Here is a 47,811-nt window from a genome sequence, read left to right on the forward strand (position 1 = left end):
GGTTGCCGAAGCCGGGCTGTGCGCCGGTCAGCATGCAGTGCGCGGACATGGGTGGTGACGTACCTCTCTGCTCACTCAGTGGAAATGGGATTCATTTTCAGTATCATAGCGGCATGGCACGCAACGAACTCCGTCCGGTCATCAAGCTCCGGTCCACCGCCGGGACCGGCTTCACCTACGTGACCCGCAAGAACCGCCGCAACGACCCGGACCGCATGACCCTGCGCAAGTTCGATCCGGTCGCCGGCCGCCACGTCGACTTCCGAGAGGAGCGCTGATCATGCGCCAGGGAATCCACCCGGAGTACGGCCCCGTCGTCTTCCGCGACCGGGCCGCCGACTACGCCTTCCTCACCCGCTCGACCCTGTCCGCCTCGGCGAGCGGGAAGACGATCGAGTGGGAGGACGGCAACACCTACCCGGTTGTCGACGTCGAGATCTCCGACGCGAGCCACCCCTTCTACACCGGCACCGCCCGCGTCCTGGACACCGCCGGGCGCGTGGAGCGCTTCGAGCGCCGGTACGGAAAGAAGGGCTGACCCCGTGGCTGGACCTCCCGCCCCCGCGGTCCCTCCCGACCTCCCCGTCGTGATCGTCGGCGGGCTGCACACCGACGCCCGCAGAGCGGCCGTCGCACGGCTGCTCGCCGACGTCCCCGGCAGTGTCGTCCTCCACCACGACCTGGCGACGGCCGCCGCGGGCACGGTCGTACGGACCGTCAGGGACGCCTCCGGCCTCCTCGACGCGGGGGAGGCGCCGCTGGTCAACGACTGCGCGTGCTGCGCCCTGCGTGAGGACCTGGTGCCGGAGCTGGAACGGCTGCGGGACGCCGGGGGGACGCGGCTCGCCGTCGTCGAGCTGTGGGACTCGGTCGAGCCCAAGGCCATGGCCGAGGTCGTCACGGCCGGCGGTCTCACCGTCACCGGTGTGATCACCGCCGTCGACCCGGCCCTGGTCCTGCCGTACCTCGGCAACGGCGACGACCTCGCCGACGGCGGTCTCGCCGCGGCCGCCACCGACCAGCGCACGGTCGCCGACACCTTCGCGCGCCAGCTCGAGTACGCCCCCGTCCTCGCGGTCGCCCACTCCCCGGAGGCCGACGACGAGGACCGCGAGCTGCTCGCGCAGCTGCACCCGACGGCCCACCAGGTCCCCATCGGCCAGGCCACGGAGACCGGACCGACCACCGAGGCCGGACCGACCACCGAGGCCGGACCGGCCGACGGCCTGGCCGTGCCGACCCCGCGCCTGCGCCTGCCCGTGCCGCTCTCACCCCTGGCCCGCGCCGCCCTGGCCGGTTTCGACGTCGAGGCGGCCGCCGCGGCCCAGCACCCGGCGTGCGCCCTCCTGCCCGCCGAGGCTGACGCGCACGGCGTCTCCACGCTGGTCTGGAACCGGCGCCGCCCCTTCCATCCGGAGCGGCTGTACGCGGCACTGGAGGATCTGACCTGCGCGGCCGCCCGCAGCCGGGGCCGCTTCTGGCTCGCCGACAAGCCCGACACGCTGTTCCACTGGGACGCGGCGGGCGGGGCCCTGTGCGTGGAGAGCGCGGGCCCCTGGCTGGCCTCGCTGCCGGACGCGGCCTGGGAGATGGTCCCGCCGGTGCGCCGGGCCGCCGCCGCGCTGGACTGGGACGCCGAGCACGGCGACCGCTGTCAGCACCTGGTCTTCACCTCGCCCGGCCTCGACCGGGACGGCCTGGCGCGGCTGCTGGAGTCCTGCCTGCTCACCGACGCCGAGTACGCCGCCGGGCGTGACGCCTGGCAGCGGCTGCCGCACGCCTTCGACGCCCTCCTGGAGGTCTGACCCCCATGCCGCGCAAGCCTGAGCGCAAGCCCGCCAAGGACCGGCCCAACCCCCTGGACCGGGCCGGGATCACGTACATCGACTACAAGGACACGGAGCTGCTGCGGAAGTTCATCTCCGACCGCGGCAAGATCCGCAGCCGCCGGGTCACCCGGGTGTCGGCCCAGCAGCAGCGGCAGCTGGCCAGGGCGATCAAGAACGCGCGCGAGATGGCGCTGCTGCCGTACGCCACCCGCTGAGCGGGTCCGGAAAGGGTGAGGTTCCCCACGCTTGACGGGTGGGGGACCTCTCTTCCATGGACCGACGGGGTCGGTGGCCACGGGCGGCAGACGGTCGCGGCACCCGTCGCGACGGGGTGACGGGACCGGCCCGTAGGCCGGGTCGGGCCAGCCGGGCGGCCATCGCCGCACGAGGTGGTCCCCGCCCGCGATCCCGTCCGCAGGCGGCGGCCCCGGCGGCCCCCGTCCCAACCCGGGCATGATGCCGCAGCGTCCGGCTGCCGGCCCCCACCCCAAGCGGCGGCGGCCCCGGCGACCCCCGTCCCGGCGGCGGTGGCCCCGGCGGCCGCGGTCGCCGCACGAGGTGCTCCCCCGCGATCCGCCGGGATCCGGGGCGAGCCGCCGCGTTCCGGGGTGCGAGCCGTCGCGTTCCGGGGTGCGGGCCGCGCGGGTCGGCCGGGCCCGGACGCCGGGCGGGTGTCGGGTGTCGAGCCGAGCGCCGCACCGGCAGGAAGGACGACCCGCCCCTCCTGCGACCGGCGCATTTCTCCCCGTCCTCGCAGGCCGCGGGCTTGTTCCGGATACTGGTCGGCCGGTCGAACGGCTTTCGCGCGGCGCCGCGCCTCAGCTCCCGCTTCTTGGCCGCCGCCCCGTCCCGGCCGCCCCGCCCCACCGCCGAGCGGATGCTCCGCCTCCATCGGATCTCCCCGAATCCGGCGGCTTCGTCGCAGGCCACCGGGAACGCGACGCGGGGCGCGGCCGTCAAACAGTCGAGAGCTTCGGTAAAGCGGTCGTCAAAGCTGTAACCGCGAGACCACCCCGCGTGCACGTGCATCTGCCCATGCATCTGCACATGAACAGGGCTATGATCCGGGTCAGTTGACCACTGCACCAATGGCCACACCAGCCAGTGCACCACCGGGGAGCGACCTGTGGATCACGACGTGTACAACGGTATGGCTGCCGCCGGGCTGCACGGTGTGGCCTGGCAGAAGAGCCGGCACAGCAACTCGCAGGGTTCGTGCGTGGAGTTCGCCCGGCTGCCGGGCGGCGACGTGGCGGTGCGCAACTCGCGCTTCCCCGACGGTCCCGCGCTGGTCTACACCCGTGCGGAGATCGAAGCGATGCTGCTGGGCGTGAAGGACGGCGAGTTCGACCACCTGGTGGGCGGCTGAACATCCGCCGGGCCCTGGAGAAATCCGGGCAATCGACACTCAACGCGCGGTGACGCGCGTAGAACCGCGGCGCGGTGAAGCGCCGCGGTTTCTCATTGCCCGGCGGGTCGTGAAGCGGCGGGGGGCAGCCGGAACAGCGCCCAGACCACCTTGCCGTCGAGCGCGCCCGCGAGCGGATGCCAGCCCCAGCTGTCGCTGAAGGAGTCGACGAGGAACAGCCCGCGGCCCGACTCGGCCGAGAAGTCGTCGGTCTCCCGGGCGACCGGACTGTCGTGACTGGGGTCGCGCACCGCGCACACCAGTCGCTCGGTCCACCGCATCAGATGCAGTCGCACGGCGGCTTCCCGGCCCCGGGTGCACGCGCTGTTCGCCGGAAGGCCGTGCCGCAGGGCGTTGGTGACGAGTTCCGAGACCACCAGGCAGACGTCGTCGAACCGCTCGCCCATGTCCCACTGGTCGAGGGTCCTTTGGGTGAACCGCCGTGCCTCGCGCACCGCTTCGTAACGGGCGGGCAGAGCACAGGAGGCGGCGTCGGACACGGCCGCGGGATCCAGCGGCGGAAGGCCCTGCCGTAACGGCTCGAGCATGGTCGATCCATTCGTCCCCATGCGAGGCACTCCCGGGAATTCGCGGTCGGTGCGATGCGGCGGTGGTGCGGGACCATGGTTTCGGATGCGTACAGCAGATGCAAGGGCAGATGCACGTGCACGTGACCGGAATGCGATGTCCCGTACCGCTTGTTGGTCAATTTTTCCGTCATCTTCGGGTCCCTCTTTGGTCGTTCACACACCTTCTTCTTGCTCCCGCGCGCGAGCGTCGACCGACTCGATTCCGTTTCTGTAACCGGACGAGTACTGCTCGGAGTGTTTTAGTGGCAGACTGCGGCCCCTGAAGACGTTGGGGAGGCTGGCGAACGTGAGCGCGGGAGAGCCGGGATCGGTGGTGCGGCGCATGCTGCTCGGATCACAACTCAGGCGACTGCGTGAGGCGCGGGGCATCACGCGCGAGGCAGCGGGCTATTCGATCCGCGCCTCCGAGTCGAAGATCAGCCGGATGGAGTTGGGCCGGGTGAGCTTCAAGACCAGAGACGTCGAGGACCTGCTCACCCTGTACGGCATCACCGACGAACAGGAGCGCGCCTCCCTGCTGTCGCTGGCGAAGGAGGCCAACGTCGCCGGTTGGTGGCACAGTTACTCCGACGTGCTGCCCAGCTGGTTCCCGACCTACGTCGGTCTGGAGGGCGCCGCCTCGCTGATCCGGGCGTACGAGGTGCAGTTCGTGCACGGCCTGCTGCAGACCGAGGCGTACGCCCGCGCGGTCGTCCGGCGGGGCATGCAGGGGGCGAGCGAGGCCGATGTCGAACGCCGGGTCGCGCTGCGTCTGGAGCGGCAGAAGTACCTCGTCGACGAGCGCGCCCCCGACTTCCACATCATCCTGGACGAGGCCGCCCTGCGCCGCCCGTACGGTAACCGCGAGGTGATGCGGGGCCAGCTCCAGCACCTCATCGAGATCTCCGAGCGGCCCAACGTGCGCCTCCAGGTGGTGCCGTTCAGCCTCGGCGGCCACTCCGGCGAAAGTGGCGCGTTCACGATCCTCAGCTTCCCGGAGTCCGACCTGTCGGACGTCGTCTACCTGGAGCAGCTCACCAGCGCGCTGTATCTGGACAAGGCCGAGGACGTCGCCCAGTACGAGAAGGCGCTCAAGGAACTCCAGAGCGACAGCCCGGGCCCCTCGGAGAGCCGCGACCTTCTCCGGGGCCTCCTCCAGCTCTCGTAAGAGGCCGTGCCGCTCTCCTGAAAAGGCTTTCGCTCTCCCGAAGGACCCCTTCAACTCACCTGAAACACAAGTACGATGACGTGTGATCAGATCGTGAAGGCGCGATCAGGGGTCTGCTTAGGGATCGAGGGATCACATTGTCGTCGTCCTGCTTCACCGACCTTGCACAGCAGTACATCGACGGTGAGTGGCGCCCGGGGACCGGTTCCTGGGACATCATCGACTTCAACCCGTACGACGACGAGAAGCTCGCGTCGATCACCATAGCCACGGCCGACGAGGTCGATCAGGCGTACCGGGCGGCGGCCCGCGCCCAGAAGCAGTGGGCCGCGACCAACCCCTACGCCCGCCGGGCGGTCTTCGAGAAGGCGCTGCGCCTGATCGAGGAGCGCGAGGCCGAGATCTCCGAGGCCATCATCGCCGAGCTCGGCGGCACCCGGCTGAAGGCCGCCTTCGAGCTGCACCTCGCCAAGGAGTTCCTGCGCGAGGCGGTCCACCTGGCGCTGGCCCCCGAGGGCCGGATCATCCCCTCGCCGGTGGACGGCAAGGAGAACCGCGTCTACCGCGTGCCGGTCGGCGTCGTGGGCGTGATCAGCCCCTTCAACTTCCCGTTCCTGCTGTCGATCAAGTCCGTCGCCCCGGCGCTCGCGCTCGGCAACGCCGTGGTGCTCAAGCCGCACCAGAACACCCCGATCGTGGGCGGTTCCCTGGTCGCGAAGCTCTTCGAGGACGCAGGGCTGCCCGGCGGGCTGCTGAACGTCGTGATCACGGACATCGCGGAGATCGGCGACGCCTTCATCGAGCACCCCGTCCCCAAGGTCATCTCCTTCACCGGCTCCGACGCCGTCGGCCGGCACGTGGCGACCGTCTGCGCCCGGCTGTTCAAGCGCTCCGTCCTCGAACTGGGCGGCAACAGCGCGCTGGTGGTCCTCGACGACGCCGACATCGACTACGCCGTCGACGCGGCGGTCTTCAGCCGGTACGTCCACCAGGGTCAGGTCTGCATGGCCGCCAACCGGGTCCTGGTGGACCGGTCGGTGGCCGGCGAGTTCACCGAGAAGTTCGTCGCCAAGGTCAAGTCCCTCAAGGCGGGCGACCCGCGCGACCCGGAGACCGTCATCGGCCCGGTCATCAACTCCTCCCAGGCGGACGCCGTCTCCGGTGTGGTCGAGCAGGCCCTCGCCGAGGGCGCCACGGCCCTGGTGCGCGGCGGGCGGACCGACAACCTCGTCGAGCCGTCCGTGCTGACGGACGTCCCCGCCGACTCGGCCCTGCTGCGGCAGGAGGTCTTCGGGCCGGTCGCGTTCCTGGTCCCGTTCGACGGTGAGGAGGAGGCCGTACGCCTCGTCAACGACACCCCGTACGGCCTGAGCGGCGCCGTGCACACCGGGAACGTCGAGCGGGGTGTGGCGTTCGCCAAGCAGATCGACACGGGCATGTTCCATGTGAACGACGGCACCGTCCACGACGAGCCGATCGTCCCCTTCGGCGGTGAGAAGCACTCCGGCATCGGCCGGCTCAACGGCGACACGATGCTGGACTCCTTCACCACGACCAAGTGGATCTCGGTGCAGCACGGCCGGAGCGGCTTCCCGTTCTAGCCCCTCGGAGGGTTTCCCGGATCTTCCGGTGCCCGGGCCCTTGCGGACAGAACCTGACCGCAAGGGCCCGTAGCGTGGTCGGTGTCAGGGGGAGAGGCCCTCTGACCAGGCGAAAGGCATCGCTCATGGTCACTCACGTTCCGGCTGAGGCACACGGCGACGAGCGCGGGGCGCTCCTGTCCTTCATCGCCGAGCAGCGCGGCGGCGTCCGCCGGGCGGTGCTCGGGCTGACGGACGACCAGGCCTCGTCGCGGCCGAGCGCCAGTGAGCTGTCCCTGGCGGGACTGGTCAAGCATGTCGCCGAGGTCGAGCAGATGTGGATCTCCCTGGCCAAGGGCGAACCGCCGGCCGTGGTGCGGGACCAGAGCAACTGGCACGAGTGCTTCCGGCTGGTCGAGGGGGAGACGGTCGAGTCGCAGCTGGCGTACTGGGAGAAGGTCGCCGCCGAGACGGAGGCGTACATCCGCTCGGTGCCGAGCCTCGACGACACCTTCGCGCTGCCGGCGCAGCCCTGGTTCCCGCCGGACGGCCGGGTCTCGCACCGCTGGCTCTGCCTCCACCTCATCCGCGAGACGGCCCGGCACGCCGGTCACGCCGACATCGTCCGCGAGTCCCTGGACGGCAGGACGGCCTTCGAGCTGGTGGCCGAGGAGCAGCGGGCGGTGGTCGAGGCATAGCCTTGGCCGCATGTCGACGATCCGCCTCCTCGTGCTCGGCGCGGTCCGTATGCACGGGCGGGCCCACGGCTACCAGGTGCGCAACGACCTGGAGTTCTGGGGCGCGCACGAGTGGTCCACCGCCAAGCCCGGCTCGATCTACCACGCGCTGAAGCAGATGGCGAAGCAAGGGCTGCTGCACGCGCACGAGATCGCCCCGTCCACGGCGGGCGGCCCGCCGCGCACGGAGTACGAGATCACCGGGCCGGGCACCGAGGAGTACTTCCGGCTGCTGCGGGAGGCGCTGGTCACCTACGACCAGCGCGGGGACATGAAGACCGCCGCCGTCGGCTTCGTCGTCGACCTGCCGCGTGTCGAGGCGATCGCGCTGCTGAAGGAACGGACCCTGCGGATCGAGCAGTGGCGGGCCGCCGTCCTGGAGCACTACGTGCCGGAGGAGGGGCCCGCGCAGCTCGGGCACATCGGCGAGATCATGAACATGTGGGTCCACACGGCCGACTCCGAGGCCGAGTGGACCCGCGGTCTCATCGAGCGCATCGAGGGCGGCGCCTACACCTTCGCCGACGAGGGCGACCCGTTCGTCGGCATCCTGGCCGAGGACGAGGAGAACCCGTACGCGACGGGGGAGCGGCACCCGGGGGACGCCCACTAATCAAGTTTGACGAATGGCGTGGAGGGGTTTACCTTTGCGCTTGTAGTCAAGTTTGACTAGTCAAGGGGGCTCAGTGGCCGACACGGCGATCGACGTCGAAGGCGCGGAGAAGGCGTACGGCGACAAGAAGGCGCTCGACGGGCTCGACCTCACGGTCGCGCGCGGCACGGTGCACGGAGTGCTGGGCCCGAACGGCGCCGGCAAGACCACCCTGGTCAGGGTCCTGTCCACCCTGCTGCGGCCCGACGCGGGCCGGGTCGAGGTGGCCGGGTGCGACGTGGTGCGCGAGGCGTACGCCGTGCGGCTGCGCATCGGCCTGCTCGGCCAGCACGCCGCGCTCGACGAGGAGCTCGGCGGTCGGCAGAACCTGGAGCTGTTCGGCCGGCTGCACCACCTGGGGGCGAGGCGGGCACGCGCGCGGGCCGGTGAACTCCTGGAGCGCTTCGACCTGACCGACACCGGCCGCAAGGCGGTCCGGCAGTACAGCGGGGGCATGCGGCGCCGACTGGACCTGGCCGCCTCCCTGATCACCGAGCCGGAGGTGCTGTTCCTGGACGAGCCGACCACCGGCCTCGACCCGCGCGGCCGCGCCGAGGTGTGGGCCTCCGTCCGCTCCCTGGTCGGCGGCGGTACGACGGTCCTGCTGACCACGCAGTATCTGGAGGAGGCCGATCAGCTCGCCGACCGCATCTCGGTCGTGGACGCCGGCCGGGTCATCGCCGAGGGCACGGCCGACGAGCTGAAGGCCGGGACCGGCGGCGACCGCATCGACGTGACCCTGCGGGACGCCGGCCAACTGGGGGCCGCCGTGGCCCTGTTGCCGCTCACCGGGGTCAGCGTCGACGCCGACCGGCGGTTGCTGAGCGCCCCGGTGACCGACCGCATGGAGGCGCTCTCCGGGGTCGTACGGGCCCTGCGGGAGGCCGGGATCGAGGCGGAGGACGTCGCGCTGCGCCGCCCGACGCTGGACGAGGTGTTCCTGCACCTCACCGGGGACGACCGCCGAGTGAAGGAGGCCGCGTGACCGCTCACGCCCTGACCGACTCCTGGACCATGACCCGCCGGGAACTCGCCCGCTGGGGGCGGCAGCCCGTCCAGCTCGTCGTCAACCTGGTCTTCCCGGTGATGCTGCTGCTGATGTTCGGCTACCTGGTCGGCGGCGGCCGGGGCGTGACGGGGGACTACCGCGATTACCTGATCCCGGGCATGCTCGCGCTCACCATGGCCTTCGGCCTGGAGGGCACGATGCTCGCCGTCACGCAGGACCTCGACAAGGGCGTGATCGACCGGTTCCGCTCGATGCCCATGGCCAACGGGGCGGTGCTGGTGGGCCGTTCGGCCGCCGACATGCTCCAGTCCGCGCTGGCCCTGGTCGTGCTCATCGGCGTGGGCGTCGCGCTCGGCTGGCGTCCCGGCGGCGGCCCGGCGGGCCTCCTCGGGGCGATGGGCCTGCTGCTCCTGTTCCGGTTCGCCATGCTCTGGATCGGCATCCACCTGGCCCTGGTGGCGGGCAAGCCCGAGATGGTCCAGGCCGTGCAGATCCTGGTCTGGCCGGTCGGCTTCCTGTCCAACGCGCTGGCCACCCCCGGCTCGATGCCGGGCTGGCTGGGCACGGCCGTCGAGTGGAACCCCATGTCCCACACGGCCACGGCCGTACGGCACCTGTTCGGCGTGCCCGGCACCGAGTCCGGGCACGCCTGGGCCGCGGTCGCCTGGCCCCTGGCCCTGCTGGCGGTGTTCTTCCCGCTGGCGGTTCGGAGGTTCACACGGCTGAGCCGCTAGGCCTGTCGTTTGGATCAGCCCGCAGACGCGGGGCCTGGCAAGCGCGTTTCCCGGCAGGAGCCCGCTAGTGGTGGAAGCTGGTCGCCGCGCCCCTGTCCTCGGTCAGCGGGCGCGGCTGTCGGCGCAGGTCCGGGAGGAGTCGTTCCAGGTCCTGGGCGAGCAGCTCCGCGAGGTCGGTGGAGAAGCCGTTGCGGCACACCACTCGCAGGACCGACAGGTCCTCGCGGTTGGCCGGGAAGGTGTACGCGGGGACCAGCCAGCCGCTCTCGCGCAGCCGCCGGGAGACGTCGAAGACGTCGTACGCCTTCACCTCCGGCGCGGTCGTGAAGGCGAACACCGGCAGCTCGTCGCCCCTTGTCAGCAACCGGAAGTCGCCGAGCGCCTCGATCCGCCCGGCCAGCTCCGTCGCCACGTCGCGGGCGGCCTGCTGCACCGCCCGGTAGCCCTGCCGGCCCAGCCGCAGGAACGTGTAGTACTGCGCCACGACCTGCGCGCCCGGGCGGGAGAAGTTCAGGGCGAACGTCGGCATGTCGCCGCCCAGGTAGTTCACCCGGAACACCAGCTCCTCCGGCAGCGCCTCCGCGTCCCGCCACAACGCCCAGCCGACGCCCGGGTAGACCAGCCCGTACTTGTGCCCCGAGGTGTTGATCGACGCCACCCTCGGCAGCCGGAAGTCCCACACCAGGTCCTCGTCGAGGAAGGGCGCGACCATCGCCCCGGACGCCCCGTCGACGTGCACGGGGATGTCGTACCCGGTCCGTTCCTGCAGCGTGTCCAGCGCCGCGCACAGGTCCGCGATCGGCTCGTAGGACCCGTCGAAGGTGGAGCCGAGGATCCCGACGACCCCGATGGTGTTCTCGTCGCACAGCTCGGCCGCGGCCTGCGGGTCCAGGTGGAACCGTTCGCCCTCCATGGGCACCAGCCGGGCCTCCACCTCCCAGAAGGTGCAGAACTTCTCCCAGCAGACCTGCACGTTGACGCCCATCACCAGGTTGGGCCGCGCCCCGGGGTAGCGGTCGGCGTTGCGCCGGGCCCAGCGCCGCTTCAGCGCCATCCCGGCGAGCATGCACGCCTCGCTCGACCCGGTCGTCGAACACCCCACGGCGGTCGAGGGGTCGGGCGCGTTCCACAGGTCGGCGAGCATCGCCACGCAGCGCCGCTCCAGCTCGGCGGTGCGCGGGTACTCGTCCTTGTCGATCATGTTCTTGTCGCGGCACTCCGCCATCAGGGTCCCGGCCTCGGGCTCCATCCAGGTGGTGACGAAGGTGGCGAGGTTCAGCCGGGCGTTGCCGTCGAGCATCAGCTCGTCGCGTACCAGCTGGTGGGCGGTGGACGGTGGCATGGGCTGGTCCGGGAGCCGGTGCGTGGGCGGGGCCTCGACCATGTCGCCGAGCGGGTTGGCGGGGCCGTAGAAGGGGTTGACGGACAGTCGGTGTTCGGCGGGCCGGCGGGGGCCTTCGTGGAACGGCATGGGTGCCTCCAGGGGTGAGTTCGGCAGGGGTGTTTTCGGCAGAGGCTTCAGCGGACCGACGTGCCGTCCGCGCGCAGCTGCATCTGCGGGCGGCCCGTCACCAGCAGCCAGGCCGGCAGCGAGGCGATGCAGAGCAGGGCGATGACCGTCGGCTCGGTGACCAGCACCGCGGCGACGAACAGGCTGATCCAGCCCTGCCGCGTGATCGCCAGCAGCACCCCGAGCACACCGGCGGACACGCCCACCGAGGGATGCACCCCGGACACCAGGGCGTGCGCGCACAGGCCGAGGGCAGTGCCGACGAACACGGCGGGGAAGATGCGCCCGCCACGGAAACCGCAGGCGGCGGCCACGACCAGCGCGGCCAGTTTCACCACCGTCATGACGGCGAACTCCCCGGCCGACCAGCCGTCCGGGTCGCGGGCCAGCGTGGTGATCTCGTCGAGCCCCTTGAACAGCGTCAGATGACCGCCCACGGCCGCGAGACAGCCGAGCACGGCCCCACCCACCGGCAGCATCAACATCGGGTGCCGCAGCATCCGGAAGGCCCGGTGGGCGTACGGCAGCGCCCGTACGGCGCACATGGCGAGCAGCGCGCCCACGGCGGTGACCACGACGGCCGCCAGCAGGTCGGTCCACCCCGCCCGGCCGAAGGACGGCAGCCCCAGGTCGAAGCTCGGGTGGTCGAGGAGGGTGACGGTCAGGGAACCGGCGGCCGCGGCGGTCAGCGGCGCGAAGAGGTTGTCCCACAGCATCCCGCGGGTCTCCTTCGTGGCCAGCAGCTCGGAGATCGCCAGGGCGGCCGCGACCGGGGTGCCGAACAGCGCGCCGATGGTGGCCGCCTCCGCCAGCGCCGGCCAGATCCGGCCCGGGGCCCGGGGGATCAGCCGACCGCCCAGCCAGACCGCGAGCCCCACGTTCACGGTGATGATCGGGTTCTCGGGGCCGAGGCTGGGCCCTCCGGCCAGCATCAGCGCGGTCACCACCACCAGCCCCGGCAGCACCACGGGCGGCAGGACGGGCGCGTCCAGACCGACGGTGGCGGGATCGGGACCCGCGTGCCCCGGCGCCTTCCACACCACCAGCCCGACGGCGACGCCGGTGGCGATGAGCACGGCGAACATCCACGCCACCGAGTACCGGCCGACCCCGAGCGCGTCCGGCAGGGTCTGCCAGAGCACGTCCTCCAGGTGCTCGGCGGCGACCTCCACCCCCACCAGGATCAGGCTGCACAGCACGCCCACGACGACGGCGGGCACGATCGAGGGCAGCAGGGCGCGAGCGGGCGTCGAGGGGCGGACGGGGGTTTCCTGGTCTTCGGAGTCCTGGACCACGGGCACACGATAAACGGATCAAACAGTGCAAACCGGAAACACGCTTGCACCTCACGTGACGTGAGGCCCGACCGTGGAGCACGGAAGAAGGGAGCGGAAGTGGACTACTCGGTGGGACAGGTCGCGGGCTTCGCCGGTGTCACGGTGCGCACGCTGCACCACTACGACGACATCGGCCTGCTCGTCCCGAGCGAACGCAGCCACGCGGGCCACCGGCGCTACAGCGACGCCGACCTCGACCGGTTGCAGCAGATCCTGTTCTACCGGGAGCTCGGCTTCCCCCTCGACGAGGTCGCCGCCCTGCTCGACGATCAGGCCACCGGAAAGGCGGACCCGCGCGCGCACCTGCGCCGCCAGCACGAGCTGCTGACCGCCCGGATCGAGAAGCTGCGGAAGATGGCGGCGGCCGTGGAGCACGCCATGGAGGCACGCACGATGGGACTCAACCTCACGCCCGAGGAGAGGTTCGAGGTCTTCGGGGACAACGACCCGGAGCAGTACGCCGAGGAGGTCGAGCAGCGCTGGGGCGGCACCGACGAGTACGCCGACTCGCAGCGCCGCACCGCGAGCTACACCAAGGAGGACTGGAAGCGCATCCAGGCCGAGGCCGCCGACTGGGGCGAGCGCTACGGCGCCCTGATGGCGGCGGACGAGCCGCCCACCGGCGAGGCGGCCATGACCCTTGCGGAGGAGCACCGGCAGCACATCTGCACGTGGTTCTACGAGTGCTCCTACGACATCCACCGCTGCCTCGGCGAGATGTACGTCTCCGACGAGCGGTTCAAGGCGTTCTACGAGGTGCTGCGTCCGGGCCTCGCCGAGCACCTGAGGGACGCGATCGTCGCGAACGCGGCACGTCACACCTCCTGACCCCCGGCCCGGGAGTGCCTCACTCCCGGGTCAGGACCACCGCCGTGCCGTACGCGCACACCTCGGTGCCCACGTCGGCCGCCTCCGTCACATCGAAGCGGAAGGCGAGGATCCCGTTGGCGCCACGCGCGCGTGCCTGCTCGACGAGCCGCTCCATGGCCTGGTTGCGGGTCTGCACGAGCGTCTTGGTGAGCCCGCGCAGCTCGCCTCCGACCATCGACTTCAGCCCGGCGCCGATCTGGCTCCCCACATGGCGGGAGCGCACCGTCAGGCCGAAGACCTCGCCGATCACCTCCCGCACGTGGTAGCCGGGTACGTCGTTCGTGGTGACGACGAGGACCTCGGGCTCCGGGCCCTGTCCGCCGCCGTATTCATCGATGCCCATGGCTCACAGCTTTGACCGGGGCGGGGCACAGTGCATCCTGAGTACGCCCATGGAACCTGGGCCATGACGGCTGCGTTGATACTTTGAGGCAGCCAGACCCCGCCCGTCCCCCACAGCAGCAGGAGCCACATCCCCGTGACCACGCTTGCGCTCGGCCCCGAGTGGCTCAGCCCGGACTACCTGATCGAGACGTTCGCCCTGCCGGGCATCCTGCTCATCGTCTTCGCGGAGTCCGGTCTCTTCGCGTTCCTGCCGGGTGACTCCCTGCTGTTCACGGCCGGCCTCTTCGTGGCCGAGGGCAACTACATCACCCAGCCGCTGTGGCTGGTCTGCCTGCTGATCGTGCTCGCCGCCGTCATCGGCGACCAAGTGGGCTACATGATCGGCAAGTTCCTGGGCCCGAAGCTCTTCAACCGTCCCAACTCCAAGCTCTTCAAGCAGGAGAACCTGGACAACGCCCACGAGTTCATGGAGAAGTACGGCCCCAAGGCGATCGTCCTGGCCCGCTTCGTCCCCATCGTGCGCACCTTCGCCCCCATCGTGGCCGGTGCCGGCCGCATGAAGTACCGCACCTTCCTCACGTACAACGTCATCGGTGGTGTCGCCTGGGGCACCGGCGTCACCCTCGCGGGGTACTGGCTCGGCCAGATCGGCTTCATCAAGAAGAACGTCGAGTCGATCCTCATCCTGATCGTCCTGCTGTCCGTCGTCCCGATCATCATCGAGTACCTGCGCGACCGCTCGAAGAAGAAGCGCGCCGCGGCCGAGGCCCCCGAGGAGCACCGGCAGCACCAGGCCATGGACGACGCCACGACCCAGCTCCGCCGCATCACCCCGGACGACCAGCCGCCCCACCAGCGGCCGCAGCAGCAGCCGTACGACGACCGGAACGGCTACAACGACCAGCAGTACTACAACCAGTACCCGCAGAGCCCGGGCTACGGGCAGCAGCAGCCGCACGGTCAGCAGCAGCCGTACGGGACCCAGCAGCAGCCGTACGGCACGCAGCAGGGGCCTTACCACAACGGCTACTGAGCGGGCCTGCCCGTGGGGGCGCGGGGAACTGCGCGAACAGCCCCCACGGGCCCGAGGCCGCCACCGGAGCCACCGCCCCGACGCCGTAGCCACCCGGCGCTAGAAACCCCTGGTGCGCTTGGCGGCCCGCCGCTTCTCCGCGGACCCGATGCGCAGGAACATCCGGGAGATCTCCGACCCGAGGTTCACCCCGATGGCGATGGCCATGGCGAGCGCCACCGCCTTCGACAGCGACACCAGCCCCTCGTCCACCTCGTTCTGGGCGATCGCCAGCAGCCCGAAGTACGTCGCGGAACCCGGCAGCAGGGGCCCGATCGCCGCCGTCGTGTAGGGCAGGGCGGAGGCGAACTGATACCGGGACAGCAACTGCCCGAAGAGGCCCACCAGCCCCGCGGCCGCCGCCGTGGACGCCACCGGCGACAGGTCACCCACGAGGTGCATCGCGCCGTAGACGACCCACGCGACACCGCCGTTCAGCGTCACCCACATCACGGTGGATCGTTCCTGCTGGAGCAGTACCGCGAACGCCAGGGACAGCAGCATCGACGCCGCGATCATCATCACCGGGTCGTCGGAGGCGCCGAGCGCCTGGTCGGGGTTGAGCCGCGCGCCCAGCTGCACACCGAAGTACAGCACCAGCAGCACACCCGCGACGATGCCGACGAAGAAGTACAGGACCTCCAGCAGCCGCGCGGACGCGGTGATGTAGAAGCCGGTCAGCCCGTCCTGCACGCCCGCCACCAGCGCCCGCCCCGGCAGCAGCGCGAACAGCCCACCGGTGATCACCGCGGACGCCTTCACGTCCACATGGACCAGCGTCAGCGCGACCCCGATCGCGGCCGGCGGCATCGCGGCCACCGTGAACTGGTAGAACTCCGGCAGCCCGCGCCCCGCGCACAACCACGCCAGCCGGTCACCGAGCATCGCGCCCAGCGCCGCGGCCACGAACACGATCAGATCGCCGCCCACCAGCACGGAAGCCGCACCGGCCAGCAGCCCGCTCGCACCCGTCAGCGCCCAGCCGGGGTAGGGGTGACGGTTACGGCGGATCTCCGCCAGCCGCCGGTAGGCCTCCTCCAGCGAGACCGCCGTCTCGTGGTCGCTGAGGTCGTCCACCAGCTGGTACACGGCCGCCAGCCGCGTGTAGTCGGTACCCCGCCGGCGCACCGTCCGCGACGCCGTGACCGGGTCGTCGACCAGGGACGGCTGATAGGAGATCGCCAGCAGCGTGAAGGTCACATTGGGCTCGCAGCGGTCCAGACCGTACGACCGGCACACGGCGAACATCGCCGCCTCCACGTCCTCGGCGCCCTCACCGCCCGCCAGCAGCAACTCCCCGATACGCAGCGTCAGGTCGAGCACACGCGGCACCGCGGGCCCCGACTCGTCGCCGTGACGCTGGATCGCCTCCGGCGCCGGCCGCTCCGCCACCGGCATGCGCAGCATCGTGCGCATCCGGTCCTGCCAGGGCACGTCCTTGGTCAGACTGACCACGGGGACCCCGCTCGGCGGTGTGAACGCCGTCGGGGCCTGCCGTGCGCTGTACGTGCTCGGCGGTGTGAACGCCGACCCCTCCGGCTCCACCGCGGGCGCCGCATGGACGTCCAGGCCCTGCGGCACGGCGAACTCGGACGTCGTCTCGGACTCCGGGCCCGCCCCTCTGAGCAGAGCCAGCCCGTCGGGGACCGCGAACTCCGACGTCGTCGACATGTCCCCGTCGACACCGGTCCCGGCCGGAGGCTGGAACGCACTCCTCGCCTCGTCCGACCTCGGCTTGCGGTCCTCCGCGTCCGTCACTGCCTGGCGCTCCCTGTACGACACGTCAGCCTCGTACCCCCCACTGCCTCAGTATGCGCACAGACGGACGAACGGGCCGCACGCGCAGGCGTGCGGCCCGTCGACAACACAAGAGGAGGTCAGTGACCGCCCTGGTCCTTGAAACGCTTGTAGGACCGCTCGATCTCGGCCTCGGCCTCGGTACGGCCCACCCAGTCCGCACCCTCGACCGACTTGCCGGGCTCCAGGTCCTTGTACACCTCGAAGAAGTGCTGGATCTCCAGGCGGTCGAACTCCGACACGTGGTGGATGTCCCGCAGGTGCTCCACCCGCGGGTCCGTCGACGGCACGCACAGCAGCTTGTCGTCGCCGCCCGCCTCGTCCGTCATACGGAACATGCCGATCGCGCGGCAGCGGATCAGACAGCCCGGGAACGTCGGCTCGTCGAGGATGACCAGCGCGTCCAGCGGGTCGCCGTCCTCGCCGAGGGTGTTCTCGACGAAACCGTAGTCGGTCGGGTAGGCGGTCGAGGTGAAGAGTCGCCGGTCCAGGCGGATACGACCGGTCTCGTGGTCCACCTCGTACTTGTTGCGCGAACCCTTCGGAATCTCGATCGTGACGTCGAACTCCACCGGTGGCTCCTCCATGATCAACACATAGTTCTGGTGATTAAGTGTCCCTCACGCAGGTGTGTGATCGCGAAAGGGGCTGGTGGTCGTGCCAGAGCTGAGGCCTTGGCGGGCCGCGAAAGCGCACGTGGTGCGCCTCGCGGATGCCGTACGACCACGCCTGGCCCGGGTCGCAGCGGCCACGAAACCACAGGTCGCACGGCTCGCACGAGCCGGGAAACCGCAGGTCGCGAGGGTCGCGCTGCCGAAGACCTGGCAGTACACCGCGGGTGCCGCCACCGCCGGACTCGCACTCGCCGCCGGGGTGGTGACCGCCGCCGGTCCCTGGGACTCCACCGGTCAGCGTACGGCCGAGACGGACCGGGCAGTGGCCCTGGCCCGCCCGGGTGGCACAGATCACGGCAGCGCCCCCGGAGCGCCCGGCCGGCCCAAGCCCGCCCCCAGCGCCGGTCCCGTCCTGACCGGCCTCGGCGGCGTCAGCACCGTGAAGTCCGCCCCGGACGGCAAGGCCCTCGCAGGCGCCCTCGACCCGTTGCTGAAGGACCCGGCCCTCGGCACCCGGCCCGCCGCCTCCGTCATCGACGTGACCACCGGCAGACGCCTGTACGGCTCCGGCTCCGGCACCGCGCTCACCCCCGCCTCCACCACCAAGCTCGCCACCGCCGTCGCCGTACTGTCCGCCCTGGGCACCGACCACCGCTTCACCACCCGCGCCGCCCTCGAACCCGACACCAGGGAAGTCGTCCTGGTCGGCGGCGGCGACCCCACCCTCACGGCCCGCGAGAAGGCCCAGGGCTCCGCGAGCCTGCGCACCCTGGCCGCCGGCACCGCCGCCGCCCTCGCCGACCGGGGCGTCCGCGACGTCACCCTCTCGTACGACACGACCCTCTACGCGGGCGACGAGATGCACCCGATCGGGGTCGACGGCAACCTCGCCCGTGTCACCCCCCTGATGGCCGACGAAGGCCGCACCGACGACTCCACGCGTGGACCCGTCGAACGCGTGCCCGACCCGGCGGCGGACGCCGCCCGCCGCTTCGGGGACCTCCTGAAGTCCCACGGCATCAAGACCACCGCCCCCGGCCCGTCCAAGGCCACCACCCGCGCCAAGACCCTCGCCAAGGTCTCCTCGCCCCCGCTCTCCGACCTCGTCGAGCGCATGCTCACCAACAGCGACAACGACATCGCCGAAGCCCTCGCCCGCCAGACGGCGATCGCCACCGGCGAACGCGCCGACTTCGCCGGCGCCGGCAAGGCCATCGGCTCCCGGCTGCGCACCCTCGGCCTCCCCGTCAAGGGCGCCGCCTTCAAGGACGGCAGCGGCCTCGACCGCGCCGACCGCCTCACCCCCGACCTGCTCACCGCCCTGCTCGCCAAGGCCGCCGACCCCGCCCACCCCGAACTCCGCCCGGCCCTCACCGGCCTCCCCGTCGCCGGCTTCACCGGCACCCTGACCACCCGTTACACGGACGGAGCATCCGGCGTCGTGCGCGCCAAGACCGGCACCCTCTCCGGCGTCCACACCCTCGCGGGCACCCTCGTCGACGAGGACGGCCGCCTGCTCGCCTTCGCGTTCATGGCCAACGGCACTGACGGCATCCTCCCCACCGCCACCCAGAAGGCCCTGGACCGGATCGCCACCGCCCTGTCCGCCTGCGGCTGCCGCTGACGGCCCCCCGCCCACCGGCCCCCGGCCCTCGCCGCCCTGCCCCACCGGCCGGCGCTCACGTACGGTTGACGCATGACGAGCATCGGTGGTGCTTCAACCGGCATGGTCGACTGGAACCTCGCGGTCGCGACCGCGACCCGGCTCGTACGGCCGGGCCCCGAGGTCAGTCGCGACGAGGCCCGCGCCGTCGTCGCGGAACTGCGCCGGCATGCCAAGGCCTCGGAGGAACACGTCCGCGGATTCACCCGCCTGGGTACCGAGGAGGGCCACGACACCCCCGTCCTGGTCGTCGACCGCCCCGGCTGGATCCGCGCGAACGTCGCCGGATTCCGCGAGATCCTCCGGCCCCTGCTCGACAAGATGCAGGAACGACGCGGCAACACCCCCGGCGGCTCCGTCATGAGCGCCGTCGGAGGCAAGGTAACCGGCGTCGAACTCGGCATGCTGCTCTCCTTCCTCTCCTCCCGCGTCCTCGGCCAGTACGAGACCTTCGCCCCCGCCACCCGCGACCTCCCCAGCGGCGGCAACGGCGGCGGCCGGCTCCTGCTCGTCGCCCCCAACATCGTCCACGTGGAGCGTGAACTCGACGTCGACCCGCACGACTTCAGGCTCTGGGTGTGCCTCCACGAAGAGACCCACCGCACCCAGTTCACCGCCGTGCCCTGGCTGCGGGACCACCTTGAGGGTGAAATCCAGGCGTTCCTGCAGGAGACCGACGTCGACCCCATGACCGTCCTCGAACGCGTCCGGGAAGCCGCCCAGACCCTCGCCGGAGGCCGCCCCGAGGCCGAGGAGGACGACGGAGGCCGCTCCCTCGTCGAAATCGTCCAGACCCCCGCCCAGCGCGAGATCCTCGGCCGCCTCACGGCCGTCATGTCCCTGCTGGAAGGGCACGCCGACTTCGTCATGGACGGCGTCGGCCCCTCCGTCGTGCCCTCCGTCGGCGAGATCCGCGAGAAGTTCCAGCAACGCCGCGCCAAGGGCGCCTCCCGCCTCGACCTGGCCCTGCGCAAACTGCTCGGCCTGGACGCCAAACTCCGCCAGTACCGCGACGGCGAACGCTTCGTACGAGCCGTCGTCAACGACGTCGGCATGGACGGCTTCAACCGCGTATGGACCTCGCCCAACACCCTCCCCACCAAATCGGAGATCGCCAAACCGGCGGACTGGGTCGCGCGGGTGCACCGCAAGGCCGAGTAGTGAACATCGCGGGAAGGTCGTGAAAGGAAACCGGCCGACGGCAGGCGAACGCCCCTCCAATCACCCGTCCGAGGGACCGTGAGGCAGGGGTAGGCGTGCAATGCTCGGGGAACGGCCCGGTTCTGTCACCATCTACACACTCTGCGTGACCGACACGCGGGCACACCCCCCCCGAAAACTTCATGAAGGGAACCGGACATGGGTCCCCATCCTGCGGTCGCGGCGATACGCCTGGCGGTCCGCCGCGTCCTCCACGACCTCCTCACCGAACACCACCGCGCCCCCGCCGCGGTGACGCACGCCCCCTCGCACGAGCCCCCACCCCCGCCGCTCGTGCTCGTGGCGTGCTCCGGCGGCGCCGACTCCATGGCCCTCGCCTCCGCCCTCGCCTTCGAATCCCCCAAACTAGGCATCAGGGCCGGCGGCATCACCGTCGACCACGGCCTCCAGCCCGGCTCCGACACCCGCGCCACCGAAGTCGTCCAGCGCCTGCGTGAACTCGGCCTCGATCCCGTCGACTCCGTCGCCGTCACCGTCGGCCGCACCGGCGGACCCGAAGCCGCCGCCCGCGACGCCCGCTACGCCGCACTCGACACCGCGGCCGAACGCCACGGCGCCACCGCCGTCCTGCTCGGCCACACCCGCGACGACCAGGCCGAAACCGTCCTGCTCGGCCTCGCCCGCGGCTCCGGCATCCGCTCCCTGTCCGGCATGGCCGCGGTCTCGGGGGCCGACGGCCGCTACCGGCGCCCCTTCCTGGAGCTCGACCGGCAGACCGCCCGCAAAGCCTGCATGGTCCAGTCCCTGCCCGTCTGGGACGACCCCCACAACGCCGACCCGGCCTACACCCGCTCCCGGCTGCGCCACGAAGGCCTGCCCGCCCTGGAGAAGGCCCTCGGCAAAGGCGTCGTCGAAGCCCTCGCCCGCACGGCCCAGCTCTCCCGCGACGACGCCGACGCCCTCGACTCCTGGGCCGGCCAGGCCGAGGCCACCGTCCGCGACGCCGCCGGACTCCTCGAATGCGCCAAGCTCTACGCCCTGCCGCCCGCCGTACGCCGCCGCGTCCTGCGCCGCGCCGCCATCGCCGCCGGCGCACCCGCCGGCTCACTCTTCGCCCGCCACATCGAAGAAGTCGACCGGCTGATCACCGGCTGGCGCGGTCAGGGAGCCATCAACCTCCCCGGCAAAGTCGTCGCCCAGCGGCAGGGTGGCAGACTGGTGATTCGGCAAGGCTGAACCACGACCCCTCCCCGCATCCTGGCGGAGGGGCCGAGCGGCCGGTGGGACGACCGAAAGTGATGCGGGTGGACGCGAAAGACATGGGTGCCGACCTCGAGAAGGTGCTCATCACCAAGGAAGAGATCGACGCCAAGCTGGCCGAGCTGGCAGCGAAGATCGACGCGGAGTACGCGGGCAAGAACCTGCTCATCGTCGGAGTCCTCAAGGGCGCGGTGATGGTCATGGCCGACCTCGCCAGGGCGCTGTCCACCCCCGTCACCATGGACTGGATGGCCGTATCCTCGTACGGGGCGGGCACCCAGTCCTCCGGTGTGGTGCGGATCCTCAAGGACCTCGACACCGACATCAAGGGCCGGCACGTCCTGATCGTCGAAGACATCATCGACTCCGGCCTGACCCTGTCCTGGCTGCTCTCCAACCTCGGCTCGCGCGAGCCCGCCTCCCTCAAGGTGTGCACGCTGCTGCGCAAGCCCGAGGCCGCGAAGGTCGCCATCGACGTGGAATGGGTCGGCTTCGACATCCCCAACGAATTCGTCGTGGGCTACGGCCTCGACTACGCCGAGAAGTACCGCAACCTCCCGTTCGTCGGTACGCTCGCGCCCCACGTGTACGGCGGCTGAAACCCGGCCGCGGTGCCGACACGGTGATCGGGAACCCCAGCGGGCCTCCCGCCGTTGGAGCAGGCGTAGGCGGATCGCCAGCCGTCCCACGCGGCTTCAGGTGACAATGCTGGGGTACCGTCCGAAGAACAGTCTTTATCAAACTCACTATGGCAGGAGGGACGGGGCGGCACCGCTCCGTATGGATGGACGTGAAGCGATACTTCCGTGGGCCGGTCATGTGGATCGTGCTGGCCGTCCTTGCCGTGGTCGTGTTGATGCAGGTCGTCGGCTCGTCCGGCGGCTACAAGACGGTGGACACCGGCCAGGTCGTCCAGGCGATCAACCAGAACAAGGTCGAGTCGGCCAAGCTGACCACCGGTGACGAGCAGACCATCAAGGCCACGCTCAAAGACGGTGTGAAGGTCGAGGGCAGCTCGAAGATCCAGGCGAGCTACATCGGCGACCAGGGCGTCGACATCGCCAACACGCTGCAGAACAAGTACCAGGACAAGCAGATCCCGGACGGCTACACCGTTTCGCCGTCCAAGCAGAACCCGTTCGTCGGCATCCTGCTCTCCCTGCTGCCCTTCGTGCTGATCGTGGTCGTGTTCCTGTTCCTGATGAACCAGATGCAGGGCGGCGGCTCCCGAGTCATGAACTTCGGGAAGTCCAAGGCCAAGCTCATCACCAAGGACACCCCCAAGACCACCTTCTCCGACGTCGCCGGATCCGACGAGGCCGTCGAGGAACTCCACGAGATCAAGGAATTCCTCCAGGAGCCCGCCAAGTTCCAGGCCGTCGGCGCCAAGATCCCCAAGGGCGTCCTGCTCTACGGGCCCCCCGGCACCGGCAAGACCCTGCTCGCACGCGCCGTCGCAGGCGAGGCGGGCGTCCCCTTCTACTCGATCTCCGGATCCGACTTCGTCGAGATGTTCGTCGGCGTCGGCGCCTCCCGAGTCCGCGACCTCTTCGAGCAGGCCAAGGCGAACGCCCCGGCGATCGTCTTCGTCGACGAGATCGACGCGGTCGGCCGCCACCGTGGCGCCGGCCTCGGCGGCGGACACGACGAGCGCGAGCAGACCCTCAACCAGCTCCTCGTCGAGATGGACGGCTTCGACGTCAAGGGCGGCGTGATCCTCATCGCCGCCACGAACCGCCCCGACATCCTCGACCCGGCGCTGCTGCGCCCCGGCCGCTTCGACCGGCAGATCGCCGTCGACCGCCCGGACATGCAGGGCCGCCTGGAGATCCTCAAGGTCCACCAGAAGGGCAAGCCGGTCGCGCCCGACGTCGACCTGTCGGCCATGGCCCGCCGCACGCCCGGCATGACCGGTGCCGATCTCGCCAACGTCCTGAACGAGGCCGCCCTGCTGACGGCCCGCAGCGACCAGAAGCTGATCGACAACCACATGCTCGACGAGGCGATCGACCGTGTCGTCGCGGGCCCGCAGAAGCGGACCCGGATCATGTCGGACAAGGAGAAGAAGATCACCGCGTACCACGAGGGCGGACACGCCCTGGTCGCGGCGGCCTCCCCGAACTCCGACCCCGTCCACAAGATCACGATCCTGTCGAGAGGCCGCGCCCTCGGCTACACGATGGTGCTGCCGGACGAGGACAAGTACTCGACCACGCGCAACGAGATGCTGGACCAGCTCGCCTACATGCTGGGCGGCCGCGCGGCCGAGGAACTCGTCTTCCACGACCCCACCACGGGTGCCGCCAACGACATCGAGAAGGCCACCGGCCTGGCCCGCGCCATGGTCACGCAGTACGGCATGACCGAGCGTCTCGGCGCGATCAAGTTCGGCGGCGACAACACCGAGCCCTTCCTCGGCCGTGAGATGTCTCACCAGCGCGACTACTCGGAAGAGGTCGCCGCGCTCGTGGACGAAGAGGTCAAGAAGCTCATCGAGACGGCGCACAACGAGGCCTGGGAGATCCTGGTCGAGAACCGCGACGTCCTCGACAACCTCGTACTGCAGCTGCTGGAGAAGGAGACGCTGGGCAAGGAGCAGATCGCCGAGATCTTCGCCCCCATCGTCAAGCGCCCGCCCAGGCCCGCCTGGACCGGCTCCTCCCGCCGCACGCCCTCCACCCGTCCGCCGGTCCTCTCCCCCAAGGAGCTGGCCCTGACGAACGGCGCGAACGGCGCGACGCCGGCCATCTCCACCGCCAAGAGCACCGCGGCGGAGCCCGCCCCGGCGCCCGAGCGGACCCCGGAGGACCGCCCCGAGAGCTGACCGGCTCTCCCGGCGGCCCACCGCCCCGGAATGGATGCCGCGCCCCCCAGGTTTTAGCCTGGGGGGCGCGGCTTTTCGCCATTTCCGCAGGCCGCCCGCGAAGGACACAGGAACGAGGCATCAGATGACCGACCCCGTGACGCTGGACGGCGCCGGCCATATCGGCGAGTTCGACGAGAAGCGCGCCGAGAACGCCGTACGCGAACTCCTGATCGCGGTCGGCGAGGACCCGGACCGCGAGGGCCTCCGCGAGACGCCGGCGCGGGTGGCGCGGGCGTACAAGGAGATATTCGCGGGGCTGTGGCAGAAGCCCGAGGACGTGCTGACGACGACGTTCGACATCGGGCACGACGAGATGGTCCTCGTGAGGGACATCGAGGTGTACTCGACCTGTGAGCACCACCTCGTACCGTTCCGGGGCGTGGCCCATGTCGGGTACATCCCGGCCACCAGCGGGAAGATCACCGGGCTGTCCAAGCTGGCCCGGCTCGTGGACGTCTACGCCCGCCGCCCGCAGGTGCAGGAACGACTCACCACGCAGATCGCGGACTCCCTGATGGAGATCCTGGAGCCGCGCGGAGTCATCGTGGTCGTCGAGTGCGAGCACATGTGCATGTCCATGCGCGGGATCCGCAAGCCGGGCGCCAAGACGGTGACGTCGGCGGTGCGGGGGCAGCTTCGGGACATGGCGACGCGGAGCGAGGCGATGAGCCTCATCATGGCGCGCTGAGGCCCGCCGAAGGCCTGCCTAGACCGTCGGGGCGACGCCCGTGCCGTCGTTCTCGTCGTCCTCCGGGAGCTTGCAGACGCGCTCCAGGAAGAGGGCCGCCGCTATGACGCCGATGCCCGCGACGACGGAGAGGCCGGCGTAGATGGCCTGGTCGCGGCGGGCGGGGATGTCGAGGGATTCCAGGAGGAAGACGCCGGTGCCGCCGTACATACCGGCGACGAGGGCGGCGACCAGGGCGCTGGCGTGGCCGAAGACGACCGCGCGGGCCGCCATGAGGGGGTCGACGCCCTTGGCCTCGGGGCGGCGCTCGCGCTGGGCCTTGAGGCGGGCGCGGATCGAGAGTGCCGTGGCGAGCAGGACCACGGCGATCACGGCGAGGACGATGGGGGCGGCCAGGGGAACGCTGGGGAGCGTTCCGACCGAGTTCCACAGGCGGGCGCCCGCCCAGGACAGCACGCCGGCCACGACGAAGACGGCGGCCAGCACCCTGATACGCAGCTCTCTCACGGTGTCCCTTCGGTTCCCCCGGCTTGCGGCCCGGTTCGCGGCCGTCTTGACCTTAACGGCTACTCGGGCAGCCGGAGTTCCAGGTCCTGGCGGGGCGCGACGCCCTCGCGGGTGACGGTGTCCAGGAGACCGGCGACCGGTCCGCGGCCGGGCAGCTGGGCCTCGGGGTCCAGGTCGTGCCAGGGGGCCAGGACGAAGGCGCGCTCGTGGGCGCGGGGGTGGGGGAGGGTGAGCTGCGGGTCGTCGGAGACGACGTCGGCGTAGGAGACGATGTCGACGTCGAGGGTGCGCGGGCCCCAGTGTTCGTCGCGGACGCGGTGGAAGGCCTCCTCGACGGCGTGGGCGCGCTCCAGGAGCGAGGAGGGCGGCAGGGTGGTCTTGAGGACCACGACGGCGTTGAAGTAGGCGGGCTGGCTGCCGGGGTCGACGCCCCAGGGCTCGGTCTCGTAGACGGGGGAGACGCCCTTGATGCGCAGGCCGGGCGTGTCGCCGAGGGCGTCGACGGCTCCCTGGAGGGTTTCCAGGCGGTTGCCGAGGTTGGAGCCGAGGGCGACCACGGCCCATTTGGGATTGGACAGGGTGGTGTCGGCGGCGTCGACCTTCTCGACGACGGAGGCGGGTACCGGCTGTACGGTCGGGTCGCTGGGACCCTTGATGAAGGGCGCGGTCATGCTCGGCTCCGGGTGATGGTGACGGTCACGTCGTCGAAGGGGACGGTGATCGGGGCGTCCGGCTTGTGGACGCAGACCTCGACCTCCTGTACTCCCTCGTGCTTCAGACAGGCCTGGGCGATGCGCTCGGCGAGCGTTTCGATGAGGTCGACGGGCTCGCCCTGGAGGACGGCCACGACCTTCTCCGCCACGATGCCGTAGTGCACGGTCTTCGCCAGGTCGTCGTCGGCCGCGGCCGGTCGGGTGTCGAGGCCGAGGACGAGGTCCACGATGAAGGTCTGGCCCTCTTCGCGTTCCGTGGGGAACACGCCGTGGTGCCCGCGGGCCTTCAAGCCGCGCAGCGCGACACGATCCACGCGAATCACTCCTGCAATCGTCGGTCGGGGCCGGTGGGTGCCGTGTGCGGTCGGCACACCGGCCTGGGTCGAATCTACCTGCGCGCACGGTCCGGGCCGGGCCACGGGGTGGGGGGTCCGGCCGGGCCCGGCAGGGTTCGTCCGGCGTTTCCCCTGGGGAAGGGGCCGGTGCACAGGTTGGTAGCCGCCCCTACCCGGGCGTCCGTGATTCCAACCACTTCCTGCCGCCTACCCACTCAGGCGGGGGTGTCGTCCTGTTCGTCCTCGTCGGTTTCGGCCAGGACGGGGGAAGCGTGGTGCGACCAGATCTTCCACCCCTGGGGCGTGCGCCGGAACACGTTGGTGGCGACCACGAGCTGTCCGACGAGCGGGCCGAGCTCCTCGCCGGCTCCTTCGGGGGCGGGGCCGCCGCTGAGGATGTTCTCGGTGCAGTTGACCAGGGCGGTGTCGCCGGTGACGGAGACGTGCACGTCGGTGAGGAAGAACTGGATGTAGTCGGTGTTCGCCATGATCAGCGCGTAGGAGCGCAGGACTTCGCCACGGCCGGTGAGGACGGGCCAGCCGGGGTGGACGCAGGAGACCACGCCGGTGTCGGCCGGGTCGTGGTAGGACTCGTCGACGCCCAGGTCGGCGGGGGTCAGCCAGAGCGACGCCAGTTCCTCGAAGTCGCCCTGCTCCAGTGCCTCGTAGAAGGCGGTGTTGGCGGCTTCGACCTGCTCGACGTCGGTGTGCGGGGCGCTCACCGGGCTCCTTCTGCGCCGGTGCCGGTGCCGCGCGCCCCCGCGATGGCGCGGGCGACCCGGACGGCGTCGGCGGTGGCGCGTACCTCGTGGACGCGGACGGCCCAGGCGCCGGCGTGGGCGGCGAGGGCGGAGACGGCGGCGGTGGCGGCGTCGCGTTCGCGTGCGGGGGGTGGTGGGCCGTCGGGGCCGGCGAGGACCCGGCCGAGGAAGCGTTTGCGGCTGGCGGCGACGAGCAGGGGGTGGCCGAGGGCGAGGACGCGGTCGAGGCGGGCGAGGAGGGCGAGGTCGTGCCCGGCGTCCTTGGAGAAGCCGAGGCCGGGGTCGACGACGACGCGTTCGGGGGCGATGCCTCCGGCGAGTACGGCCTCCACGCGCGCGTGGAGCTCGTCGACGACTTCGGTGACGACGTCGGTGTACTCGCCCCGGACGTTGCCGCCCTGGAGGAAGCCGCGCCAGTGCATGACGACGAAGGGGGCTCCGGCGTCGGCGACGGCGGGGATCATGCGGGGGTCGGCGAGGCCGCCGCTGACGTCGTTGACGAGGGCGGCTCCGGCCGCGAGGGCGCGTGCGGCGACGGAGGCGCGCATGGTGTCGACGGAGACGGTGACGCCTTCGGCGGCCAGGCCGCGGACGACGGGGACGACACGGCGCAGTTCCTCGTCCTCGTCGACGCGGGTGGCGCCGGGGCGGGTGGATTCGCCGCCCACGTCGACGAGGTCGGCGCCTTCGGTGACCAGGTCGAGGCCGCGTTTGACGGCGGCCGTGGTGTCGAAGAAGCGGCCGCCGTCGGAGAAGGAGTCGGGGGTGACGTTCACGACTCCCATGACCGCGCAGCGGTCCCATTCCGGTAGGCCCGCCACGCGCCCGCGTCCGCTCTGGTTGCTCATATGTTCAGCGTAGGCCCCGGTGGGGGCCGTCAGGGGCTGTGGCCCGGGCGACGGCCCCGTGGGCGGTGTGATCATGCCGCCCGGACGTCCCGTTCGGCGGTGGTGGCGTGGGCGCAGGGGCGGGGGGTGGTGAGGCGCCTGCGGCGCAGGGAGCGCGGCAGGGGGAGGGCGAGGGTGACGAAGCCTTCGGCCTGCATGGCGGCGAAGCCGATGCGGGGCAGGTCGGCGGAGGCGCGGTAGACGACGAAGCGGGGTTCCCAGCGTGGCCGGAACTTGGCGTTGAACTTGTAGAGGGACTCGATCTGGAACCAGCGGGAGAGGAAGACGAGCAGTCCGCGCCAGGCGCGCAGCACGGGCCCGGCTCCGATCTTCTCGCCGCGGGCGAGGGCCGCGCGGAACATGGCGAAGTTGAGGGAGACGCGTGCGATGCCGAGTCTGGGGGCGGCCTGGAGGGAGGCGACGATGAGCAGTTCGTTCATGCCGGGGTCGGCGGAGCGGTCGCGGCGCATCAGGTCCAGGGAGACGCCGTCGCTGCCCCACGGGACGAAGTGCAGGATCGCTTTGAGGTCGCCGTAGGGGCCGGGGTGTTCGTCCTGTTTGTGGGCGGTGGCGATGAGGCAGTCGCCGTCGGCGGGGTCACCGACGCGGCCCAGGGCCATGGAGAAGCCGCGTTCGGTGTCGGTGCCGCGCCAGTCGTCGGCGGCTCGGCGGATGCGTTCGAGTTCGGCTTCGCCGAGGTCACGGACACGTCGTACCCGGGTTTCGTAACCGGCGCGCTCGATGCGCTTGACCATCTGGCGCACGTTGCGCATCGCACGGCCGGCGAGGGAGAAATCCGCGACGTCCACCACCGCCTCGTCGCCCAGTTCGAGGGCGTCGAGCCCGGTCTCGCGGGTCCAGACCTCGCCGCCGGTCTCGGAGCAGCCCATGACGGCGGGGGTCCAGGAGTGGGCCTTGGCCTCGTCCATGAAGCGTTCGATGGCGCCGGGCCAGGCTTCGACGTCGCCGATGGGGTCGCCGCTGGCGAGCATCACGCCGGAGACGACGCGGTAGGTGACGGCGGCCTTGCCGCTGGGGGAGAAGACGACGGCCTTGTCGCGGCGCAGCGCGAAGTGGCCGAGGGAGTCGCGGCGTCCGTGCCTGTCGAGCAGGGCGCGCAGCCGGGTCTCGTCCTCCTCGGTGAGCTGTGCGGCCGGGTGTTCGGGGCGGAAGGCGAGGTAGATGGTGGTGACGGCGGTGAGCAGGCCGAGGGCGCCGAGGGAGAAGGCGACGGTCCAGGAGGTGTTGCCCTGGTAGTCGACGGGTCCTTCGAAGCCGAAGAGGCCGTAGATGACGTGGGTGATGCGGTCGGCGAGGCTGGGGTCGCCGATGATGCGCTCGCCGTGGACGCTGACGACGATCAGGCCGAGGGTGAGGGAACCGGCGCTCATGAGGACGAAGTTGGCGAGGGCCCGCCAGCGACTGCGTGGGTCGGGCAGGGCGTTGAACTGGTCGCGGTGGCGCAGCAGGGGGGCGAGCAGGGCCAGGGAGATCAGGACGCCGACGAGTGAGTGCCGGTAGCTGAACTGGGCTATGGCGCCTGCCGGCAGGAGGGCCACGGCCGCTCGCCAGGCCCGGCGTTTGCCGCGTTTGAGACCGTGGGCGAGGAGGAGCAGCAGGACGCCGGTGCTGAGGGACAGGGCGGCCGCGAAGGGGCCGAGCGCGCCGGGCAGCACCTCGGCGATGGCGTGCATTCTGCTGTGCCGGAAGCGGGGGAAGACGCCCGCGGCGACGTCCAGGGCGCCGACCAGGGCGCAGGCTCTGCCGACGAGGACGGGGACGGCTTCGGGGCGTGGCCCGCGCAGTACCCGGCTGATCCGGCCCGGGCGGGCGGGGTCGCTGCCGCGCCTCGGAACCTCGCCCGACATTTCCTCATCTGTCCTGACAGACATCGCATCCCGTAGTTCTGCGAGAGACCTTGGCTCCGGTGCCGATTCGGGCATCCGGCGACATTGCGCCCTCTAGGACGGTGTCTTGGGGGGAGAGGTTCACTCCCCACGTCAAAGCCGTTTTCAAGGCCTAGGAAAGTCCGGGGCAAGCCCTTGCACATGTGTGGACGCGAGGGCCCGGGCGGAGAGTGCGAGCAGGTGACCGACGTATGGGTCTGACGAGCGACGTGGTGCTGGTCGGGGTGGTGCTGGCCGCCGTGCTGCTGTTCGCCGGCACGGTCTGGATCTGGCCACGGCTGGCCCGGCGCGGCTGGCGCGCGGTGGGTGGGCGGATCGGCCTGCTGCTGGGCACCCAGTTGCTGCTGTTCGCCGCGGTGGGTCTCGCCGCCAACCAGGCCTTCGGGTTCTACGCGAGCTGGGCCGACCTGTTCGGGCAGGAGAAGGACCAGGGGGTGGTCGTCGACCACACGCGGGGCGGCGGCCCGCTGGAGGTGGTGGCCTCGCGCCGGGTTCCGGGGGCGAGCGGTGCGCTGCCGCAGGCCGGGGGGCGGATCCAGCAGGTCGGCATCGTGGGCCGTACGACCCGTATCGCCACGCCCGCGTACGTCTATCTGCCGCCGGAGTACTTCCAGCCGCGGTACCGCACCCACCGGTTCCCGACGGCCGTCGTGCTGACCGGCTATCCGGGTACGGCGTCGGCGCTGGTGGAGAAGCTGCGCTATCCGCGTACGGCGCTGGAGCTGGCGCGGGCCGGCCGGGCGAAGCCGATGATCCTGGTGATGCTGCGGCCGACGGTCGCGCCGCCCCGGGACACGGAGTGCGTCGACATACCCGGCGGGCCGCAGACCGAGTCGTTCTTCGCGAGGGATCTCCCCGAGGCGTTGCGCACGCACTACAGGGTGACCGAAAAGCCGGGCGGACTCGGCATCATCGGCAACTCCACGGGTGGCTACTGCGCGTTGAAGATCGCTCTGCATCATCCCGGTGTGTACGGGGCGGGGGCGGGTCTGTCCGCGTACTACAAGGCGCCGATCGACGCCACGACGGGCGATCTCTTCCAGGGCGACAAGGAGCTGCGCAATCGCGCCGATCTGGAGTGGTACGTCGCGCACATGCCCGCTTCCGATACGTCCCTGCTGGTCAGCAGCAGCAAGCAGGGAGAGGGCAACTACCGGGACACGCTGCGGTTCATCGAGCGGGTGGAGGGCAACGGGCGGACCCGGATCTCGTCGATCATCCTGGAAAGCGGCGGTCACAACTTCAACACCTGGCGGCGGGAGATTCCGGCGGCTCTGGAGTGGATGAGCGGACGGCTGGAGGGCCCTTGAGAATGATCTTGGGAATTGAGTGAGCGAGGGAATCCGGTTCTTCCGGAGTTCCGATGCGGTGTGAACGTTTCGGTGTGGCTTTGTTTTGCGGGGTGGGTCACCAAGATTCGCCTACGCGCGGTAAGTTTCTGGCCATGCCACGTGGACGTCACCGCCATTCCCCGCCCCTGCACAGGATGCTGCCCCCGTCGGCGATCGCAGGCGTCTCCCTCGTCTGCGCCCTGGGGCCCTGGGTGTTCACGGAGCCGATGGTGCTCCGCGCTCTGGCCGCGGCAGCCGCGGCGACGGCGGTCATCGGCGCGTATGTGCTGCGCCGTTGGGACGCCCAGGCGGGCAAGCGCGTCGCCGACCTCACGCGCGCGCGGGCGAGCGACGAGTGGCGCTTCGAGGAGCGGGTCGCCGAACTGGAGGCCGACCTCGAGGAGTCGCGCGAGCTGCGCGGCAAGCTGGAACAGCGGCTGCGCGCCAAGCGCACGGAGCTGGCCGGGCTGCGCAACGAGCACGCCGCGCTGCTGCGCCGGTACGCCACGTCGGAGACCGAACGCGCGAGCGTCCTTGAGGAACGCCGGGTGCTCGAGATAGAGGCGACGGTCCCGGTGCGGGCGCTTCCGGCCGGCACGTCGCAGGCGACGCAGGCGGTGGGGGTGGCGGACGCCTCTGCGGAGGGCCGGCTTCGTGCCGACGCCGCGCCGGAGCTCGACGAGGCGGCCGCGGCTCCCACCGTCGAGGAGGGGCCCGACGTCCCCGCCGTGTTCTCGCCCGAGGGGTCCCGGCTGTTCCTGCGGGCCGCCGCCGCGCTCGCCCGGCTCGACGGCGAGTCGGTCCCGGTGCCGGATCCGGACGGTGGCGGCGATGGCGACGGCGACGGCGCCCCGAAGGGCGAGGACGCGGAGCCCGCGCGGGAGCCGAAGCAGGAGCAGGCGGAGCCGCGGGAGAAGGAGCAGGCGCCGGAGGACGGGTCCGCCGAGGCCGGGGCGCAGGAGCGCTCCGAGGCTGCCGACGGGCACGAGCGGGCGACGGCCGAGACGGGCGGCGAGCGTTCCGCGCAGGCCGACAAGGCCGACAAGGCCGACAAGGCCGACAAGGCCGCCGTGGCCGCCGTGGCCGCTGAGCCGAGCGCCGAGCCGGTCCTCGACACGCCTGAGGCGTCGGCCGCGGAGGCTTCCGTGCGGGCCGGCGGCACCGGTCAACTCCCCGAGGCCGTAAGGGCCGAGGAGACCGGGACCGAGACCGGGACCGAGACCGAGGCCGTACGGGCCGAGACGGCCGGGACCGGGACCGAGGCTGTACGGGCCGAGACGGCCGCACGGCCCGAGCAGGCCGGGGAGCGGCTCTCCGGTCACTACACCGTGCCCACCGCCGTGGCCGTCCCGCCGCAGGCGCCGGTGCGGCGTCCGTCGGCCGGGGGCGGGTTCGACTTCTTCGGCACGAAGGCCGGGACGTCCCCGGCGGCCCTGGAGGCCGTGCAGAACGAGGACCTCGCCGATGTCGTCGGCCAGGAGGCGCTCGCCCTGCACAAGGCCGAGACCGAGGCCCGCTACAAGCCGGTCGACGCGGAGTCGCGCGGGATCGGCCAGGTCATCGACCTGACCGCGCACGACGAGACGGAGCAGATCGACGTACAGGGGCTGCGCAGCGCGGTGTCCTGAGGTGCGTGAGGCGCAATGAGGCGCGTGAGGCGCGTGCGCGAGCGTGTTCGACGCGGAGGGCCCCCGGCTACGGCCGGGGGCCCTCCGCGCGTCGCGGTGTCACGCCACCGCGTCGGGTGTCACGCCATCCAGCGGTCCGGCCGTGCGTCCCGGCGCCCCGTCCGGGACCGCTCCGCCTGCGCCGCCAGCAGCTCGCGTGCCTCGGCGGCGTCCCGCAGCCGGGCCCGCACCGTCTTGTTCGCGCCGGTGTCCACGCACACGTCGGCGACGCCCCGGGCCCGCTCCCACGGCCCCTGTGTCATCCGTACGCTCTGCACCTTGGCGTGCGGCACCAGCGCCAGGCTCCGCCGCAGCAGCCCGGACCGGGCCGCGAACACCGCGTCCGTGACGGCGAGTCCGTACCCGCGCCACCACAGCGGCACGCACCAGCGGGCCCGGCGCGGCGCCGGTGACAGGGCCTCGGGCCTCGGCACGCTCACCCCGGGCAGCACGCGCGCGACGACGTCCTCGGCGATCTCGCGCGGAGCGACCGGCACCAGCACGGAGTTGGACGAGCCCGCCACGTCCAGCTCGACGCGCACCCACCCGCGCCGGCGCCACAGCAGCGGCTCCACGAGCCGCACGGTCTGCACGCGCCCGGGCGGCACCGTCTCGTGGGCCCGGTCCAGCAGCCCGTGGTCGATGCGCAGCCCGTCGGGCGACTCGCCCACCGTCCAGTCGTACTCGGCGACGAACCGCCCCACGCTGCTCGCGCCCGCCGCGCCCAGCAGCGGCAGGGCGACCGCGAGGACCGTCCACAGGCTGTGGGTGAGCAGCCACAGCACCGGCGGGACGACGAGCGCGGCGGCCAGCGAGATCCAGGTCGCGCCCGTCAGCACCAGTGACAGGGCGAGCACCCGAGGCGGCACCCGCAGCAGCTGCCGGGACGGTGCCTCGCCGACCTCGTGCGCGGTCTCGGGCGCGAAACCGGCCGCCCGGGCGAGCAGTTCGGCCCGTAGCGTGCGTGCCTCGTCCGCGCCGAGGAAGGCCAGCTCGTCCTTCTTGTCGGTGCCTATGACGTCGAGTTTGAGCTTGGAGACGCCAGCGACCCGGGCCAGCAGCGGCTGGGTGATGTCGATGGCCTGGATCCGCTCCAGCCGGATGTGCGCGGTGCGCCGGAAGACCAGCCCGGTGCGGATGCGCAGTTCGCTCTCGGTCACCGCGAAGTGCGTGAACCACCAGGAGCAGAAGCCGTAGAGGGCGGCGGCCGGGATGAGCACGGCGAGGCCGATGAGCAGCGTGCTCGTCGTCAGCCGGGTCAGATGGCGCTGCGCCCCGTCCGGGTCGTGCACGGCCCAGCCGATGAGCACCGCGACCGGTGCCCAGGCGCGGCGCAGCGGGGTGACGGGGTGCAGCCGCCGCTCGGTGACCCCGGCGGCGGCGTCGGTGACCCCGGAAGGGATCTGGGAGGCCCCCGCGGCGGTCTCGGAGGCCCCTGCGGCGGTGTCTGAGCCCTCGGCGGCGGCGTACGAGGCCCCCGCGGCGGTCTCGGAGGCCCCTGCGGCGGTGTCTGAGCCCTCGGCGGCGGCGTACGAGGCCCCGGCGGCGGTCTCGGAGGGCCCCGCGGCCTCGGGGGCCGTCACAGCCCCGCCGACCGGGCTTCGCCCAGCTCGGTGAGCCGGTCGCGCAACCGTTCCGCCTCGGCCGGGTCCAGGCCCGGGATGGTCGCGTCGGTCGCCGCGGCAGCCGTGTGCAGCTGCACGCTGGCCAGCCCGAAGTGCCGCTCCACCGGCCCGGAGGTGACCTCGACCAGTTGCATCCGCCCGTACGGCACGACCGTCTCCTCGTGCCACAGCACACCTCGGCTGATCAGCAGGTCGTCGGCCCGCTCGGCGTACCGCCAGGAACGCCAGTTGCGCTCGATCATCACCCAGCCCCAGGCCATCAGGGCCAGCGGCGGCAGCGCGAAGGCGGCCCAGGCGGGACCGGCCAGCAGCCCCGGCAGCAGCCCGGCGGCCAGGGCGATCAGCCCCAGCCACACCACCAGCAGCAGCCGGCGCATCTTCAGCAGGCCGGGCGGCAGCGCGATCCACCCCGGCTCGGTCCCGTCGGCCTCGATCGTGCCCTGCGGCCCGTCCGGCCCCGTCTTCTGCGGACTCCCCGTCTCCATGGGGCCAGCGTACGTAGGGGAGACTGTGTCCATGACTCCTACGACGGAGACCATGGTCGGAATCGGCGGCGCCGCGGAGAGCACCGACATGGTGCTCAACATCGGGCCGCAGCACCCCTCCACCCATGGCGTGCTGCGGCTGAAGCTCGTCCTGGACGGCGAGCGCATCAGGCACGCGGAGCCGGTGATCGGCTATATGCACCGCGGCGCGGAGAAGCTGTTCGAGGCGCGCGACTACCGGCAGATCATCATGCTCGCCAACCGCCACGACTGGCTGTCGGCGTTCTCCAACGAGCTGGGCGTGGTCCTCGCGGTGGAGCGGATGCTCGGCATGGAGGTCCCCGAGCGCGCGGTGTGGCTGCGCACGCTGCTCGCCGAGCTGAACCGGGTGCTCAACCACCTGATGTTCCTCGGCTCGTACCCGCTGGAGCTCGGCGGGATCACGCCGATCTTCTACGCCTTCCGGGAGCGCGAGGAGCTCCAGCACGTCATGGAGGAGGTCTCCGGCGGGCGGATGCACTACATGTTCAACCGGGTGGGCGGCCTCAAGGAAGACCTGCCGGCCGGGTGGACCGGCCGCGCGCGCACCGCCGTCGCCGATGTGCGCTCCCGGATGGACCGCTTCGACGACCTGGTGCTCGGCAACGAGATCTTCCGGGGCCGCACCCGGGGCGTGGGCACCCTCACCGCCGAGGCCGTGCACGCCTACGGGGTCAGCGGGCCGATCGGGCGGGCCTCGGGCGTCGACTTCGACCTGCGCCGGGACGAGCCGTACCTCGCCTACGGCGAGCTGGCCGACGTCCTGAAGGTGGTCACCCGGCAGGAGGGCGACTGCCTGGCCCGCTTCGAATGCCTCCTGGAGCAGACGCACAACGCGCTCGACCTGGCCGACGCCTGCCTGGACCGGCTCGCCGAGCTGCCGCCCGGGCCGGTCAACCAGCGGCTGCCGAAGGTGCTGAAGGCGCCCGAGGGCCACACGTACGCGTGGACCGAGAACCCCCTCGGCATCAACGGCTACTACCTGGTCAGCAAGGGCGAGAAGACCCCGTACCGGCTCAAGCTGCGCTCGGCGTCGTACAACAACATCCAGGCGCTGACGGAGCTGCTGCCGGGGACGCTGGTGGCGGACATGGTGGCGATCCTGGGGTCGATGTTCTTCGTGGTGGGGGACATCGACAAGTAGCGCCTGTTCGGCGAACGGCGCCTGGCAGGAAGCGCCTGATCGGCAGGTGGCGCCTGGTCGGCAATCGGCGCCTGGTCGGCAAGCGGCGCCTATGCGGCAAGCGGCGCCCGGAAGGGGTCCTCGACGCCGACCGGCTGCACCAGCCAGCCGAAGTCGCCCAGCCCGCCCGGCGCGGTGAGTTCGGCGGCCTCTCCGGCGCCCGCGAGGGCGCGCACGTAGGCGGCGGGGTCGGTGGAGGCCAGGGCGAGCGGGGGGCGTGCGCTGGTCACGCCCAGGGTGCGCAGCGCCTCGCGCTGGGGGAGCACGCGCCCTCCGGGCAGCGCGCACGCGTCCAGGGCGACGTGCGCGGTGATGTCGCAGGAGCCGTCCGGGACGGGTGTGGTCTCGCGGCCCTCGCGGAAGCCGGTGAGCGTCCCGAAGGGCGGCCGGGTGCCCGCCGTGTGGGCGTAGTCCACGGAGACGGCGAGCCCCCGCCGCAGGGTCGCGACCGCCGCGGCCCAGGCCTCGTCCCGGGGCAGGCCGATCTCGGCCCGCAGCCCCTCCTGGCCGGGCAGCGGCCACCACCGCTCCAGCCACCGCGCCTGCTCCCCGTCCACCGGTTCGCCGAGCCGCTCCGTCCCGTCCTGCCGGACCCGTACCAGCCGCGCGACACCCGCGGCGTCCACCTCGGCGACCTCCAGGGGGACGTTGTCCAGCCATTCGTTGGCGAACAACAGCCCGGTCGTCCCGCAGGGGGGCTCCGTCAGCCACTCGATCCGGTGATCGAGCCCCGCGGGCCGCCCTGCGATCTCGACGGCGCACACGCGCGTGCGGGCCGCCACGTCCGCGGGCAGCGCGGCGAGCACCCCGCCGGCCAGCTCGCCCCGCCCGGCCGCCATGTCGACGAAGTCCAGCACCCCGGGCCGCCCCAGCGCCTCGTCCACCCGGCACAGCAGCCGCGCCACGGCCCCGGCGAACAGGGGTGAGGCGTGCACGGACGTCCGGAAGTGTCCGGCCGGTCCCTCCGCGCGCCGGTAGAAGCCCCCCGGCGCGTACAGGGCGTCCTGCGCCGCCGCACGCCACCCGCGCCACTCCGGCCGCTCCCGCCACTCGTCCCTCGTCCTTGCCGTCACCGGGCCAGGCTATGCGGACACAACGAACGCAACTCCACCTTGCGGAGTACGTGCGCCCGGTCCGGATCGGTCCTCCGGTTGACCCCTGCACCTATCCGCCTTCCCTACGCTGGGTTACGTGCAGCGCCTCTATGACTTCCTCCGCAGGCACCCGATGTGGGTCGACGGCTTCTGGGCCGTGATCCTCCTCGGGATTTCGGTCGTGGGCGGGGCGGCGGGCGAGCAGGTCGGCCCCTGGGCCGTGGTCGTTCCGATCACGCTGCTGCTGAGCCTGGTGGTCGCGCTGCGCCGCCGTATGCCGGAGAGGATGCTGCTGCTCGCGGCGGCGGTCGGCGTGGCACAGCTGGTCACCGACGTCGCGGTGGTGCCGGCCGACTTCGCCATGCTGGCGATCGTCTACACCGTCGCCGCGGAAGGCGCCCGCTGGGCCTCCCGTTTCGCACTGGTCGCGGGGCTGTGCGCGGCCCCTCTGGCGCAGCTGCGCTGGTCCAACGAGCAGACGGGGGTGGCCGGTGACATCGCCCTGGCGATCCTGCAGACCGTCCCGTTCGCCCTCGCCTGGGTGCTCGGCGACTCCATCCGCACCCGCCGCGCCTACTTCGCGCAGCTGGAGGAGCGCGCCGCCCGCCTGGAGAAGGAGCGCGAGGCGCAGTCCAAGGTCGCCGTCGCCGCCGAACGCGCCCGGATCGCACGCGAGTTGCACGACGTCGTCGCGCACAACGTGTCGGTGATGGTGGTCCAGGCCGACGGCGCCGCCTACGTCCTCGACGCCGCGCCCGACCAGGCGAAGAAGGCCCTGGAGACCATCTCCTCCACCGGCCGCCAGGCCCTCGCCGAGATGCGCCGCCTGCTGGGCGTGCTGCGCACCGGTGAGCACCAGGAGGCCGGCGAGTACGTGCCGCAGCCCGATGTGCGGCAGATCGAGGACCTCGTCGAGCAGTGCCGCACCGCCGGACTGCCCGTCGACTTCAAGGTCGAGGGCACGCCCCGCCCGCTGCCCAGCGGCGTCGAACTCACCGCCTACCGCATCGTGCAGGAGGCGCTCACCAACACCCGCAAGCACGGCGGGGCCAACGCGGGCGCGAGCGTGCGCCTGGTCTACTTCGACGACGGGCTCGGTCTGCTCGTCGAGGACGACGGCAAGGGCGCCCCGCACGAGCTGTACGAGGAGGGTGGGTTCGACGGCCAGGGCCACGGCCTGATCGGCATGCGCGAGCGGGTCGGTATGGTCGGCGGCACGCTGGACGCCGGCCCGCGCCCGGGCGGAGGATTCCGCATCAGTGCCCTGCTGCCGCTCAAACCCGCGCACTGACGCGGTCGTACGCCCCTCGCTGACACCTGTAACGACCATGGAAGAGGCCCGATGACGATCCGCGTGATGCTCGTCGACGACCAGGTGCTGCTGCGCACCGGGTTCCGGATGGTGCTCGCCGCCCAGCCGGACATGGAGGTCGTGGCGGAGGCGGGCGACGGAGTCGAGGCCCTCCAGGAACTGCGGACGACCGAGGTCGACGTGGTCCTGATGGACGTCCGCATGCCCAAGCTCGACGGCGTGGAGACGACCCGCCGGATCTGCGCCGACGCCGACCCGCCGAAGGTGCTCATCCTGACGACCTTCGACCTCGACGAGTACGCCTTCTCCGGGCTGAAGGCGGGTGCCTCCGGCTTCATGCTCAAGGATGTGCCGCCCGCCGACCTCCTCGCCGCGATCAGGGCCGTGCACAGCGGTGACGCGGTCGTGGCGCCCTCCACGACCCGGCGCCTCCTGGACCGCTTCGCGCCGATGCTGCCGGGCACGAAGCAGCCCCAGCACAAGGAGCTGGAGCGGCTCACCGACCGCGAGCGCGAGGTCATGGTCCTGGTCGCGCAGGGCCTGTCCAACGGCGAGATCGCGGCGCGACTGGTGCTGTCGGAGGCCACCGTCAAGACCCACGTCGGCCGCATCCTGACCAAGCTCGGCCTCAGGGACCGGGTGCAGGTCGTGGTGCTGGCCTACGAAACGGGCCTGGTGCGGGCCGGCGGACACGGCTGATCCTGCGCGCGCACCTGCTACCTGAGGATCCCCTCCAGGAACTCGCTGCCGAGGCGGGCCACCACCGTCACGTCCAGTTGGTGCAGGACGTAGCGTCCGCGGCGGCGGGTGGTGATCAGGCCTGCCTTCTTCAGCACGGCGAGGTGCCGGGATATCTCCGGGGCCGTCATGCCGAGCACCTGTGCCAGCTCACTGGTGGTGTGCGCGCTGCGGGCCAGATGGCGGCACATGCGCATCCGGACCTGGTGGGACAGCGCGGTCATCCGCAGGGCCAGCTGTTCGAGCGTCTGCGGCGCGGCGAGCTCCGGGGAGCCGACCGGGTAGTGCAGCACCGGCTGCCAGCCGTACCGGTGCAGGACCATCAGATGCGGCCAGCCCAGGCTGGTGGGGACGAGCAGCAGGCCGCCGTCGCCCGTGGCCGTACGGCCGTCGCCCAGTTTGTCCACCGTGATCCGGCCGGCGGCCTCGTCGAGGGTGACCGCCGGGGACACCGCGGCCAGCCCCTCCGCCAGGCCCTTGCGCCGCAGCAGGTCCGTCTTGTGCCGGGCGTCCGCCGCGAGCTGGTGGCGCAGCCGGGCCCAGGCCTCCGCGAAGAACGCCTCGTCGCAGTCCCGGAGGAACTGCCGCAGCCACGCCCGGATCCGGGGCGGGTCGGCCAGCAGCCGCTCACCGAAGTGCAGTTGCCGCGGACCGCGCGCGGCGGCCAGCTCCAGTGCCCGGCGGCGCGTCTCCGGGTCGGACAGCGTGGCCGCTCCCGGTTCGCCGTAACAGGTGCCACAGGTGAACTCCATTGCCGAGTCCACGAACTGCTCGTCCGACAGCTTGTCGAGCTGGTCCAGCTCCTCGGCGAGGGTGGCGCCCGGGAGCGCACGCCGGTCCGGCAGGCCCGCCCAGGGCAGGAACAGGTCCGAGAACGTCGTCCGCCACAGGAAGTCGGCCTCGCACATCCGGTCGGCCAGATGCGGATCGAGCCGTGCCGTCACGCCCGTCACCCAGCCCTGCAGGCCCGGGTGGTGGGCCGGTTCGGACAGCGCGTGCAACGCCATGCCCAGCTCGGCCAGGGGCGAGGGCACGACGGCGACCGCCTCGGGCCGCAGCCCCGTGATGTCGATGTGCACGCTCATGCCCTCATGGTGCACCCGGCCACTGACAACGCCTCCGCCGATTGACGGCCCTCGTCAATCGGCGCGACGCCACCCCCGGCGTGGGCGCACGGTGGGACCACCGGGGCAGCCGCGGAGCCTTCGGACCTCCATCACCCCGTCGCACAGAGGCGATTCACCATGAGCATCACGCAGCAGCACCTCCTCGACAGCTACCGCGCTCTGACCCTCGGCGAGCCCGCGCCCCCCGCGCCGGGCAGGCACGACGGGTGGGCCGTGACGCAGAGCCCCGGTGCACCGCGCTCCCGCGCCCGCCGCCACGGGCTTCGCATCACCCTGGGCCGGTGGCGGCGGCGTCCTACCCGGCCTGCTCCGGCAGCCGGGCCGTGAAGTCCGCCACCGCCGCCTTCACGTCCTCGGCGGTCCACTCCAGCCCGTCCGCCCGCACATGCACCTCGGTGAGCGCCAGACCCGGCCCGCCCCGCTCCCAGCCGCTCCCGAACAGGACCACCCCGGTCTCCTCGGCCGTGCGGACCGCCGCCTGAGCGACGACGTCCGGCTCGTACGGCAGCCACACCTGGAAGTCGTGGGTGTGCGGCACCTCCGGGTGCACACGCGCCCACGGCACCCCGGCCGCCGCGAACCCCTCGCGCAGTGCGGCGGCCACCACGCGCGCGTGGGCCACGAACTCCGGCAGCCGGGGCAGCTGGCGCTCCAGCCCGACCAGCGCCGACAGGGCCGTGGGGAACTGCTGGAAGACCATCCCGCCGTACCGGTGCCGCCAGGCCCTGGCCTCCTCGACAAGCTCCCTCGGACCCGCGAGCGCCGCGCCGCCGAAGCCCTCCAGGGACTTGTAGAACGACACGTAGACGCTGTCGGCCAGGCCCGCGATCTCCTCCAGCGGCCGGCCGAAGTGCACGGTGGACTCCCACAGGCGGGCCCCGTCGAAGTGCACCACCGCGTCCCGGTCCCGCGCGGCCTCGACGACCTCGGTGAGCTCCTCCCAGCTGGGCAGGACGAAACCGGCGTCCCTGAGGGGCAGTTCCAGCATCAGCGCCCCGAACGGCTCCTCGAAGTCACGCACCTCGGCGGCGGTCGGCAGCCGTGGCTCCGCGGCCAGCCGCACCGGGCGCAGGCCGCCGACCTCGCTGAACGCGTTCCGCTCGTGCACCTCGGGATGGCTGAGCGCGTGCAGGGCGACGGTCGGGTTCCCGGTCCGGCCCGCCCAGCAGCGCAGGGCCACCTGCTGGGCCATCGTGCCCGTCGGGAAGAACACGGCGGCCTCGGTGCCGAGCAGGCCCGCCACCTTGGTCTCCAGCGCCTCGACGACACCGTCGCCGTACAGGTCGGACGGTTCGTCCAGGTCATGGACGCCTTCCGCCTCCGCCAGCACCGCCAGGCGCTCGCGCAGGGTGTGGTGGAAGCCGAAGCGCGCGAGCACGCGCCGGGCCGTGCGATGGGCGGCCAGCCGCCGCTCCCGCAGCCCCGGGCCCCGGTCGTCGCCCGTCACCTGATCGTCGTGCTCCGCCGTATCGGTCATGCCCGGATCCTCCCGCGCGCGCCCGGCGCCGGGCACCCGGATTTCCGTCCGCCGTCGCCCTGGAGGGCCGCACGGGCATGCACAGCCTGTGGACAACCGAAGCCTGTGGACAACCGGACGCCCCGCGAACCGATAGCGTTAACATGACGAGAAATCGTCCGGTACCCGGAGCGGACTGGAACGGGAAGGCCGCCGTCGAGTGAACACAACCCCACAGCCAGACCCCAAGGACCGCCCCGCGCGGCTCACCGTCGGCGTCGTCGGCGCGGGCCGCGTGGGTCCAGCGCTGGCCGCTGCCCTGCAACTCGCCGGGCACCGACCGGTCGCCGTCTCCGCCGTCTCGGAGGCCTCCCGGCGCCGCGCCGGGCAACTGCTGCCCGACGTGCCGGTGATGCCGCCCGCCGAGGTGCTCCGGCACTCCGACCTGGTGCTGCTGACCGTTCCCGACGACGCCCTGCCCGACCTGGTCACCGGCCTCGCCGACACCGGTTCCGTCCGGCCCGGACAGCTCCTCGTCCACACCTCCGGGCGGTACGGCGCCCGGGTCCTGGACCCGGCCCTGCGCGCGGGCGCCCTGCCGCTCGCCCTGCACCCCGCGATGACCTTCACGGGCACGCCCGTGGACGTCCAGCGGCTGGCCGGTTGCTCCTTCGGCGTCACCGCCCCCGAGGAGCTGCGGCTGGCCGCCGAGGCCCTGGTGATCGAGATGGGCGGCGAGCCGGAGTGGATCGCCGAGGAGAACCGGCCGCTCTACCACGCGGCACTCGCCCTCGGGGCCAACCACCTGGTCACCCTGGTCGCCCAGTCCATGGAGCTGCTCAGCGCGGCCGGGGTCGCCGCCCCCGACCGGATGCTCGGCCCGCTGCTCGGCGCGGCCCTGGACAACGCCCTGCGCTCCGGCGACGCGGCCCTGACCGGACCGGTCGCGCGCGGCGACGCGGGCACCGTCGCCGCGCATGTGAGCGAGCTGCGCCGCCATGCTCCGCAGACCGTCGCCGGCTACCTGGCGATGGCCCGCGCCACCGCCGACCGGGCCCTGGCCCACGGCCTGCTCAAGCCGGAGCTCGCCGAGGACCTCCTCGGGGTACTCGCCCACGGGACCGACGGCACCGAAGGGGACGCCCGATGACCACCACCCTGCTGCGCACCGCGGGCGAACTGCACGCACGCGCGCGTACCGGCCGCCGCGCCGTGGTGATGACCATGGGGGCGCTGCACGAGGGCCACGCCACGCTGATCCGCACCGCGCGCGGCATCGCCGGGCCGGACGGCGAGGTCGTCGTCACCGTCTTCGTCAACCCGCTCCAGTTCGGCCAGGGCGAGGACCTCGACCGCTACCCGCGCACCCTGGACGCCGACCTCGCCCTCGCGCGGCAGTCGGGCGCGGACGTGGTGTTCGCCCCCGCCGTGGACGAGGTCTACCCGGGCGGCGAGCCCCAGGTCCGCATCTCCGCGGGCCCCATGGGTGAGCGGCTGGAGGGTTCCTCCCGTCCCGGCCACTTCGACGGCATGCTCACCGTCGTCGCCAAGCTGCTGCACCTGACCCGCCCCGACGTCGCCCTGTACGGCCAGAAGGACGCCCAGCAGCTCGCGCTGATCCGCCGCATGGTGCGGGACCTGAACTTCGGCGTGGAGATCGTCGGCGTGCCCACCGTCCGCGAGGAGGACGGCCTGGCGCTGTCCAGCCGCAACCGCTACCTGTCGGCCGCCGAGCGGCGCACCGCCCTCGCCCTGTCCGGGGCCCTGTTCGCGGGCCAGGACCGGCACGCCGCGCAGGAAGCGCTGCGCGCCCGGGCCCGCGAGGTGCCCGCCACGCGCGCGCGTGCCGAGGCGCTCAGTGCCATAGGGGAGTCCCGCGCGGCGGCCGACGCGCACGCCGTGGCGACGGCCGTCCCCGGCGGCCCGGCCGCCGTGCGCGCCGCCGCCCGCCAGGTTCTCGACGAGGCCGCCCGCCTCGATCCGCCGCTGGGGCTGGACTACCTCGCCCTGGTCGACCCGTCCGACTTCACCGAGATCGGGGACGACTTCACCGGCGACGCGATCCTCGCCGTCGCCGCCCGGGTCGGGGCGACCCGGCTGATCGACAACGTGCCCCTCACCTTCACACGCTTCGGAGCCGCCTCGTGACCACCACAGGCATACGTCTGCACGCGCCCGCCCCCGGCTGGTCCATCTCGGCGGACGTGGTCGTCGTCGGCTCCGGTGTCGCCGGCCTGACCGCCGCCCTGCGCTGCGAGGCGGCCGGCCTGCACACGGTCGTCGTCACCAAGGCCCGGCTCGACGACGGCTCCACCCGCTGGGCCCAGGGCGGCATCGCCGCCGCACTCGGCGACGGCGACACCCCCGAGCAGCACCTCGACGACACCCTGGTCGCCGGCGTCGGCCTCTGCGACGAGGACGCGGTCCGGCTCCTGGTCACCGAGGGCCCCGGCGCCGTACGCCGCCTCATCGAGACCGGCGCCCGGTTCGACGAGTCCTCCGAGGGAGACCTCGCGCTGACCCGCGAGGGCGGCCACCACCGCCGCCGCATCGCCCACGCCGGCGGTGACGCCACCGGCGCCGAGATCTCCCGCGCCCTGGTCGAGGCCGTCCGCGCGCGGGGCATGCGCACCGTCGAGAACGCGCTCGTCCTGGACCTCCTCACGGACGCGGAGGGCCGCACCGCCGGTGTGACCCTGCACGTCATGGGGGAGGGCCAGCACGACGGCGTCGGCGCCGTCCACGCCCCCGCGGTGGTCCTCGCGACCGGCGGCATGGGCCAGGTCTTCTCCGCCACCACCAACCCGTCGGTCTCGACGGGCGACGGCGTGGCGCTCGCGCTGCGGGCCGGCGCGGAGGTCAGCGACCTGGAGTTCGTCCAGTTCCACCCGACCGTGCTGTTCCTCGGCCCGGACGCGGAGGGCCAGCAGCCCCTGGTCTCCGAGGCCGTGCGCGGCGAGGGCGCCCACCTGATCGACGCCGACGGCGTGCGCTTCATGGTCGGACAGCACGAACTCGCCGAACTCGCCCCCCGCGACATCGTCGCCAAGGGCATCCTGCGCCGCATGCTGGAGCAGGACGCCGAGCACGTGTACCTGGACGGGCGGCACTTCGGCGCGCAGATGTGGGAGCAGCGTTTCCCGACGATCCTGGCCGCCTGCCGCGCCCACGGCATCGACCCGGTCACCGAGCCCATTCCGGTCGCCCCGGCCGCCCACTACGCCTCTGGCGGCGTCCGCACCGACTCCCGCGGCCGTACGACCGTGCCGGGCCTGTACGCGTGCGGCGAGGTGGCCTGCACCGGTGTGCACGGCGCCAACCGCCTGGCGTCCAACTCGCTGCTCGAAGGCCTTGTCTACGCCGAGCGCATCGCTGACGACATCGCGGCGAACGGCCTGCACGCGCGCGTGCCCCAGCCGCTCCCGCACCCGGAGATCCCCGAGCACCCCCTGCAGACCCCCGAGGCCCGCTTCACGATCCAGCGGATCATGACGGGCGGGGCGGGCGTCCTGCGCTCGGCGGGCTCCCTCACCAAGGCCGCCGACCAGCTCCAGCGCCTGCACACCGACGCCCGGGAGGCCCTCACCGAGCACGGCAAGACGGCCGAGGCCGGCGTCGACACCTGGGAGGCCACCAACCTCCTGTGCGTGGCCCGCGTCCTGGTCGCCGCCGCCCTGCTGCGCGAGGAGACCCGGGGCTGCCACTGGCGCGAGGACCGCCCCGAGCGCGACGACGCGGCCTGGCGCCGCCACATCGTCGTGACCCTGAACCCGGACCGCACGCTGGCCGTGCACACCACGGACACCACACACTTCCCTACGACCCTCCCGCCCCAGGCCCCCCAGGAGCAGTGACCGACGTGAGCACCCCCGACCTTCCCCTCGTCTCCTCCGGAGGCTGCGGAGACGGCTGCGCCTGCGGCGCGGACGACGAGGCGTACCTGGAGTGCGGCCTGGATCCCGCACTCGCCCAGCTCCTGGCCGACGCGGGTCTCGACCCCGTCGAGGTCGAGGACATCGCCAACGTGGCCCTCCAGGAGGACCTGGCCCACGGCGTGGACGTGACGACCGTGGCGACCATCCCCGAGGACGCGGTGGCCACGGCCGACTTCACCGCGCGCGAGGCGGGCACCGTGGCCGGTCTGCGCGTCGCCGAGGCGGTCATCTCGGTGGTCTGCGAGGAGGAGCTGGAGATCGAGCGCCACGCGGAGGACGGCGACCGCGTCGAGGCGGGCCAGAAGCTCCTCTCCGTCACCACCCGCACCCGCGACCTCCTCACGGCGGAGCGCAGCGCGCTGAACATCCTGTGCCGCCTGTCGGGCGTCGCGACGGCCACGCGCGCGTGGGCGGACGCACTCGACGGGACCAAGGCGAAGGTCCGCGACACCCGCAAGACGACCCCCGGCCTGCGCAGCCTGGAGAAGTACGCCGTCCGCTGCGGCGGCGGCGTCAACCACCGCATGTCCCTCTCGGACGCGGCCCTGGTCAAGGACAACCACGTGGTCGCCGCGGGCGGCGTCGCCCAGGCCTTCCAGGCGGTCCGCGAGCGCTTCCCGGACGTGCCCATCGAGGTCGAGGTCGACACCCTGGACCAGCTCCGCGAGGTCCTGGACGCGGGCGCCGACCTGATCCTGCTGGACAACTTCACGCCGGGCGAGTGCGCGCAGGCCGTGGAGATCGTCCAGGGACGCGCCGCCCTGGAGGCCTCGGGCCGCCTCACCCTCGGCAACGCCAAGGCGTACGCGGACACCGGCGTCGACTACCTCGCCGTCGGAGCCCTCACCCACTCCTCGCCGATCCTGGACATCGGCCTGGACCTGCGGTCGGCGGAGTAGGACGGGTCATGCTGCTGACGATCGACGTAGGAAACACCCACACCGTCCTCGGCCTGTTCGACGGCGACGAGATCGTCGAACACTGGCGCATCTCCACGGACGCGCGCCGCACCGCCGACGAACTGGCGGTCCTCCTCCAGGGCCTGATGGGCATGCACCCGCTCCTCGGCGACGAGCTGGGCGACGGCATCGACGGCATCGCCATCTGCGCCACCGTCCCCTCGGTCCTGCACGAGCTGCGCGAGGTGACGCGCCGCTACTACGGCGACGTGCCCGCGATCCTCGTCGAACCAGGCGTCAAGACGGGCGTGCCGATCCTCATGGACAACCCCAAGGAGGTCGGCGCCGACCGCATCATCAACGCGGTCGCGGCGGTCGAGCTCTACGGCGGCCCCGCCATCGTCGTCGACTTCGGCACGGCGACGACGTTCGACGCGGTCAGTGCGCGCGGGGAGTACGTCGGCGGGGTCATCTCACCCGGCATCGAGATCTCCGTGGAGGCCCTGGGCGTGCGCGGCGCCCAGCTCCGCAAGATCGAGGTGGCCCGGCCGCGCAGCGTCATCGGCAAGAACACGGTCGAGGCGATGCAGTCCGGCGTCATCTACGGTTTCGCCGGCCAGGTCGACGGCGTGGTCAACCGCATGGCCCGGGAGCTGTCCCAGGACCCGGACGACGTCACCGTCATCGCCACGGGCGGTCTCGCGCCGATGGTCCTGGGCGAGTCGTCGGTGATCGACGAACACGAGCCGTGGCTGACCCTGATCGGACTGCGCCTGGTGTACGAACGGAACGTGTCCCGCATGTGAGCGGGACGGGTGGCCGCCCGCGGCGCAAGCGGGCGGCTCCCGCACCCGCGTACGGCGAGAAGGGGCCGTGTCGGGGGGTGTCCGCCCGCAGCGGTTGGCGCGTCAACGCCAGTCAGTCGGTAAGAAGGTCCATCG

At 72.0% G+C, this 47,811-nt stretch carries 47 protein-coding genes (1 of these 47 running past the window's edge); 29 read left to right on the forward strand and 18 right to left on the reverse strand.

Annotation, left to right across the window (positions count from 1 at the left end):
- A protein-coding gene (gene rpmB, locus ACFZDE_RS35825) for a 50S ribosomal protein L28 (RefSeq protein ID WP_391003692.1) crosses the window boundary here: on the reverse strand, positions 1–49 show its start. Its footprint begins 188 nt before the window's first position; 49 of the gene's 237 nt are visible here — the first part of the coding sequence; the start codon lies at positions 47–49; the stop codon falls past the left edge of the window.
- A gap of 64 nt (positions 50–113) precedes the next feature.
- Here rpmB and rpmG point away from each other — a divergent pair, with 64 nt between their 5' ends.
- From rpmG to ACFZDE_RS35850, 5 genes are all read left to right on the forward strand, one after another.
- A complete protein-coding gene (gene rpmG / locus ACFZDE_RS35830; RefSeq protein WP_030846000.1) occupies positions 114–278 on the forward strand; it encodes a 50S ribosomal protein L33 in 165 nt (54 codons plus the stop codon).
- 2 nt (positions 279–280) lie between these two features.
- Complete coding sequence (locus tag ACFZDE_RS35835) at positions 281–538, forward strand: type B 50S ribosomal protein L31 (RefSeq protein ID WP_391209426.1); 258 nt, start codon at positions 281–283, stop codon at positions 536–538.
- A 4-nt stretch (positions 539–542) separates the two neighbouring features.
- A complete protein-coding gene (locus tag ACFZDE_RS35840; RefSeq protein ID WP_391209439.1) occupies positions 543–1,805 on the forward strand; it encodes a GTP-binding protein in 1,263 nt (420 codons plus the stop codon).
- A gap of 5 nt (positions 1,806–1,810) precedes the next feature.
- Positions 1,811–2,044 (forward strand): 30S ribosomal protein S18, encoded by a 234-nt coding sequence (gene rpsR, locus ACFZDE_RS35845; RefSeq protein WP_391003699.1) that lies wholly within the window; start codon positions 1,811–1,813, stop codon positions 2,042–2,044.
- A 935-nt stretch (positions 2,045–2,979) separates the two neighbouring features.
- Positions 2,980–3,198: a DUF397 domain-containing protein gene (locus ACFZDE_RS35850; protein WP_045296613.1), complete on the forward strand. Its 219-nt coding sequence runs from the start codon at positions 2,980–2,982 to the stop codon at positions 3,196–3,198.
- Positions 3,199–3,290: 92 nt separating this feature from the next.
- Here ACFZDE_RS35850 and ACFZDE_RS35855 read toward each other — a convergent pair whose 3' ends face one another.
- On the reverse strand, positions 3,291–3,806 hold the full coding sequence (locus ACFZDE_RS35855) for an ATP-binding protein (RefSeq protein WP_391209450.1): 516 nt from the start codon (positions 3,804–3,806) through the stop codon (positions 3,291–3,293).
- Positions 3,807–4,149: 343 nt separating this feature from the next.
- Between ACFZDE_RS35855 and ACFZDE_RS35860 the strand changes: the two genes are divergently transcribed.
- The 6 genes from ACFZDE_RS35860 to ACFZDE_RS35885 all read left to right on the forward strand — a co-directional run bounded on the left by ACFZDE_RS35860 (position 4,150) and on the right by ACFZDE_RS35885 (position 9,686).
- Positions 4,150–4,974 carry a Scr1 family TA system antitoxin-like transcriptional regulator gene (locus ACFZDE_RS35860; RefSeq protein ID WP_391209796.1) on the forward strand — a complete coding sequence of 275 codons (825 nt, stop codon included), beginning with the start codon at positions 4,150–4,152 and terminating at the stop codon, positions 4,972–4,974.
- Positions 4,975–5,111: 137 nt separating this feature from the next.
- The gene (locus ACFZDE_RS35865) at positions 5,112–6,575 is read left to right on the forward strand and encodes an aldehyde dehydrogenase family protein (RefSeq protein ID WP_391209463.1); all 1,464 of its coding nucleotides are present in this window, start codon (positions 5,112–5,114) and stop codon (positions 6,573–6,575) included.
- 125 nt (positions 6,576–6,700) lie between these two features.
- Positions 6,701–7,252 (forward strand): DinB family protein, encoded by a 552-nt coding sequence (locus tag ACFZDE_RS35870; protein WP_391209472.1) that lies wholly within the window; start codon positions 6,701–6,703, stop codon positions 7,250–7,252.
- Between the two features lie 10 nt (positions 7,253–7,262).
- Positions 7,263–7,904, forward strand: coding sequence for a helix-turn-helix transcriptional regulator (locus ACFZDE_RS35875; protein ID WP_391209485.1), 642 nt, complete (start codon positions 7,263–7,265; stop codon positions 7,902–7,904).
- A gap of 73 nt (positions 7,905–7,977) precedes the next feature.
- Positions 7,978–8,928, forward strand: coding sequence for an ATP-binding cassette domain-containing protein (locus tag ACFZDE_RS35880; RefSeq protein ID WP_391003709.1), 951 nt, complete (start codon positions 7,978–7,980; stop codon positions 8,926–8,928).
- Positions 8,925–9,686 carry an ABC transporter permease gene (locus tag ACFZDE_RS35885; protein WP_391209498.1) on the forward strand — a complete coding sequence of 254 codons (762 nt, stop codon included), beginning with the start codon at positions 8,925–8,927 and terminating at the stop codon, positions 9,684–9,686. Before ACFZDE_RS35880 ends, ACFZDE_RS35885 begins: the two co-directional genes overlap by 4 nt.
- Positions 9,687–9,750: 64 nt before the next feature.
- On the opposite strand, the gene ACFZDE_RS35890 is transcribed toward ACFZDE_RS35885, so the two are convergent.
- Positions 9,751–11,157, reverse strand: a complete 1,407-nt coding sequence (locus ACFZDE_RS35890) for a glutamate decarboxylase (RefSeq protein WP_391209513.1) — start codon at positions 11,155–11,157, stop codon at positions 9,751–9,753.
- A gap of 47 nt (positions 11,158–11,204) precedes the next feature.
- Positions 11,205–12,497 (reverse strand): ion channel protein, encoded by a 1,293-nt coding sequence (locus tag ACFZDE_RS35895; protein WP_391209522.1) that lies wholly within the window; start codon positions 12,495–12,497, stop codon positions 11,205–11,207.
- A 93-nt stretch (positions 12,498–12,590) separates the two neighbouring features.
- On the opposite strand from ACFZDE_RS35895, the gene ACFZDE_RS35900 reads away from it, so the two are divergent.
- Positions 12,591–13,361: a TipAS antibiotic-recognition domain-containing protein gene (locus ACFZDE_RS35900; RefSeq protein ID WP_391209533.1), complete on the forward strand. Its 771-nt coding sequence runs from the start codon at positions 12,591–12,593 to the stop codon at positions 13,359–13,361.
- Between the two features lie 19 nt (positions 13,362–13,380).
- On the opposite strand, the gene ACFZDE_RS35905 is transcribed toward ACFZDE_RS35900, so the two are convergent.
- The gene (locus ACFZDE_RS35905) at positions 13,381–13,746 is read right to left on the reverse strand and encodes a YbjQ family protein (RefSeq protein WP_031110265.1); all 366 of its coding nucleotides are present in this window, start codon (positions 13,744–13,746) and stop codon (positions 13,381–13,383) included.
- 135 nt (positions 13,747–13,881) lie between these two features.
- Between ACFZDE_RS35905 and ACFZDE_RS35910 the strand changes: the two genes are divergently transcribed.
- Entirely contained in the window at positions 13,882–14,781 is a 900-nt protein-coding gene (locus ACFZDE_RS35910) for a VTT domain-containing protein (RefSeq protein ID WP_391209544.1), read from the forward strand.
- Between the two features lie 99 nt (positions 14,782–14,880).
- On the opposite strand, the gene ACFZDE_RS35915 is transcribed toward ACFZDE_RS35910, so the two are convergent.
- Together ACFZDE_RS35915 and ACFZDE_RS35920 are read right to left on the reverse strand one after the other, a co-directional pair.
- Positions 14,881–16,578 carry a threonine/serine exporter family protein gene (locus ACFZDE_RS35915; protein ID WP_391209549.1) on the reverse strand — a complete coding sequence of 566 codons (1,698 nt, stop codon included), beginning with the start codon at positions 16,576–16,578 and terminating at the stop codon, positions 14,881–14,883.
- 119 nt (positions 16,579–16,697) lie between these two features.
- The gene (locus tag ACFZDE_RS35920) at positions 16,698–17,189 is read right to left on the reverse strand and encodes an inorganic diphosphatase (RefSeq protein ID WP_003975424.1); all 492 of its coding nucleotides are present in this window, start codon (positions 17,187–17,189) and stop codon (positions 16,698–16,700) included.
- 79 nt (positions 17,190–17,268) lie between these two features.
- Between ACFZDE_RS35920 and dacB the strand changes: the two genes are divergently transcribed.
- The 6 genes from dacB to folE all read left to right on the forward strand — a co-directional run bounded on the left by dacB (position 17,269) and on the right by folE (position 24,869).
- A complete protein-coding gene (gene dacB, locus ACFZDE_RS35925) occupies positions 17,269–18,855 on the forward strand; it encodes a D-alanyl-D-alanine carboxypeptidase/D-alanyl-D-alanine-endopeptidase (RefSeq protein WP_391209556.1) in 1,587 nt (528 codons plus the stop codon).
- 72 nt (positions 18,856–18,927) lie between these two features.
- Positions 18,928–20,055 (forward strand): zinc-dependent metalloprotease, encoded by a 1,128-nt coding sequence (locus ACFZDE_RS35930; protein WP_391003726.1) that lies wholly within the window; start codon positions 18,928–18,930, stop codon positions 20,053–20,055.
- Between the two features lie 198 nt (positions 20,056–20,253).
- Positions 20,254–21,291 (forward strand): tRNA lysidine(34) synthetase TilS, encoded by a 1,038-nt coding sequence (gene tilS, locus ACFZDE_RS35935; RefSeq protein WP_391209575.1) that lies wholly within the window; start codon positions 20,254–20,256, stop codon positions 21,289–21,291.
- An 83-nt stretch (positions 21,292–21,374) separates the two neighbouring features.
- A complete protein-coding gene (gene hpt / locus ACFZDE_RS35940; protein WP_391209583.1) occupies positions 21,375–21,914 on the forward strand; it encodes a hypoxanthine phosphoribosyltransferase in 540 nt (179 codons plus the stop codon).
- A gap of 185 nt (positions 21,915–22,099) precedes the next feature.
- Positions 22,100–24,139 carry an ATP-dependent zinc metalloprotease FtsH gene (gene ftsH, locus ACFZDE_RS35945; protein WP_189593543.1) on the forward strand — a complete coding sequence of 680 codons (2,040 nt, stop codon included), beginning with the start codon at positions 22,100–22,102 and terminating at the stop codon, positions 24,137–24,139.
- Positions 24,140–24,263: 124 nt separating this feature from the next.
- Entirely contained in the window at positions 24,264–24,869 is a 606-nt protein-coding gene (folE, locus tag ACFZDE_RS35950; RefSeq protein WP_391003731.1) for a GTP cyclohydrolase I FolE, read from the forward strand.
- Positions 24,870–24,887: 18 nt separating this feature from the next.
- Here the strand turns inward: folE and ACFZDE_RS35955 are convergent, their stop codons facing one another.
- From ACFZDE_RS35955 to ACFZDE_RS35980, 6 genes are all read right to left on the reverse strand, one after another.
- Positions 24,888–25,376: a DUF3180 family protein gene (locus ACFZDE_RS35955; RefSeq protein ID WP_391003732.1), complete on the reverse strand. Its 489-nt coding sequence runs from the start codon at positions 25,374–25,376 to the stop codon at positions 24,888–24,890.
- A gap of 59 nt (positions 25,377–25,435) precedes the next feature.
- Positions 25,436–26,047, reverse strand: a complete 612-nt coding sequence (folK, locus tag ACFZDE_RS35960) for a 2-amino-4-hydroxy-6-hydroxymethyldihydropteridine diphosphokinase (protein WP_391003734.1) — start codon at positions 26,045–26,047, stop codon at positions 25,436–25,438.
- A complete protein-coding gene (folB, locus tag ACFZDE_RS35965; RefSeq protein WP_391209606.1) occupies positions 26,044–26,403 on the reverse strand; it encodes a dihydroneopterin aldolase in 360 nt (119 codons plus the stop codon). Before folB ends, folK begins: the two co-directional genes overlap by 4 nt.
- Positions 26,404–26,639: 236 nt before the next feature.
- Positions 26,640–27,146: a nuclear transport factor 2 family protein gene (locus tag ACFZDE_RS35970; protein ID WP_266470016.1), complete on the reverse strand. Its 507-nt coding sequence runs from the start codon at positions 27,144–27,146 to the stop codon at positions 26,640–26,642.
- Positions 27,143–28,033, reverse strand: a complete 891-nt coding sequence (folP, locus tag ACFZDE_RS35975; RefSeq protein ID WP_391003738.1) for a dihydropteroate synthase — start codon at positions 28,031–28,033, stop codon at positions 27,143–27,145. The genes ACFZDE_RS35970 and folP overlap by 4 nt, the downstream gene beginning before the upstream one ends.
- Positions 28,034–28,104: 71 nt before the next feature.
- Positions 28,105–29,940: a phosphatidylglycerol lysyltransferase domain-containing protein gene (locus ACFZDE_RS35980; RefSeq protein WP_391209628.1), complete on the reverse strand. Its 1,836-nt coding sequence runs from the start codon at positions 29,938–29,940 to the stop codon at positions 28,105–28,107.
- A gap of 230 nt (positions 29,941–30,170) precedes the next feature.
- On the opposite strand from ACFZDE_RS35980, the gene ACFZDE_RS35985 reads away from it, so the two are divergent.
- The gene (locus ACFZDE_RS35985; protein ID WP_391209635.1) at positions 30,171–31,289 is read left to right on the forward strand and encodes an alpha/beta hydrolase-fold protein; all 1,119 of its coding nucleotides are present in this window, start codon (positions 30,171–30,173) and stop codon (positions 31,287–31,289) included.
- A 134-nt stretch (positions 31,290–31,423) separates the two neighbouring features.
- Positions 31,424–32,938, forward strand: coding sequence for a hypothetical protein (locus ACFZDE_RS35990; RefSeq protein WP_391209642.1), 1,515 nt, complete (start codon positions 31,424–31,426; stop codon positions 32,936–32,938).
- Positions 32,939–33,057: 119 nt separating this feature from the next.
- Here the strand turns inward: ACFZDE_RS35990 and ACFZDE_RS35995 are convergent, their stop codons facing one another.
- Together ACFZDE_RS35995 and ACFZDE_RS36000 are read right to left on the reverse strand one after the other, a co-directional pair.
- Positions 33,058–34,380: a PH domain-containing protein gene (locus ACFZDE_RS35995; RefSeq protein ID WP_391209804.1), complete on the reverse strand. Its 1,323-nt coding sequence runs from the start codon at positions 34,378–34,380 to the stop codon at positions 33,058–33,060.
- Between the two features lie 176 nt (positions 34,381–34,556).
- Positions 34,557–35,087 (reverse strand): PH domain-containing protein, encoded by a 531-nt coding sequence (locus tag ACFZDE_RS36000; protein WP_391209652.1) that lies wholly within the window; start codon positions 35,085–35,087, stop codon positions 34,557–34,559.
- Between the two features lie 31 nt (positions 35,088–35,118).
- On the opposite strand from ACFZDE_RS36000, the gene ACFZDE_RS36005 reads away from it, so the two are divergent.
- The gene (locus ACFZDE_RS36005; protein ID WP_391209662.1) at positions 35,119–36,270 is read left to right on the forward strand and encodes an NADH-quinone oxidoreductase subunit D; all 1,152 of its coding nucleotides are present in this window, start codon (positions 35,119–35,121) and stop codon (positions 36,268–36,270) included.
- Between the two features lie 89 nt (positions 36,271–36,359).
- On the opposite strand, the gene ACFZDE_RS36010 is transcribed toward ACFZDE_RS36005, so the two are convergent.
- Positions 36,360–37,382 (reverse strand): SAM-dependent methyltransferase, encoded by a 1,023-nt coding sequence (locus ACFZDE_RS36010; RefSeq protein ID WP_391209675.1) that lies wholly within the window; start codon positions 37,380–37,382, stop codon positions 36,360–36,362.
- Positions 37,383–37,500: 118 nt separating this feature from the next.
- Here ACFZDE_RS36010 and ACFZDE_RS36015 point away from each other — a divergent pair, with 118 nt between their 5' ends.
- Entirely contained in the window at positions 37,501–38,694 is a 1,194-nt protein-coding gene (locus ACFZDE_RS36015; RefSeq protein ID WP_391003752.1) for a histidine kinase, read from the forward strand.
- Positions 38,695–38,745: 51 nt separating this feature from the next.
- Positions 38,746–39,414: a response regulator gene (locus ACFZDE_RS36020; protein ID WP_391003754.1), complete on the forward strand. Its 669-nt coding sequence runs from the start codon at positions 38,746–38,748 to the stop codon at positions 39,412–39,414.
- 17 nt (positions 39,415–39,431) lie between these two features.
- Here ACFZDE_RS36020 and ACFZDE_RS36025 read toward each other — a convergent pair whose 3' ends face one another.
- Positions 39,432–40,538 (reverse strand): DUF5937 family protein, encoded by a 1,107-nt coding sequence (locus tag ACFZDE_RS36025; protein ID WP_391209703.1) that lies wholly within the window; start codon positions 40,536–40,538, stop codon positions 39,432–39,434.
- Between the two features lie 337 nt (positions 40,539–40,875).
- A complete protein-coding gene (locus ACFZDE_RS36030) occupies positions 40,876–42,057 on the reverse strand; it encodes a beta-eliminating lyase-related protein (protein WP_391209713.1) in 1,182 nt (393 codons plus the stop codon).
- A 199-nt stretch (positions 42,058–42,256) separates the two neighbouring features.
- Here ACFZDE_RS36030 and ACFZDE_RS36035 point away from each other — a divergent pair, with 199 nt between their 5' ends.
- Genes ACFZDE_RS36035 through ACFZDE_RS36055 form a run of 5 tightly spaced genes read left to right on the forward strand, consistent with a single transcriptional unit; the run spans position 42,257 to position 47,676 of the window.
- A complete protein-coding gene (locus ACFZDE_RS36035) occupies positions 42,257–43,186 on the forward strand; it encodes a DUF2520 domain-containing protein (protein WP_391003762.1) in 930 nt (309 codons plus the stop codon).
- A complete protein-coding gene (panC, locus tag ACFZDE_RS36040) occupies positions 43,183–44,184 on the forward strand; it encodes a pantoate--beta-alanine ligase (RefSeq protein WP_391003764.1) in 1,002 nt (333 codons plus the stop codon). Before ACFZDE_RS36035 ends, panC begins: the two co-directional genes overlap by 4 nt.
- Positions 44,181–45,890: an L-aspartate oxidase gene (locus tag ACFZDE_RS36045; RefSeq protein ID WP_391209742.1), complete on the forward strand. Its 1,710-nt coding sequence runs from the start codon at positions 44,181–44,183 to the stop codon at positions 45,888–45,890. Before panC ends, ACFZDE_RS36045 begins: the two co-directional genes overlap by 4 nt.
- A 5-nt stretch (positions 45,891–45,895) precedes the next feature.
- Positions 45,896–46,870 (forward strand): carboxylating nicotinate-nucleotide diphosphorylase, encoded by a 975-nt coding sequence (nadC, locus tag ACFZDE_RS36050; protein ID WP_391003768.1) that lies wholly within the window; start codon positions 45,896–45,898, stop codon positions 46,868–46,870.
- Positions 46,871–46,878: 8 nt separating this feature from the next.
- Positions 46,879–47,676, forward strand: a complete 798-nt coding sequence (locus ACFZDE_RS36055; RefSeq protein WP_391003770.1) for a type III pantothenate kinase — start codon at positions 46,879–46,881, stop codon at positions 47,674–47,676.
- Positions 47,677–47,811: the final 135 nt, after the last annotated feature.

This window comes from Streptomyces sp. NPDC007929 (genome assembly GCF_042959065.1).
In the GTDB taxonomy this organism is placed as follows: Bacteria; Actinomycetota; Actinomycetes; order Streptomycetales; family Streptomycetaceae; genus Streptomyces.

Coding starts and splice junctions, on each gene's coding strand:
- rpmG (WP_030846000.1), top strand. CDS start 114: ATGGCACGCAACGAACTCCGTCCGGTCATCAAGCTCCGGTCCACCGCC.
- ACFZDE_RS35835 (WP_391209426.1), top strand. CDS start 281: ATGCGCCAGGGAATCCACCCGGAGTACGGCCCCGTCGTCTTCCGCGAC.
- rpsR (WP_391003699.1), top strand. CDS start 1,811: ATGCCGCGCAAGCCTGAGCGCAAGCCCGCCAAGGACCGGCCCAACCCC.
- ACFZDE_RS35850 (WP_045296613.1), top strand. CDS start 2,980: ATGGCTGCCGCCGGGCTGCACGGTGTGGCCTGGCAGAAGAGCCGGCAC.
- ACFZDE_RS35855 (WP_391209450.1), bottom strand. CDS start 3,806: ATGGGGACGAATGGATCGACCATGCTCGAGCCGTTACGGCAGGGCCTT.
- ACFZDE_RS35860 (WP_391209796.1), top strand. CDS start 4,150: ATGCTGCTCGGATCACAACTCAGGCGACTGCGTGAGGCGCGGGGCATC.
- ACFZDE_RS35870 (WP_391209472.1), top strand. CDS start 6,701: ATGGTCACTCACGTTCCGGCTGAGGCACACGGCGACGAGCGCGGGGCG.
- ACFZDE_RS35875 (WP_391209485.1), top strand. CDS start 7,263: ATGTCGACGATCCGCCTCCTCGTGCTCGGCGCGGTCCGTATGCACGGG.
- ACFZDE_RS35890 (WP_391209513.1), bottom strand. CDS start 11,157: ATGCCGTTCCACGAAGGCCCCCGCCGGCCCGCCGAACACCGACTGTCC.
- ACFZDE_RS35905 (WP_031110265.1), bottom strand. CDS start 13,746: ATGGGCATCGATGAATACGGCGGCGGACAGGGCCCGGAGCCCGAGGTC.
- ACFZDE_RS35930 (WP_391003726.1), top strand. CDS start 18,928: ATGACGAGCATCGGTGGTGCTTCAACCGGCATGGTCGACTGGAACCTC.
- tilS (WP_391209575.1), top strand. CDS start 20,254: ATGGGTCCCCATCCTGCGGTCGCGGCGATACGCCTGGCGGTCCGCCGC.
- hpt (WP_391209583.1), top strand. CDS start 21,375: ATGGGTGCCGACCTCGAGAAGGTGCTCATCACCAAGGAAGAGATCGAC.
- ftsH (WP_189593543.1), top strand. CDS start 22,100: ATGGACGTGAAGCGATACTTCCGTGGGCCGGTCATGTGGATCGTGCTG.
- folE (WP_391003731.1), top strand. CDS start 24,264: ATGACCGACCCCGTGACGCTGGACGGCGCCGGCCATATCGGCGAGTTC.
- folK (WP_391003734.1), bottom strand. CDS start 26,047: ATGACCGCGCCCTTCATCAAGGGTCCCAGCGACCCGACCGTACAGCCG.
- folP (WP_391003738.1), bottom strand. CDS start 28,033: ATGAGCAACCAGAGCGGACGCGGGCGCGTGGCGGGCCTACCGGAATGG.
- ACFZDE_RS35980 (WP_391209628.1), bottom strand. CDS start 29,940: ATGTCGGGCGAGGTTCCGAGGCGCGGCAGCGACCCCGCCCGCCCGGGC.
- ACFZDE_RS35985 (WP_391209635.1), top strand. CDS start 30,171: ATGGGTCTGACGAGCGACGTGGTGCTGGTCGGGGTGGTGCTGGCCGCC.
- ACFZDE_RS35990 (WP_391209642.1), top strand. CDS start 31,424: ATGCCACGTGGACGTCACCGCCATTCCCCGCCCCTGCACAGGATGCTG.
- ACFZDE_RS36000 (WP_391209652.1), bottom strand. CDS start 35,087: ATGGAGACGGGGAGTCCGCAGAAGACGGGGCCGGACGGGCCGCAGGGC.
- ACFZDE_RS36005 (WP_391209662.1), top strand. CDS start 35,119: ATGACTCCTACGACGGAGACCATGGTCGGAATCGGCGGCGCCGCGGAG.
- ACFZDE_RS36020 (WP_391003754.1), top strand. CDS start 38,746: ATGACGATCCGCGTGATGCTCGTCGACGACCAGGTGCTGCTGCGCACC.
- ACFZDE_RS36025 (WP_391209703.1), bottom strand. CDS start 40,538: ATGAGCGTGCACATCGACATCACGGGGCTGCGGCCCGAGGCGGTCGCC.
- ACFZDE_RS36030 (WP_391209713.1), bottom strand. CDS start 42,057: ATGACCGATACGGCGGAGCACGACGATCAGGTGACGGGCGACGACCGG.
- panC (WP_391003764.1), top strand. CDS start 43,183: ATGACCACCACCCTGCTGCGCACCGCGGGCGAACTGCACGCACGCGCG.
- ACFZDE_RS36055 (WP_391003770.1), top strand. CDS start 46,879: ATGCTGCTGACGATCGACGTAGGAAACACCCACACCGTCCTCGGCCTG.